This window comes from Opitutus sp. ER46, assembly GCF_003054705.1.
GTDB lineage: Bacteria > Verrucomicrobiota > Verrucomicrobiia > Opitutales > Opitutaceae > ER46.
The window spans coordinates 343,714-401,384 of sequence record NZ_QAYX01000023.1 but is presented as its reverse complement, the minus strand read 5'-3'; the positions used below and the strand labels follow the sequence as shown (position 1 = coordinate 401,384).

Below are 57,671 nucleotides of genomic sequence, written 5' to 3'. Positions count from 1 at the left end.
TCTGCTGGCGCGTCATCACCAGCGCGCGGTCAAAGCGCGCGACCTCGTCGATGCGCTTTGCCGGATCGACCTGGTAGGTCGGGATTTCGACCTCGCTGCGGACAAAGAGAAAGATCTGGCCATAAGCGATTCCCTGCGAGGCGGCGATGCCTTGCACAACGATCTCGTCTTTCTCCGGGGAGCTCATGACAGGTGGTTACGGCGCACCCTAGGGGAGGACGCAGCCGCGTGAGACGATAACGCGTGCCCGGAAGGAAGGGTCAATGCGGTTTTACGCCACACGAGTTGCGACCCTCCACGCCGACTTGCCCCAGGCTTCGTCGATCAGGGCCGTCAGGCCGTCCATCGGCCGGCCCGGCCCCGTAAATGCAAAACAGGCGCTTCCGCTGCCCGTCATCCGCGGTGCGAGGCCAAAACGCTCCCGCATCTGGTCCAGCAAGGTCGGGAGCGCCAGGTACTTCGCAAACGCGGCCGTCTCCATGTTGTTGTACAGGAGGTCCTCCACCGGCGCGGCCGGCGCCTCGATCCACTCGGCCAGGCGGCGCTCGGCTTCCGCCGCCGGCAGATAGATGCCCCCGGCCGCACCCGCCTCGGCTGCCAGCTCCGCCAGACGCCGATACGCCCACGCGGTCGGAATGCCAAACGGTGGCTTGAACACCAAAACGTCCCGCCCGCGCAGCCGCGCCGCCGCCGTCTCGGGCAACCGTTCGAGCCGCTCGCCCCGTCCGCGCATCACGACCGGCGCCTCCTCCAGAAAAAGCGGGCAGTCCGATCCAAGCGTCGCCGCCACGTCGCGCAACGCTTCCGCCGACAACGGATTTCCCGCCAGCCGGTTCAGCACGCGCAACGCCGCCGCCCCGTTGCTGCTGCCGCCGCCAAGCCCGGCCCCCATTGGGATCCGCTTCTCGAGATGGAACGCCACCGTTCCCGTCCAACCCGCCGCCTCGGCAAAGGCGCGGCCCGCCCGCAAAATGAGATTGCTCTCGTCCACCGGCACCTCCGGGTCCGTGCACGTCAGCGTCAACACCAGCGAAGCCGAGCGTCGCACCGTGACGCTGAGCTCGTCGCCGAAGGCGAGCGGAGCCACGACCGACACCAGATCGTGAAACCCATCCGGCCGGCGGCCCGTGATCGCGAGGAACAGGTTGAGCTTCGCCGGCGCGAATATCGTCTGGGTGACCGCAGTCATGTGGTGGCTTCCATGCAGCCCGATTCAACCGGCAGCCTCCAGCCCGGATTTCGCCCCGCCTCGTCGCCCTTCCGCCCCAAGATTTGCCTTCGCCTGACCCGGTTTTCCCGTCTAGCCGTTGCGCCGATGTCCTGTGACCTGATCCTTGTCCTCGATGCCCAGTCTCCCCGCGAGGTCCTGCCCGCGCTCCGCCAGCTGCAGGGAACCGTCCGCTGGGCCAAGGTTGGCCTCGAAATGTACACCGCTTGCGGCCCCGACTGCGTCCGCGAAATCGCCGACCTGGGCTACAACGTGTTCCTCGACCTCAAGCTGCACGACATCCCCAACACCGTCGCCAAGGCCGTCCAGTCCGCCTCCCGCCTGCCCATCCGCATGCTCACGCTCCACACCTGCGGCGGCCGCGAGATGATGGAGTGGGCCGTCAAGGCCCAGCGCGAACACGCCCCCGAGCTCCTGCTTCTCGGCGTCACCGTGCTCACCTCCATGAGCGCCACCGGCCTCAACGAGGTCGGCGTGCCCGATTCACCCGAGCGCCAGGTCGTCCGCCTCGGCCAGCTCGCCGCCGCCGCCGGCGTCCGCGGCCTGGTCTGCTCCCCGCTTGAAATCCGTCCGCTGCGCGCCGTGCTCCCCGCCGAGGTCGCCCTGGTCACGCCCGGAATCCGCCCGCGCGACGCCAAGGCCGACGATCAGACGCGCGTCATGACGCCCGCCGAGGCCGCACAGTCCGGCGCCAACTTCATCGTGGTCGGCCGGCCCATCTTCAAGGCCCCGGATCCAGTCGCCGCCGCCCGCGCCATTCTCGCCGAGCTCACTTCCAACGCCTCGGGACGCTGAACTGGCGCAACCCAGGTGCTGCGATTCCCCCCGCTTTAAGCCTTCAGCTTTCGGCCTTCAGCCTTCAGCATTCCGTCGTCATGTCCCGCACCGCCGCCATCCTCCTCGCCGCCGGCAGCGGCTCACGCATGAACGGGGTCGTTACGGACAAGATCCTCGCCCCCCTCGCCGGCCGGCCGGTCTTCTCGTACTCCGTCTCGGCCTTCATGCAGAGCGCCATCGCCGACCTGTACGTGATCGTGTATCGCGACCAGCGCCAGATGCTCGAGCTCTCGGCCTACGCCCCCACGCCCTCCGTCCTCGTGCGCGGCGGCAACGAGCGCCAGGAGTCGGTCATGCACGCCCTCGCGGCGCTCCCCGCCGACATCGCTCACGTCTTCATCCACGACTGCGCCCGCCCGCTCATCCAGCCCGAACAACTGGTTGCCCTCCACAAGATCGTCCGCCGCGAACACGCCGTCGTCCTCGCCCACCGCGTCACCGACACCATCAAGGAGCATCTCGTCCGCACCGCCGGCGGGCAGGAGCACGTGCGGCTCCGCACCATCGACCGCGCCCGCCTTTGGGGCATGGAGACCCCGCAGGTTTTCTCCCGCGAACTCATCTCCCGCGCCTACGCCCGCGTCCAGGCCCGCGGCCTGCACATCACCGACGATGCCCAGGCGGTGGAAACCCTGGGCGAGCCGGTCGCTCTCCTCGAGAACCCCCACCCCAACCCGAAGCTCACCACGGCAGCGGACTTCAAGTATCTCGAGTTCCTCCTCGCCCAGGAGTCGCCGCCTCCCGCCGCATGACCCCAACCCCGGTCAACCCCATGAACTTCCGGATCGGCCACGGTTACGACATTCACCGCATCGTCACCGGACGTCCCCTCGTCCTCGCCGGCGTCCGGTTCGACACCGACTTCGGCCTCGATGGCCACAGCGACGCCGACTGCATCACCCACGCCATCTGCGACGCGCTCCTCGGCGCCGCCGGGCTGCCCGACATCGGCCACTTCTTCCCGAACACCGATCCGGCGTACAAGAACATCGATTCGCAGATTCTCCTCACCCGCGTCTGCGGCGAGTTGTCCCGACGCAACTTCGCCATCGGCAACATTGACGCGACGGTCATCGCGGAGAAACCCAAGCTCTACCCGCGGCTCGCCGAAATGAAGGCCGCGCTCGCCAAATCCACCCACCTTCCGGCCGCCAACATCGGCCTCAAAGCCACCACCAACGAGGGGGTCGGCGATCTCGGCCGCGGCCTCGCCATCGCCGCCCACGCCGTCGCCCTCATTGCCAAAGCCTGATCGGCGCCCGATGCGCATTCTCCTCCGTCGCCTGCCCGCCCTGTCCCTCCTTCGCCTGCTGCCCGCGCTCCTCGCGGCGCTCCTGCTCCTGCCCGGCTGCGGCCGGCGCGAAAGCGCCGTCGAACGCGGCATTCGCGAACAGATTCTCGAACGCGGCGCCCACGCCGACGTCACCGACCTCGACCCCCAGACCGCCGTCAACATCGCCGAGATGGACGTCGTCTCCGCGCTGTTCGAGGGCCTCGTCGTCGAGGACCCGGTTGACCTGCATCCCGTGCCCGGCGTTGCCGAGCGGTGGGATGTCTCGGCCGACGGCCTCACCTACACCTTCTTCCTGCGCCGCGACGCCAAATGGTCCGATGGCACCGCGGTCACCGCGGCTGACTTCGTCGCGTCGTGGCAGCGCATGCTCACGCCGAGCCTCGCGGCGGAAAATGCCGGGCTGCTCTACGTGCTCCAGGGCGCCGAGGCCTTCCACCGGGGCGCGAACCCGGACTTCAGCCAGGTCGGCGTGACCGCGCTCGATCCTTACACGCTGCGCGTCCGCCTCGACCATCCCACCCCGTACTTTCTCTCCCTCCTCACCCACTCCGCGTGGCTGCCCGTCCCGGTCGCCACCATCCAGCGCTTCGGCGGCCTCGCCGACCGCGGCAACCGCTGGACACGCCCGGGTTCGCTCGTGGGCAACGGTGCCTTTGTCCTCAAGACGTGGCGGCCAAATCAGGAGATCTTCGTCGAGCAGTCGCCGACCTATTGGGACGCCACCCGCGTGAAGCTCAAGGGCGTGCGGTTCCACCCGATCGACAGCGTCGACGCCGAGGAGCGCGCCTTCCGCGCCGGCCAGCTCCACGTCACCTACGTGCTGCCGTTCGGCAAGGCCGACGCCTACCGCCGTGAGTCGCCGCAACTGCTCCGGTCCGACGCCTACCTCAACACCTACTTCCTGCGCCTGAACACCGCCCGCGCGCCGTTCGACGATGTCCGCGTCCGCCAGGCGCTCGGGCTCGCCGTCGACCGCGATGTGCTGGTCGAGAAGGTCCTGCGCGCCGGCCAGCGTCCTGCCCATTCCCTCACGCCGCCCGGGCTCGCCACGTACACGCCCCCGCAGGCCGTCCGCTCCGACGCCGCCGAGGCGCGCCGCCTCCTGCAGGAGGTCACGCGCAACGGCGTCCAACCGCTCCCGACCCTCCAGCTCCTGTACAACACCAACGAGAACCTGCGCGTCGTCGCCGAAGCCCTGCAGGAGATGTGGCGCCGCGAACTCGGCCTCAACGTCGAGATCGCCAACCAGGAGTACAAGGTCGTCCTCTCCGAACGCCGCGCCGGCCGCTACCAGATCCTGCTCTCCGACTGGGTGGGCGACTACCTCGACGCCACGACCTTCCTCGACCCGTGGCGCGGCGACAGCGCGAACAACCACACCAACTGGCGCAGCGCCGATTACGACGCCCTGCTGTTCGCGGCCGCCCGCAACAGCGACCCGGTTGCCCGCGCCCGCCAGTTGCAGGAGGCCGAGACCCTTCTCCTCCAGGCCGCGCCCGTCGTGCCGCTCTACTACAACGCCCACACCTTCCTGTTGCATCCTTCCGTCAAGGGCTGGCACCCCACGCTCCTCGACCACCATCCATTCAAGCACGTCTGGCTGGAGCCCTGACGCGCTCCGCCCGCCGCCCTCCGTCTCATGTCCGCTCCCGGCGCCAGCTCCTCCGCCCTGTTGGCCGCCGACGCCCCCCGCCGGCGTGCGGCGCCGCGGCGCCCGCGGTGGCTCCTTAGTGCCGGCGCGCTCGCGCTGCTCCTGCTGGTCGCGACTGGCTGCCGCGAGAAATCACGGTCCGCGCCCGAGGGCATCCTCCGCGTCAGCCAGCGCAACGAGCCCACCGACCTCGATCCCGCCACCGCCTCGCTGCCCGACGAGTTCTTCATCATCCGCGCCCTCGGCGAGGGCCTGCTGGTGCCCAATCCTGCCGGCGGCGCGCCCCTGCCCGGCGCTGCGGCGGCGTATCGGGTTTCCGATGACGGACTCACCTACACGTTCCAGCTGCGACCCGGCCTGCAATGGTCCAATGGCGAGCCGCTCACCGCGGCCGACTTTCTCGCGTCGTTCCGGCGGGTCCTGACGCGCGCCACCGCCGCGCCCAAGGCGCATCTGTTCTACGCCGTAAAGAATGCGGAGGCCTTTGTGTGGGGCCAGGTGACGGCGTTCGACCAGGTGGGCTTCGCCGCCCCCGACCCGCGCACCGTCGTCGTCACGCTCGCGCACCCCAACCCAAGTTTTCCGCTGTATGTCGCCAGCGGCCCGTGGATCCCCGTCAACCCGCGCGCCGTCGCCCAGCACGGCCGCCACTGGACCGCCCCCGGTCGTTACGTGGGCAATGGCCCCTACGTGCTCACCGAATGGCGTTCGCAACGCCGCATCGTCGTCCGACGCAATCCGCGGTATCACGCCCCCGCCCCAGTCCCCACCGCCGAGATCCAGTTCATCCGCTTCGACAACCAGGACACCGAGGACCGCGCCTATCGCGCCGGACAGATCGACGTCACGATGGCCGTGCCGCCGTCCAAGCTCGAGCCCTACGCCGTCGAACGCGCGCCGGAACTGCACCGCGCCCCGCTCGCGGAGACCCGCTTCCTCGCTTTCAACACCACGCGCGCGCCGCTCAGTGACGCGCGGGTCCGCCGCGCGCTCGCCCTCGCCATCGATCGGGACAAGCTTGTGACGTACGTCCTCCGCGGCGGCCAGCACCCCGCCACGCGTTACCTCTCGCCCGCGCTGCTCGCGGGTTCGGTGCTCGGCGGCGAACGCGGGCTGGACTCCGCCGCCGCCGGCCAGCCTCCCCACCCCGACTCCCCGTCCCCGCTCAGCTACGATCCGACAGAGAGCCGCCGGCTCCTGGCGCAAGCCGGTTTCCCCAATGGCCGCGGCTTCCCGGCGCTTGAACTCGCCGGCTGGGTACAGAACCCGGTCCTCGACGCCATCCAGCAGATGTGGCGCCAGGAGTTGGGCATCGAGGTGCGCATCGTCGTCCAGGAGGCCAAGGTCCACCTCGCCGCCATCAACGCCGGGGCCTACGACATCGCCTTCGTCACCAGCCTGCTCGATGTCTGCGACCCGGTCGCCGCGCTCACCGACTTCACCACGGGCGCGCCCAACAACTTCCCACACTGGAGCTCACCGGCCTTTGACGAAGCCGTCCAGCGGGCCTCCCGCACCGCCGATCCGCGTCCGGACATTCTGACCGCGGAGTCGCTGCTCCTCGAGTCCGGCGCCGTCGCGCCGGTCTACTTCAACGTGCAGAACTGGATGATGAGCACGCGGGTCGAGGGCTGGCAGCAGGACGCCCTCTGGTCCCGCCGCTACAACGAGGTGATCGTCGAGGGCGACTAGGTCCCGGCGCGGGCGCAGTTGCGAAACCCGGGATCCGCCCCATTTTCGCGCGATGCGCTCGTTTTCACCCCTCGTCGGCGCCCTGCTCGCCGGTCTCGCCCCGCTCCTCGCCGCGGCCGCGCCCACGCCCGCCTTCTCGCCCGCCCGCATCCTCGAACGGACCAAGGTCCTCGCCTCCGATGAGTTCGAGGGCCGCGCGCCTGGCTCCGCCGGCGAGGAGAAGACCGTCAACTACCTGGTCGGGGAGTTTCGCCAACTCGGCCTCACGCCCGGCAATCCCGACGGCACGTACATCCAGCAGGTCCCGCTGGTCGGCATCACCTCGCGTCCGACCCTCTCCTTCACGGTCGGCGGCGAACAGATCGTCCTGCAGCCCAGCGTCGATTTTGTCGGCCCGACGAGCCGCTCCGCGACTCACCTCGAGGTGAAGGCCAGCGACGTGGTCTTCGTCGGCTACGGCATCGTCGCGCCCGAGTATGGCTGGGACGACTACAAGGGCGTCGATGTGCGCGGCAAAACCATCGTCATGCTGATCAACGATCCGCCCGTGACCGACCCACGGACCGGCCAGCTCGACCCCAAGGTCTTCGCGGGCGAGGGCATGACCTACTACGGGCGCTGGACGTACAAGTACGAGATCGCCGCCGAGAAGGGAGCCGCTGCGTGCCTCATCGTCCACGAGACCAAACCCGCCGCCTACCCGTTCAGCGTCGTCGTCTCCAGCCGCTCGCGGGAAAACTTCGAGATCCGCACCCCGGACGGCAACGCCGGCCGCGCGGCCATGGATGGCTGGCTCACGCTCGACGCCGCCCGGCGGCTGTTCACCGCGGCCGGCCAGGACTACGACGCGTTGAAGCAAGCGGCCCTCGCGCGCGATTTCCGACCTGTCCCGCTCAAGGCCACCGCGTCGTTCACGATCGACAGCACGCTCCGCCAGGTGGACTCGCGCAACGTCGTCGCCCTCCTACCCGGTTCCGATCCCAAGCTCCGCGACGAGTACGTGGTGTACACGTCGCACTGGGATCACCTTGGCCGCGATCTCAAGCTCGAGGGCGACCAGATCTTCAATGGCGCGGGCGACAACGCCTCGGGTACCGCCGTGCTCGTGGAGCTCGCCCAGGCGTTCCACTCCCTGCCAGCCGCGTCGCGGCCCCGGCGGAGCATCCTCTTCCTCTCGGTGACCGCCGAGGAGAAGGGCCTGCTCGGCTCGGGCTACTACGCGCGCCATCCGCTGTATCCGCTCCGCCAGACCGTGGCCGACATCAACATGGACGGCGCCAACCCGTACGGCCCGACCAGCGATATGGAGACGATCGGCTTTGGCGCTTCGACGATCGACGACATCGGCATCGCCGTCGCCCAACGTCAGGGGCGCACCATGAAGCCCGAAAGCCACCCGGAACACGGGTCGTACTACCGCAGCGACCACTTCGAATTCGCGAAGGTCGGCGTGCCGAGCTACTACCCCAAGACGGGACGCCAGTACCTCGGCAAACCCGCCGACTTCGGCGAAAAGGTCATCCAGGACTACATCGCCCACCATTACCACCAGGTGAGCGACGAGGTGCGGCCCGACTGGACCTTCGAGGGCGCCGCCCAGGACGCCGAGTTCCTCTTCCTCGTCGGCCTCGAGATCGCCAACGCGCCCCAGCGCCCCACCTGGAAACCCGGCAGCGAATTCGCGAAGAAGGCGCAGCGATAGATTTCCGCCACCGCCGAACCGGCTCAGGACGCTGAGCCGAGGCCCACGTCCTTCGCCCCGCCCCGACGCTTGCCCCGGCTCGGCCATCCGCTTCGCTTGCCGGATGCTCGCTCGCCAGTCCTGGGCCGTCCTCCTCCTCCTGCTCCTCGCGCTCGCCGGTTGTGCGCGAAAAGAGGTCGTGCCCGCCAGCGTCCCCGGCGCATCCCCCGCCCCCGTTCGCCAGGTGCTGCGGATCGGCAACGGCGGCGAACCGCAGGACCTCGACCCGCAGGCCATCAGCGGCGTCCCCGAGCACAAGATCGTCGCCGCGCTCTTCGAGGGCCTCGCCACCGAGGACCCGCGGGACCTCCACCCCGTCCCCGGCGTGGCGGAATCGTGGGACATTTCCGCTGACGGCCTCGTCTACACGTTTCATCTCCGCGCCAACGCCCGCTGGTCCAACGGTGACCCGATCACGTCCGAGGACTTTCTCCTCTCGTACCAGCGCATGCTCTCGCCGGCCTTCGCCTCCCGCTACGCGTATCTGATCTACAACTTCGTCGCCGGCGCGAAGGACTACTACGAGGGTCGCCTCACCGACTTCAGCCAAGTCGGCATCAAGGCGCCCGATCCGCGCACGCTCCAGGTCACGCTGCGCAACCCGACGCCGTACTTGATGAACATCATCGCGAGCCACTACGCGTGGACGCCCGTGCCCGCCCGCGTCATCCAGCGCTTCGGCCGGCTCGACGAGAAAGGCACCGCGTGGACCCGCCCCGAGAACCTCGTCGGCAACGGCCCCTTTGTCCTCAAGGAGTGGGCGCCCCACCAGCACATCGTCGTGGCACGGAATCCGCAGTACTGGGACGCCGCCACCGTGAAACTCGACGAGATCCACTTCTTTCCGACTGAGGACGTGAACGTCGACGAGCGCATGTTCCGCACCGGCCAGGTCGACCAGACGTGGGAACTGCCCAACGCCAAGATCGACACCTACCGTCGCGACCACCCGCAGGCGCTGCACATCGAGCCGTACCTCGGGCTGTACTTCTACCGGTTCAACGTCGCGCGGCCGCCGTTTAACGACAAACGCGTGCGCCGCGCGCTCGCCCTCGCCATCGACCGCGAATCCATCGTCCGCAATGTCATGCGCGGCGGCCAGCAGCCGGCCTACGCCGTCAGCTACCCCGGCGTCGCCGGCTACACGCCCGAGGCGCGGCTCACCGGCACCGTCGAGGACGCCCGCCGGCTCCTCGCCGAAGCCGGTTTCCCCGGGGGCAAGGGTTTCCCAACCGTCGAGCTGACCTACAACACGTCCCAGAACCACCGCGCCGTAGCGGAGGCCATCCAGCAGATGTGGCGGCGCAACCTCGGCATCGACATCACCCTCGCGAACTACGAGTGGAACGTGTACCTCGACCTGCAGCAGACGCGGAACTTCACCCTCCAGCGGGCGGGCTGGATCGCCGACTACGTCGACCCGCACGTCTTCCTCGAGATCTGGGAGTCCACCAGCGGCAACAACGACACCAACTGGGCCAACCCCGAGTACGACCGGCTCCTCCAGGCCGCCTTGAGCGCCCCCACCCAGGCTGCGCGTTACGCCATCTACCAGCGAATGGACGCCATCCTCGTCGATGAGCTGCCCATCCTGCCCATCTACTACTGGACCACCGTCCGCGCGCTGAACCCGAAGGTGCGCGGCTATTACCCGACGCTCCTCGACAACCATCCCTACAAATACCTTTCGATCGGCAACTGACCGCCGGAGTGCTCGCCTTCCCGCCCGTTCCACTCTCACTCTCCGCTCCTCCGTCGCCCGTCTCCGCTCCACTCCGACCCTCCGTCCCCACTTTCACTCTCACTCTCACTTTCACTTTTCATGCTCCGCTTCATCACGTCCCGCCTGCTGCAGTCGCTCCTCGCGCTGTTCGTGGTGGTGTCGGCGACGTTCTTCATGATGCGGGCCGTGCCGGGCGGGCCGTTCACGGCCGAGAAGGCCGTCACGCCTGAGATTCTGCGCAACCTCGAGGCCCACTACGGCCTCAACAAGCCGGTTTGGCAGCAGTACCTCGATTACCTCGGCCGGCTGGCGCAGGGCGATCTCGGCCCGTCGTTCAAGTACGCCAACCGCACCGTCAACGAGATCATCGCCGACAAGCTGCCCGTCTCCGCCGAGCTCGGCGCCGAGGCGCTCGCCATCGCACTCGTCGTCGGCATCGGCCTCGGCACGCTCGCCGCGATTCGCCGCAACACCTGGATCGATTACGTCGCCTCCACCTTCGGCATGGCCGGCATCTCCATCCCGACGTTCGTCGTCGGCCCGCTGCTGGTGCTCGGCCTCGCCATCCACGCAGGCTGGTTCAACGCCTCCGGCTGGTACACGCCCTCGGACCGCGTGCTGCCCGCGCTCGTACTCGGGCTCGCCTACGCCGCGCCCATCTCCCGGCTCACCCGCGGCGGCATGCTCGAGGTCCTGCACCAGGACTTCATCCGCACCGCCCGCGCCAAGGGCGCCTCCGAGCTGCGCATCATCTTCCGCCACGCCCTCCGCGGCGGCCTCCTCCCGGTCGTCAGCTATCTCGGGCCCGCGATCGCCGGCATCCTCACCGGCTCCTTCGTAATCGAGACCATCTTCCAGATTCCCGGCATCGGCCGCGAATTCGTGAACTCCGCCTTCAACCGCGACTACACCCTGGTGCTGGGCACCGTCATCCTGTACGCGGTCCTCATCATGGCGCTCAACCTGGTCGCCGACGTCGTCCAGGCGTGGATGAATCCGAAAGTGAGGCTGGAATGACCCTGGGCCCGAAGCCCTCCCGCCTCACCGCCGTCGCCGAAGCGACCAGCGACGCCGCCGAGCGCGGCTTCTCGCTCTGGCACGACGCGTGGCTCCGCCTGCGCAAGAACAAGCTCGCCGTCTTCGGCATGCTCACCCTCGCCGTCGTCGCCCTGCTGTGCGTCGCGGGTCCGTGGTTTACCCAGCACGGCTACGAGGAGCAGGACCTCGATCTCGGCGCGTCGGCTCCGAGCGGCGCGCACTGGCTGGGCACCGACACGCTCGGGCGCGACCTCTTCGTGCGGCTCCTCTACGGCGGCCGCGTCTCGCTCGGCGTCGGCCTCTGCGCGACGCTCGTCGCGCTCACGATCGGCGTCACCTACGGCGCCGTCGCCGGCTTCTTCGGCGGCAAGCGCGACGCGTTCATGATGCGCGCGGTGGACATCATGTACTCCCTGCCGTTCGCGATCTTCGTGATCCTGCTGATGGTCTTCTTCGGCCGGAACATCGTGCTGCTCTTCCTCGCGATCGGCGCCGTCGAATGGCTCACCATGGCCCGCATCGTCCGCAGCCAGGTGATGGCGGTGAAGAAGATGGAGTTCATCGAGGCGGCCCGCTCGCTCGGGTTCGGCCGCCGGCGGATCATCTTCCGCCACATCCTCCCCAACATCCTCGGCCCGATCATCGTTTACACGACGCTCACGATCCCCGCCGTCATGCTCCTCGAGGCGTTCCTCAGCTTCCTCGGCCTCGGCGTGCAGCCGCCGATGAGCTCCTGGGGCGTGCTGATCAAGGACGGCGCCGAGAAGATGGAGGAGTACCCGTGGCTGCTCATCTTCCCCGGCACGCTCTTCTCGCTGACGCTGTTCTCGCTGAACTTCCTCGGCGACGGCCTGCGCGACGCCCTCGACGTCCGCTCGTCCAAGGATTGAGCCGCCAATCGGTCGCAACCGGCCGCCCGGAAAATTGGGATGGAACGACGCCGGGGGACGACGTTTGATGCTGCGTCCCTTCCCGATGCGCCGCCTCCGTCCCTATCTCAAGTACCTCATTCCGGTCCGTGGCGTCATCGCGGCGGCCATCGTCACGGGGATCATCTACGGCGCCTCGAGCGGCGCCGGCATGCCGCTCCTGCTAAAGTATGTTTTCCCGCGCATCTTCACGCGGGCCGATCCGCCGCTGGCGTTGAGTGCCGTGGCGCTGATCGCGGCCGGCATCCCGTTGATCTTCCTCGTCCGCGCCATCAGCGGCTACCTGAACAGCTACTTCACCCAGCTCGCCGGCGTGCGCATCCTGGAATCCCTGCGCGTCGATTACTTCCGCAAGCTGCAGGTCCTGCCCCTCTCGTTCGTACACGGCAAGCAGACCGGCGACCTCATCTCCCGCGGGCTGTCCGACACCGCGCAGCTGCAATTCACGCTCTCCGGCCTCGCGAACGACGGCATCAAACAACCGGCGACGCTAATCGGTGCGCTCTGCGCCGTGGGCTATCTCGCGTTCCGCGCCGAGGGCGTTTTCCTCGCGCTGGTCTGCCTCGCCATCGTACCCCTCACCGTTTTTCCCGTCCGCTTCGTCGGGCGCAAAGTGATCAAGCGCGCGGCCCAGATGCAGAGCCAGCTGGGCGACGTCACCAGCCTGTTCTCCGAGAATCTGGCCGCCGCCCGCGAGGTGCGCGCCTTCGGGCTGGAGGAGCACGAGACCACCCGCTTCGCCGGGCGCTCGCGCCTGCTGATCACGTCGCAGATGAAGATCGCCAAGTACGCGCTGGCGCTGACGCCCACGATCGAGGTCATCTCCGCCGTCGGCATCGCGATCACGCTCGTGTACGCGTACAGCGGCGGCCTGGATCTCGACACGTTCCTGGCGCTCATCGCCGCGCTCTATCAGAGCTACGATCCCGTGAAGAAACTCGGGACCCTGAACAACGAGTTGAAGCGCGGCACCGCCGCCCTCGACCGCCTCGAGATCGTGCTCAACGAGCCCGAGACGATCACCGACCCCGCCCAGCCCGTCCCAGTCACGCGGCTGCGCGGTGACATCACCTTCGCCGACGTCACCTTCGCCTACAAGGGGGACGACCACGTGCTGAAGCACGTGTCCGTCCAGATTCCGGCCGGCACCACCTGCGCGCTCGTCGGCCCGAGCGGCGCCGGCAAGAGCACCTTCGCCAACCTCGTGCCCCGCTTCTACGACGTCGCCGCCGGCGCGGTGAAGGTTGACGGCCACGACATCCGATCGCTGCGCCTCGCCGACCTGCGCCGGAACATCGCCGTCGTTTCCCAGGAACCCGTCCTCTTCAACGACACCATCTACGCCAACCTGCTGCTCGGCCGCCGCGACGCCACTCGCGCCGAGGTCGAGCAGGCGGCCCGCGATGCGTTCGCGCACGACTTCATCCTGAAACTCGAGGGCGGGCTCGGTTACGACACCGTCGTCGGCGAACGCGGCGGCCGGCTCTCCGGCGGGCAAAAACAGCGGATCGCCATCGCCCGTGCCTTCCTGCGCAACGCGCCCATCCTCATCCTCGACGAGGCCACCAGCGCGCTCGACAGCGACAGCGAGGCTGCCATCCAGGCCGCGCTCCAGAAGCTCGTGATCGGCAAGACCGTCCTCATCATCGCCCATCGGTTCTCCACCATCCGCGACGCCTCGAAGATCCTCGTGTTCGACCGCGGCCAGCTCGTCGCCACCGGCACCCACACGGAACTTTACGCCGGTAACGGGCTCTATCGTTCGCTCTACGATCGTCAGCAAGGTAGCGGCGCCGAGCGTTCGACGTAACTCCGTCCCACTTCGCGCGTCATTCCCTGCTTACGCTCGCGCTGGATTATGACACAATTGACTATGTTTCAGTGATTTAATGAAACATAGCGAGGCACCGGCGAGTCTGGGCAGGGCGTATGGTTTCCGTCCCTCCCGCATCCGCCCAACCCAAGGTCAGTGTCCTCGTTCCAACGTTCAATTACGGCCGCTATCTCCGCCAGACGCTCGACTCGATCCTCGCGCAGGACTTCGCCGATTTTGAACTGATCATCAGCGACGACGCCTCGCAGGACGACTCCGCCGAGATCCTCCGCGAGTACGCCGCCCGTGATCCGCGGATTCACGCCTACGCGCACCGCGAGAACCTCGGCATGGTCCAGAACTGGAACTGGTGCCTCCGCCACGCCCGCGGCGAGTACGTGAAGTTCATGTTCGGCGACGACTGCTTCACCCGCTCCGACGCCCTCTCGCAAATGGTCGCGGCTCTCGATCGTGCGCCGCAGGCCGCCCTCGTCGCCTCCGCCCGGCTCCTGATCGACGAGCATTCGCGCGTGGTTTCCACTTGGGACGATTTTCGCGCCGCCGGCCACCACCACGGCATCAGCGTGATCCGACGCTGCCTCCACGAAGACCGCAACCTGGTGGGCGAACCGTCCACCGTTCTCTTCCGCCGCGACCAGGCCGCCCGCGGTTTCGACCCCAACTTCCGCCAGATCGTCGACGAGGAGTTCTGGCTGCACCTCCTGCTGCGCGGCGACTTCGTCTATCTCACGGAACCGCTTTGCGCCTTCCGGCAGCACGGCGCGCAACAGACCCGCGTGAACCAGGGTTCCTTCATCGGCCCGCTCGAAAGCCTCCTCCTCCTCACCCGCTACATCGATTGCATTTCCAACCCGGCATGGGGGGGCTGCACTCCGTTCCAGCGGCGGCGCATTCTGTACCGGCGCCTTCACTACTCGCGCAAACGCGTGCCGCGCTCCGCGCGCATCCTCGTCGCCGAGGCCATGGTGCACGCCCACCTCCGCCAGCCGTGGTACGCGGTGATGTGGACGCATCACCGCGTCACGGGCCCGTTCCACCGACTGCGAACCTTCTTGGTCCGGACGTTCGGTCCCGGCGCGCGAGCCCTCCCCTCGGTGCAGCCCGTCGCTCCGGTGTTCACTGCGCCCGCGCCCCGCGTGCGCCCGGTCTTCGCTGCCGCGAGCTGACCGCCGGGCAGCCGACCCGGCGGCGCCTCGGCGCCCCCGCCGCGGGGCTTGACCCCGCGGGACCGCCCTCGGCGTAATCGGCTGCACGCATGCCTGACCGCCCCCGCCGCATCCTGATCATTCGCCGACGTTACCTCGGCGACATCGTGCTGCTGGGCTCGCTCCTGCGCAATCTGCGCCTGCACTGGCCCGACGCCCACCTCGCGGTCCTCGTTGAACCGCGCTTCGTCGACCTCCTCGCGCTCAACCCCGACGTCGACCAGGCGGTCCCGCTCCCGCAATCCGCGACGCAATGGCCGGGTTTTCTCCGGCGCCTGCGCCGCGAGCGCTTCACCCACGTCCTGAACCTCGACAACACCGAGAAGACCGCCGTGATCGCCCGCTGGACCGGCGCGCCGATCCGGGTAGCGCTCCACCACGGCGGCTACCGCCTCAAGTTTCGCCCACTCTACACCAATTCCGTTCGCGACGACGACGCCCGCCACGAGGCGAATCCGATCACCGAATACTACCTGCGCGCCCTGGAGCCGCTCGGCGTGCCGGTGGTCACGCGCGAGATCCGACTCGAGCCGCCCGCCGAGGAGGTGGCGGAGCTGCAGCGCTTCGTGGGTGCCAGCGAACGCGTGCTGCTGGTCCACCCCGGCAGTCGCAGCCCGATGCGCGTATGGCCCGCCGAGCGGTTCGCCGCGCTGATCGACTACGCGCAGGACGAACTCGGCGCGCAGGTCATCCTCGCCGGCGGGCCGGCCGACGAGGCCGTCCTGACGGAAATCCGCCGCCACGTGGGCACGCACCTGCTCGCGTTGCCCGGCCCGCTCCCGATCGCACGTTTCGCCGCCCTCGCCCGGATCAGCCACGCGCTGGTCTGCCACGACAGCGGTCCGATGCACGTCGCCGCCGCCGTGGGCACGCCTGTCATCGCGCTCTACGGCTCGCAGAACGCCACGCTGTTCCAGCCGATGGGCCCGAACCACACGCTCCTGCAGCCCCCGCTGCCCTGCCGCACGTGCGTCGCCCCCGAACGCTGCGTGCCCGCAGACTCGTACCACAACCTCTGCGTGCAGAACATTTCCCTCGAGCGCGTGCGTGAAGCCGTCCGCGCCCGTTTGACCGCGAAGCGCTGAGCGCGGGCCGTCATGAATCTCCCCGCGCCTCTTGCCCCCGCGACGACTCCGCCGGTGTTCGCGCGCGGCTCCGCCGCGAGCGCCGTGATCACGGTCGGCATCCCCGCGTTCAACCGACCGCAGTTCCTCGCCGAGGCGCTGGCCTCTCTCACCGCCGCGCAAGCGGAGTTTCCGTGGTTCGAGGTCGTGGTCAGCGACGACGGCGCGACCTCGGACCTGCGCCAGGTGGTCGAGGCGAGCGGGGTGCGCAACCTGCGCTACTACGCCAACCGCCGCGCGTTCGGCGCCGTTGACAACTGGAACCGCGGCCTCGCGCTCGCCACCACGCCTTGGGTCACCGTCCTGCACGAGGACGACCTGATCTACCCATGGTTCTTCGCCACCATCGCCCCGCGGCTCCAGCCCGGCGTGGCGGCAGTCTGCACGCGCTGCGTCCAGGGCACGACCCCGCCCACGCTCACCGCGCCGGAAAACCTGCGCCCACCTTATCGCTACGCCCCGCTCTGGTTCCTGAAGAGCAGCATGACGCCGTTCCCGGGCGTCGCCGTGAACCGCCTCCGCGCTCTGGAACTCGGCGGGTTCAACCCGCGCATGGCCGGGCTGGCCGACTACGATTTCTGGTACCGGCTCGCGTGCAGCGGCCGCGTCGAGGTCTGCCCCGAGGTTGCCGCGTTCTACCGGGTCAACGAAGGTCAGTGGACCGATCGCGCGTGGCCGCAGATGCTGCGCGCTTCACTCGTGCTGCGGCGCCGGATCGCCCGCGAACAACTGCCGAACGCGCCTATTCTCGGGCGCTGGATCGCGCGCTTCTACACGGCGCGGATGGCCCGAGCGTACGCCCGCCGGTTCAAGGACCAGCCGCTCACGCTCGCCCTCACGCGCGCCCGCCGGCTGGAGCGGATCGCCTTCAGCCGCGTCCCCAGCGGCTGGGTCTGGGCGTTGCTTCGCCTGCTGGCGAAGCGAGGGAATGAGGGAGTGAAGGAGTGAGGGAATGAGGGAGTAAGCGGCCGGCCGGCCGCACTCGTTCTCGTTCTCGAAATCGTTCTCGTTCTCCCAGCCGATCGGTCTCCTCGCCGCGGCCCGCGGTGCCCGGGTCGCCCCATCCGCGCCCCTCCGCTGCGCCCTCGCGCTTCCCCCGGCAGCCCCGCCAAGGCCGCCCCCCGCCGGCCAGCCCGATCCATCCGATCCGTCGGATCAGTCCGATCAGTCGGATCCGTCGGATCCGTCCGATCCGGTCGATCCCTCCGATCTGTCCGATCGATTCCCCATTTCGAGATAACACGCCAAATCTGGCGTGTTATCGCTCATAACACGCCAGATTTGGCGTGTTATCTCTCCTGTAGCCCCCGCAGCCCGCCAGCAATCGTCGGGCGCGTCGCCCGCTTGCCAGGCTCACGGCCGCCGCCCGGCCGGCCCAAAATCGCGGGTTGAATCTCCCGCCGCCGCCCTGCGACGATGCCGGGACGCACGATGCCAGCCGGCTCCTCCCTCAAGCTCACCGTCGCCATCCCGACGTACAACCGGGCCGACTTCCTGCGCCAAACGCTCGCCGGCATCGCCGCGCAGCAATTCCCCCGCGACCACTTCGAGGTGCTCGTGATCGACAACAACTCGACCGACCACACGCGCGCCGTAGTGGCCGAGTTCGCCGGCGCCCAGCCCGCGCCGCGCTACATCCAGGAAACGCGCCAGGGCCTCGATTACGCCCGCAACCGCGCGATCTCCGAGGCACGCGGCGAGATCATCGTGTTCGGCGACGACGACATCCTCGTGCGCCCCGACTGGCTCGCCCAGATGGCCGCGCCGCTCCTGGCCGACGGCCCGCTCCGGCGCATCGGCGCGGTCGGCGGTGAGGTGATTCCCGTCTTCCCGCATGGGTTACCCGACTGGGTGAAGGAGTGGCACGCGCCGCTCGGTTTCCGCTCCGACGCCGGTCCGCTGCCGCCGCGACACTGCCCGATGGGCGCTAACCTCGCGTTCCCGGCCTGGGTCTTTGCGGAACTGGGGCCGTTTCACACCGCGCTCGATCGCGCCGCGGGCAACTACTTCTCCGGCGGGGACAGCGAAATGGTCCGGCGCGTGCGCGCCGCCGGCTACGAGGTGTGGTTCACCCCCGCCGCCGCCGTGCAGCACCAGATGCCCGCCAGCCGCACCACCTTCCGCTACGCCTCACGCCACGCGTTCGACTCCGCCCGCTCCCGCGTGATCGATCGCGCCGGCCAGCCCGGCGCCGGGACCTACCTCGCGGGCCGCCTCATCGCCAATCTCGCCAAGGCCGGCGCGTTCGCCCTGCTCGCGCTCTTCAATGCCATCGTGCTCCGGCGCGGCGCCGCCAAGCAGGCCCTCGTCCGCGCCTGGCGCTCCTGCGGCTACGTCTACCAGATCCCGCGCAGCCTCTGCGGCCGCATCTAGCGCCAGGCACCCCGCCGCACGCGCCGCTTTACGCCGTCCTCCTTTCCCGGCAACACAGGCTTCGTCCCTCCCCCCTTGAGCAACCCGACTCTCCTCCCGATCTCCGTCGTCATCGTCGCGCGGAACGAGGCCCGGAACCTGGCCCGCTGCCTCGCCAGCGTGCAGGGTTGGACGGAGGACCAGGTCGTGGTCCTCAACGACACGACCGATGACAGCGAGGCGGTCTGCCGGCAACTCGGGGCGCGCGTCGAGCAACGCCCCTGGCAGGGTTACCGCGACACCAAGAATGCCGCGCTCGCGCTCGCCCGCCATGACTGGGTGCTCTCGTTGGACGCCGACGAGGAGGTTTCGCCCGCGCTGCGCGAGGCGATCACCGCCTTCATCGCCCGCGCCGACCGCGACGCGTTCGCCGGGGCCCGATTTCCGCGCAAGGTGTGGTTCCTCGATCGCTGGATCACCCACGGCGACTGGTACCCTGACCTGAGCCTGCGGCTCTTCCACCGTGGGCGCGCTCGCTGGGGCGGCGACGCGTTCGTGCACGAGAAGATCGAGTGCGACGGTCCGGTGGCGACGCTCGCCGGCGATCTGCACCACTACTCCTTCCCCACGCTCGCCAGCCACGTCGCCAAGGTTAACCCGTTCGCCGAGCTCTTCCTGCGCCAGCAACAGGCGCGCGGGCGCCGTTTTTCCCTCGCCGCCGCCATCGGCCGGCCTGCGTGGCGCTTCTTCCGCGCGTACATCCTGAAGCGCGGCTTCCTGGATGGATTTCCTGGATACTACATCGCGTGGGCCACCGCGTTCGGCGCGCTCGTCCGCCACAGCCGGCTCTACGAAGCCGAACACGCCCGGCCCCCCGCGCCCGGTCAGGACTGAGCGCGACTTTCTCGGCCGCGCCCGCCACGTCCCATTTGCCCGCGCCGCCGGAACCCGCCACCTTCGCCTCCTCTCTTCCGCCCCGCTCGCCCGCCACCATGCCCGAAGCTCACCATCCGCACGCCTTCAGCCGTATCGCCGAGGAACTCGTCGCCGATCTGCGGGGCATTGCGTCCGAGGAGCCCAAGCGTTCCCGCAAACGCGAAACCCAGCCGCTCGCCGCGGTCGTCGAGCAACTTCTCCAAAAACACCAGATCGGGCGCTCCACCCCGGAAGACGCGCTCCGTGAACGCTGGGTCGAGATCGTGGGCGCGGCCAACGCCAGCTACTCGCACGCCGTCACCATCGAGCGGAACCGCCTCCTGGTCGTCACCTCACACGCGATCGTCCGCAACGAGCTCTTTCTCCATAAAGAGGAGATCCTCAGCCGCATCCAGGCCGTCAAAGGCTGCGAGCACGTAAAATCCATCCACCTGCGCAACGGTTGAATGCCGTCCGCCACGCGCGCCCGCCACGGCTATCCTGATTCCGCAACTCTCCTGCTTTCAGCCTTTAGCGCAGGTCTTTGGCGACGGTTAGCAGCGTCCGATCGAAGGACTCCGCCACTGCCAAAATTTCGGCTTGCGCGGGGCGAGCCGTTCCGGGAGCGTGCGCACCTTGCGTTAGTGGAATCCCGTCGGTTGCGGGATCCCGCCATGGCTGGTCCGGCATCCCGCCGGATTGGAACGGTGACGCCGGCTTTGCCCGATTGCCAGTCGGGGGAAGCGGGAGTCACGGCGCCTCCGGTGCCCTACAGTCCGTGAAACCCTCAACAAAAACCATGTCTACATCAGTCGTTAAGCCCGAGATCATCGCAGAATACAAAACCCACGACAAGGACACCGGCTCGTCCGAAGTCCAGGTCGCCCTGCTCACTGCCCGGATCAATCACCTGACCGAGCATCTCCGCACCCACCGCAAGGATTTCCATTCCCGCCGCGGTCTCCTCCAGATGGCTTCGCGCCGCCGCAAGCTGCTCGACTATCTGAAGCGTCACAACCTTCCGAAGTACAACGAGCTGCTGCAGAAGCTAAATCTGCGCAAGTAACCTTTCGACCTAACGGGCGACCCGATCCGCGGGTCGCCCGTTGTCTTTACGACACTTACTCGAGACCGGGACATTTCCGCTTGCTGCTCCTCGCCCGAGGGGCGCCAAACCGAAATCTCTCGCGTCCAAGTGAGCAGTTTCGAAGGGGTCCCAACCCTCCTCGCGCTCGGCTCCCCTGCCGGCGCCGCCTCCGCCTAGCGGAGGCCAAACGGGACGCCTCAGCGGCGTGGCGCTGAACGTTCCGTCCTATCCGCACCACGCGCCGTCTACGAAAGTTCGAAATGAATCAGAAACATCAAGTCACCGTGCCCGGCCTCGGGATCACGTTCTCCACCGGCACGTATGCCAATCTGGCCAATGGCGCCGTTAACGTCTGTGTTGGTGAGACCAACGTCTTCGTTACCGCCTGTATCGCCCAAACGACGAAGCCCGGCCAGGACTTCTTCCCGCTCACCGTTGATTACCGCGAAAAGTACGCCGCTGCCGGCCGTTTTCCCGGCGGTTACTTCAAGCGCGAAGGCCGTCCGTCCGAGAAGGAAATCCTCACCTCCCGCCTCTGCGATCGTCCCTGCCGCCCGCTCTTCCCCGAGGGTCTGCTGAACGAGGTCCAGATCATCGGCCAGCTGCTGTCCGCCGACCAGCTCAACGAGTCCGATATCCCGATGGTCAACGGCGCCAGCGCCGCCCTCGCCATCTCCGATATTCCGTGGAACGGCCCGATCGCCTGCGTCCGCGTCGCCCTGATTGACGGCCAGTTTGTCGCCAATCCCACGATCGAGCAGATGTACGGCTCGTCGCTCGACCTCATCTACGTCGGCACGAAGAAGGACATGCTCATGATCGAAGGCAGCGCCGACCAGCTGCCCGAAGAGGAGTTCATCAAGGCCCTCGAGTTCGGTCACCAGGCCATCCAGCCGATCATCGCCGCCATCGAGGAGCTGCAGAAGCTCGCCGGCAAACCGAAGGCCACCTTCCCGCTCGTCGGCGCCACCCCCGAGGCCCGCGCCATCATCGAGCGCGTCGTCCCGACCCAGCGCATCATCGACGCCATCTTCGGCAAGGAGAAGGCCGCCCGCGCCGCCGGCGTGAAGGTGCTCAAGGAGGAGGCCAAGGCCGCCCTCACCGCCGAACTCGGCGCCGACAAGTTCACCGACGTCGACCTGAACGTCGTGTTCGAGGACCTGCAGTACAAGGCCTACCGCCAGACCGTGCTCGAGCGCGGCGTGCGCGCCGACGGCCGCGGCCAGAAGGACATTCGCCCGCTCAACGCCGCGGTCGGCATCCTCCCCCGCGTCCACGGTTCCGCCACCTTCCAGCGCGGCGACACCCAGAACATCGCCCTCACCACCCTCGGGCCCACCAAGGAAGCCCAGGACATGGACGGCCTCACCGGCGGCGCCACGTCGAAGAGCTTCATCCTCCACTACAACTTCCCGCCGTTCTCCGTCGGTGAAACCGGCCGCACCGGCTCGCCGGGCCGTCGCGAAATCGGCCACGGCGCCCTCGCCGAGCGCTCGCTCGTCCCGGTGCTCCCGCCCGAGGATGTCTTCCCCTACTCGATCCGCGTCACTTCCGAGATCATGGCCTCCAACGGCTCGACCTCGATGGCCTCGATCTGCGGCGGCTGTCTGTCGCTGATGGACGCCGGTGTGCCGATCATCGCCCCCGTGGCGGGCATCAGCTGCGGCCTCATGACCGAGAACGCGGCCGACGGCTCGATCAAGAAGTGGGTCACGATCACCGACATTCTCGGTGAGGAAGACCACTTCGGCGACATGGACTTCAAGCTCGCCGGCACCACCAAGGGCATCACCGGCTTCCAGCTCGACCTGAAGATCAACGGCCTGCCGTTCGAGATCGCCAAGACCGCCATCCTGCAGGCCCGCGAGGCCCGCATCGAGATCCTCAAGGTCATGCTCGCCGCGCTGCCCGCGCCGCGCGCCGACCTCAGCAAGTACGCGCCCCGCATCCAGACGATCCAGATCGATCCCGAGAAGATCGGCCTGCTCATCGGGCCCGGCGGCAAGACGATCCGTCGCATCACCGAGACCACCGGCGCGCAGATCGACATCGCCGAGGACGACTCCGGCAAGGTGTTCATCTACTCGAACAACGCCGACGCCATGGCCCGCGCGGTCAACGAGATCGACTCCCTCTGCGGCGGCGGCACGCCGATCGAGGTCGGCAAGATCTATCACGGCCGCGTCACCGGCATTAAGGACTTCGGTTGCTTCGTGGAGTGCATGCCGGGCAAGGAAGGCCTGTGCCACATCAGCGAACTCGCCGACTTCCGCGTCCGTCGCACCGAGGACGTCGTCAAGATGGGCGAGATGATCTGGGTGAAGTGCGTCGGCATCGACGAGAAGTCCGGCAAGGTCCGCCTCTCGCGCAAGGCCGCCGTCAAGGAGATGGAAGCCCAGAAGGCTCCGGCCGCCGCTCCCGCGGCCCCGGCGGCTCCCGCGGCGCCCTCCGACGTTGCCTGATCCACGGGCGGCCACGCGCCGCCTGCGCTAGTTTCAAAGCCGCGACTTCGGTCGCGGCTTTTTTGTGCCCACGGCGGCGCGACAACGCGCGTCCGCCCACCCCGCCTCGCGCGCGCTCAAGTCGTCGGCGGCTCCCGGCGCAGGACTTCCTGCACGGCGCTGGCGAGCTCCTCCACGCGGTAGGGTTTCGGCACCCGCGCGGCAAAGCCGTACTCACGGTAGTTCGCCACGACCGGATCGGTGGAGTAGCCGCTGGAGACAATCGCGCACACCGCGGGATCGATCTGCCGCAGTCGCTCCATCGCGGCCTTGCCGCCCATCCCGCCCGGCACCGTCAGGTCCAGGATCACAACGCCGTACGGCCGGCCAGTCCGCCGCGCCTGCTCGAACGCGCGCACCGCCTCCTCCCCGTCCGCCACCGCCGTCACCTCGTGACCCATCCGTTCCAGCAGGTTTGCCCCGCTGCGCCGGATCACCTCCTCGTCATCCATGAAGAGTATCCGCGTCTTCAGCACAGGGCCGGCCGGCGCCGGCGTCACCGCCGCCGCCACCTCGCCCTGCGCGATCGGCAGCCACAGGTCGAAAACCGTGCCGCGCCCGACTTCCGACTGCACCCGGATCTCGCCCTGGTGCTTCTTGATGATCGAGTGCACCGTCGCCAGGCCCAGCCCGCTGTTCTTCGCCTTCGTCGAAAAATAGGGTTCGAAAATTCGCTCCAGCCGCTCCGGCGGAATGCCCGGGCCGTTGTCCTCTACCGACAGCAGGAGGTAGCGGCCCGCGGGCAGGGACAGCTCCTTCGGCCCCACCTCGACGGTCCGAAGCCGCAGGCACACCACGCCGCCATCGGGCATCGCCTGCGCCGCATTCAGGACCAGGTTGTGCACCACCCGGCTGATCTGCCCGGGATCGACGTCGGCCGGTGGCAGGTTGGCCGCAAACTCATAGTCGCAGCGGATCCGGGAGCCGTGCCGCCCAAACTCCGCCGACTCCCGCACCACGTCCGGCAGCGCCACCGCCCGCCGCACCGGGTCCCCGCCCTTGGCAAACGTGAGCAGCTGCTGAGTCAGGTCCGCCGCCCTCCGCGCCCCGCGCTCCGCATCCGCGATGATGTCGCCCGCCGCCGCCTGCACCCGCGCATCCATCGCTGCCAGGCCGAGGTTGGACATGATCACCGTGAGCAGGTTGTTGAAGTCGTGCGCGATGCCGCCGGCGAGCACACCGAGCGACTCGAGTCGCGCCGACCGCTCGAGTTCCGCATTCAGCCGGGCCTCGTTCTCCATCTGTTTCCGAATCTGCTCCGTCTGCTGCCGCACGCGCCGCCGCAGCACCACCACCCACGCGACGACGACCAGCACCAGCACCCCCAGGCCGGCCGACACCCGCAGCGCCCGGGAAGCCGTCCACCAGCGCGGCGGTTTCGCCACGCGCACGTCGGCCAGCGACCGCACCTCCAGGTGGAACGCGCGCGGCTGCCGGGATTCGTCGTGCTCCACCACATACACGCCCGTGATCTCAACAATGCTGCCATCCTGCGGCAGCGCCGTCAGCGGCATGGTGGCATCGAGCCGGGCCTCAAAGCGCACGTCGTTCGCCGCCAGCATCAGCCGGTGCGTGCCCAGTCCCGTGATCTTGTCCTGCAGCCGCGCCCGCACCGTCACCAGCCGCGCGTCCGCATCGGGAGCCAGCACCGAGGGTTTCCGGATCAGCAGCGGCACCGGCGCCTGGCCGGGCGTCGCTGCCGGCCGCCAATTGCCCTCGCGCAGCACGAAGCGGCTGCCGTCCCGCCCCGGCAGGCCGACGAGTTCGATCCACGTCCCCGGCGCCACGGGCGTCATCACCCGGTGCAGGACGAGCACCCCGGCGTCTTCCTGCTGCAGATAAAGGAAGCGCCCGGGCCGGTTGTAGAGCACGCATCCGACCAGCCGCACCGGGCGGGCCTGGGTCCGCAACGCGATAAACTGGTGCAGGCTCTCGACCGTGCTCAGCGGCGCGGTGAATGGGTCGTCCGGACGCGGGTGCTCCACGTGCACGTCGGCCAGCCCCGTCACCCAAAGCCGGATACCGGTCAGTTGCCGGCGCGGGTTCGCCACCGCGGTGCACACGCCGGAAAGGCGGACGATCGAGCCCACCAGCGCGCTCGCCGATTCCCGGGTCGGCATGAACGCCGTGAACTCGCCCGTCACCGTCGTCAGGTTCAACTGCAGCCACCGTCCGGCCTGCTCCGCGCTCCGGAGATAGCCCCGGATCTGCACGCGCTGCGCCTCCTGCGCTCCCGTCATCGCCTCCTCCAGCGAGATTGGCACCGCCGTCGGCTCCACCGTGCCCTCGTCCACCGTGAGTTCCCGCAGTTCGAGTTCCGGGGCGTACGCCCCCGTCACGGAGACACCCGTGAGCGATACGATCGAACCCGGCGCCGGTGCGGGCTCGGTCCGCTGGCCGCATTGCACACGGATGCCACCGCTGGGATCCTCCAGAAAGAAGAAGCTGGCCTGCGGATCGGACCACGTCACCACGCCGCGCACGCTCGCGGGGTAATGCCGTGCCGCCTCGTCCGGCGGCAATTCCATCACCTGCTGCACCAGCCGCAGCTTCGCGCGGGGCGGCGCGACGCCATCGTGCCGCCCCATGGCCGAGCCCTCCCGCGCGATCCGGCAAAGCGGGTTGGTCACCGTCACCTTGACGCCCGAACCGATCCTCCGCCCGACCACCGCGAGCCGATCGCCCGGCTGCACCTCGAGCGGCTGCTCCGTGGCAATGGTGATCTGGCCCGTGGCATCACGCAGGGTCACCGAGCGGCCAGCCTCCAGGTCCCGGACCTCGCCGACGAGATTGACCCAGGTGTCTGCCGGCGCCTTGGCCAGCTGGTCGATCGGCGTAACCGGCAGCGCGAACCGCGGGTCCCGATCGATGGATCCGAGCGCGACGAGGTCGCGCGCGCGCGGCACCCAGGCATCGATACGGCGCACGCCGCCCGCGGCATCCCGCGTGCCGACATAGACAAAATTCATCCGCACCTGCGTGCCCACGAGCTGCGGCACGGGCGCGTCTTTTCCCACCAGCAGATGCGCCCGCACCAGCCGCCCGTCGCACAGGACGTCCAGGTCGAGATGCCGCGGGTCGTTCTCGCGCTGGAAGCACACGGAGCCCTCCACCGTCGCCCACGCCGCATCCAGAGCCGCGATGTCGTCCAGCCGTCCTTGCGCGGAGACCGGCGCCGGCAGCGCTTCCTCCGCGAGCACCGTCGCCTTCACGGCGTCGGCCGAGATGCCGACCGCGGGAATCACCGTGCCTTCGAACAACACGCGTTGCCCCGCGACGATTGGCAGTTCGCGCCCGTGCGTCCGTACGAACGCGAAACCGCTGTCCGTTCCCACCCACAGCAGCTGCCAGGTCGGGTCGTAGTACGTCACCACGGCTTCCATCCGCAGCCGCTGCGGCTGGTTGCGGCTTGCGGCATCGCCCCACCACATCTCTCCCGGCCGGGTGATCACCGGCGGCAGAGGCGGCGCTTCGCTCGCCGCCGCCCCCCCCGGCGTAGCCGGTAAGGCCAGCGCCAAGATGGCAGGCCAGAGGCGGACGCGGGTTAAGGCTGCACTCAGACCAATGGGCACGTTCAAGGACGGTTTGCGGACGAGAGAATAATCATCGGACTCCGGGATGCGATCCTAAGCTCAAACCAAATCCGGGGAACCGCCACCGCAGCGGTCCTCCGCCGCGATTGGGCGCCGCTGCATTTACCTGACAGTGCTCGCTTTGCTTCTTGCCCAAAGCCCGTTTAGTTGGGCGCTCCATGATTGAAGTTGAGCACCTGACGCGCGTGTTTCGCACCTACCGGAAAAAGCCCGGCTTCTGGGGCGGGGTGCGCGGGTTGATCCGACGCGAGTTCGAGGAGATCCGCGCCGCCGACGACATTTCCTTCCGAATCGGCGAGGGCGAGTTTGTCGGCTTCCTCGGGCCCAACGGCGCCGGCAAGACCACCACGCTCAAGATGCTGTCGGGCCTGATCTATCCGACCAGCGGCTCGGCCCGTGTCGCGGGCTACGATCCCACCCGCCGCGAGAACGCCTACCGGCGGATCTTCGCCCTCGTGCTCGGCCAGAAGAACCAGCTCTGGTGGGATCTCCCCGCCATCGAATCCTTCCATCTCCTCCGCGCGATCTACGCCCTGCCGCAGGACGAGTTCAAAACCACCCTCGACGAACTCGTGGCCCTGCTCGACGTCGGCAAAAAGCTCAACGTCATGGTGCGCGAACTTTCCCTCGGCGAACGCATGAAGATGGAGCTCATCGCCGCGCTGCTGCATCGGCCGCGCGTGCTCTTCCTCGACGAGCCCACCATCGGACTCGACGTCGTGTCGCAGAAGGCGGTCCGACACTTTCTCCGGGACTACAACCGTCGGCGGCGCGTCACCATCCTGCTCACGAGCCACTACATGGCCGACATCAAGGAACTGTGCGAACGCGTGGTCGTCATCGATCACGGCCGCAAGATCTACGACGGTGCCCTCGACCGGCTCGAGAGCTCCGGCGGCGCGCGCCGGAAGACGATCACGTTCGTCCCGGCCACCACCGCCGGCGCGGGATCGTTCCCGGATGCCTGGCAGTCCCGTTATGCCGCCACCACGCGCACCGAGGATGGCAAGTTCACGTTGCGTGTTCCCGCCGAGCATGTCGTCGCCGTCTCCCAGGAAATTCTCAGCACCGGCCCCGTCGCCGACATCACCATCGAGGAGATTCCCCTCGAGGAAGTGATCGCCGAGTTATTCAAGGCCGGTAAGTAAGCTCGCGGGCGCGCGTCGGCCCCGCGCCGGCTCAATCGCCCACCGACGGCTAGGCTTCCTGCTTCGTCGCCGGCCGCACCTCGCGCGGCCCGGCCGCCGTGGAACTCCGCGGCACGCGCAGAATCGCTTCGACGACATCAGCGGAGACGGGCCCGATCGCGAGCCGGCCACCGTGATTCTCCGCCACCCGGCTCGCCACCTCGATGCCCAGACCGACGCCGGTCGACTTGTTGGAGATAAACGGCCGATGCCGGAAGCCGCTCGACTCCGGCGGTGGCGCCCAGGTGCCGGAATTGCGCACGCGAATACTGACCACGTCGGAACTATCCTCCGCCGTCACCGTCACCTGCCGGCCTTCCGAAGCTTCGATCGCATTCATCACGAGTTCGGCCACCGCCAGCGCGAGGGCGCGCCCGTCAGCCATCAACGCCGTGGGCGAGAATTCGTTCAGCCAGACGATGCGTTTGAGGTGCCGCGGCTCGAGCCAGTCATCCAGCCGCTCGCGCGTGAAGCGCATCACCTCACCGACCGACGTCGGCTCGGGAATAATCGCGTTCTTCGTCAGGTAGGCGAGGTCGTCGATGCGGCGGCGCAACCGGTGGATCGCCGTGTCCACCTGCGTGCCGAGCCGCTCGAGTTCGTCCCGACTTGTCGACGTGTCGCGCGAGAGCTGGACCATGATGTCCACCGGCGTGAGCGCATTGCGAAATTCGTTGGAGAGCTGCTCACCCACCCGCTGCAGCAGATTGTGCATGTTGTGGGCGTCGGCCTCCTGCGCGGCCAACAGCGCCGGCAGCGCCTCCTCCAACGTCACCAGGAACCCGCCCGGCTGCGCGCCGGCGCCCAGGCGTCGCACGCCGAGGCGCAGCTTGCGCGGCCCGCCCAGCGTCCGATGCTCCAGCTCCACGCGCGCCGAATCCGCTCCGTTCTGCACCGCGGCCGTGATCGGCCCCGTCCAGCTCGGCGGCAGTTCATCAAATTTCACTTCGCACGCCTCCGTGCGTCCCAGCAGCGACCGGAACGCCGCGTTCACCTCCATCAGCCGGAGCGAGGGGCTGACCAGGGCCGCGGCCATCGGGATTCCCTGGAGCACCATGCCCGGCTCCAGCCCGGGCGTCTCCGTCCCGGCGCGGGTCTCCGCCGGCCGCCCGAGCACCGGCGCCAAGCCCTCGATCGCGTGGTAAACCAGCGTCACCTCGTCGTCGCTGTAGGCGTCGCCCGAAATCCGCGGCCCCACGAGCAGGAGTGCCGTCACCCCTTCGCGGCCCATCACCGGGATCGCCAGCTCCGCGCCGAACGCCTGCAGCTCCCGCGCGGCCATCGCCTCGCGCGCCGCATCCGGCCGCAACTGGTGCCGCCACACCACGGTCGCCCGCTCCGCGGCCACCTGCGCCACGCCGGTTCGCTGGTTCAGATGAAAACCTTCGAACTCCCGCGCCTCGACGCCATGCGCGCAGGCGCACCGGAAGACCCGTTCGTTCGCGCCCGCTTCGAGCACATACAGGAACAGCCGGCTGCAGCGCAGCACGTCCCGCAGGCTGCGCACATACTCGTCGACCAGCCGCTCCGGCGTCGCGGCGTGCCGCAGCAACCGCGAGAAATCACGCCAGCGCAGCAGCGCCGCGTTCGGCTCGGCCAGCTCGCTCGCCCGCCCCACGCCCGCCGCTGAGGGCGACGGCGGCGTCCATTCCGGCCCACGGCGCGGGCAACGCGTGATGGCGAGCTGGATCATCGCGCCACGCAGCGGGCGCCGGAAGACCTGCTGCGCCCCCGCAAAGAGCATCGTTTCCTCGCCCTGCCCCCGCGCCCCGTCGGTGAGCACGAAGAGCGGCGTATCCGTCACCGCGCTCAGTTGCTTCAGCGTCTCCACGGTCCACGTCGAGCCCGCCGCCTCCGCCACGAAACACGCATCGCACGCCCCCGCGAACGCCGGGTTCTGCGCAATCTGCCGCACGTCGGCCGCAACGACCGAATCCGTGGCCGACAGGCACGACTTCAACGCCTCCACCCAGGCGGGCTCGATTGTGACCACGAGGACGCGCATCTATCGGGCGGCGCCCTCCCGCCAGGCAATGGCGACACCACGGCACGCATCCACGACTGGACGCGGCGCACGGAGCCAAAAGGCAACTGGATTTACGACGGGAAAGCGCACGGGCTGGCTGCGCGAAGCATGCCCGCCCGCAACGCTGCGCCAAGTCTAAAACCCTTTACATCAACATCTCAGGCTGGCTCCGCCGGTCGGCCATCGCGTCTTTCTCTTAAGCCCAAATCTCACCCGAATCGCCGCTTAGGAAGCTTCCGAAGCCGCTTTGCCGCCAGAGGAAGCACCGCAACTGGGGGCCGCCCGCACGTCTGCGCCTTCACGCCTGACGTCACCGGCCTCGAACACCCGGTCCTCCGGCCACTGCCACGCGGGGCCCAGCAGATCCCGGGTCACGCGGGTCAGCGCCTGCGCCGCCGTATCGACGGCCGCCGTCAGTTCCCGGGCGTCCAGCCGCGCCTCGATCCGGGCGGCCGCCAGCGTGTCGGCATCCGCGAGGCGCTCCATCCGCCGCGCATCCGGCATCGACACTTCCCGCTGACGCAGCCGCCGCTCGTGCAGGAGCTGAAAGAGCACGTCGGCAAGGGTGTGGTGCAGCCAGCGCTGCGCCGCGATGAGTTCTCCGCGGGCGATCTTCTGCCGGGTCGACAAGTAGTCGCAGTAAAACCCGTCCGCGAGCCGGCGGACCGCCGCATCATCCAGCCGCGGTGGCGGCACCTCCCGGGCGAGCTGGGCGTAGAAATTCACCCACTCCGCTCCGCCCTTCACCACGCGATGCCCCGCTGCGAGCACCACCGCGAGTCCTTGCAGCGTTTCCCAGAGCCGCGGATTTCGGGCCGCGTAACCCAGACGCCACGCCCAGCGCAGGAGACGGATTCGGCCGGTCGGAATCACGACCAGGTCCATCAGCGTGCCGGCCACCACCGTCGTCACCTTCGTCGCCGCACCGAGTCGGCCCAGCCGGAGCACGTACACCGTCGGCGCCGGCAGTCCCGCCGCCGCCATCCAGTCGGGTGTCCGCAGCATCTCCGGCGCCGAAGTGATGAGATGATAATCCCAGTCGGAATACTTGTCCGCCGCGAGGCGCGGATCCGGCGTGGCCCGCGCCCGTGAACCAATCAGCACCAACGCCGCCACCCTTCGCTCGCCTTCCGCCCAGCGCTGCACCCGATCACCCAGCGTGTCCGACGTCACCATTTCCGGATCGTAATGAGGATTTCCGTCCCCTCCAGTCCCGGCCCCGCGTGGATCTCGCCGTTGTGCAGCCGGAGAATCTCCTTCGCGAGAAACACCCCGATGCGGCCCTGGTTCGGCACCGCGCCGTTCACCGGCTCGGGCAGGATGCCCTCGAGTTCGAGGTTCTTGCCCTTCAGCGAAAGCAGCGCGGTCAACTCCGGACCGGTTCCGGTGGAGCGTACCTTCAACGCCAGCTCCCGCAGGCCGTGGTCCGGCCGATTCTCGCCCACGGTCCGGACGAGCGCCGTCAGCGCAAACTCCAGCAGCTTCCGGCTCGCCTTCAGCACCACCGGATCCGGGCCAACCTCGACCCGCACGCCGAGCGACTCGGCCAGGGTCTGGGCCACCTCGCGCACGTCCACCTCGCCCGGCTCGATCTCGTGCAGCGTCTGCATCAGCGCCAGATGGTCATTCAGCGCCTGCAGCTTCGCGATGTCGGACCGCACCGTCTCCACCAGCGCCAGCGGCACCGTCTCGCCGGGCTTCGCGTGGCGGAACGTCGCCAGCGAGACGAGCGCGTTCCCCAGCTCGTGGCTCAGCGTCAACGCCAGATCCCGCAGCAGCGCGCGGCGGCCCAGCCGCTCGCGCATTTCGTTCTCGTGCACCTCGCTGCTCGCTTCCTGCCAGAAAGCCCACACGCCTCCGGTCTCGACGACCATGCCCGCGCAGGCCCGGAAGGGCTGCTCCGGCGAGGGCGCCACGCGGCAGACTTCCCGCGTCCGCCGCACCTGCCCGATCAGGTCGCGCACCACGAGCGGCACATGCCGCGGCGCGTTCTCGTTCGGCCCGAGCACCAGCGTGCCCGGCAGGTACTTGGCCCCCAGCCCGGCCTGATCCGCCACCGCATTGAGGCGGCTGAACTGGACCGATTTCGTCAGGAAATGCCGCAGCAGCCGCGCATAGAACACCGCACGCACCCGGTCGTTCTCGTCGTACGCCTGACCGTCATCGCGCACGCCCAGCGCGATCAGCCCGAGCAGCCGGCCGTTGTCGTGCACCGGCACCAGCAGCCGCGCCCCCCAGAGCGCGAGGCGATTGCGCACCGCCAGCTCGGCCACGGGATCGGCCGGCCCATCCCAGTTGTTGCCGTCGATCACCGCCGGATGCGTCTCGAAGAACGCCACCATCGGGTCGTCGACCGCGAAGAACGACGTGCCGCGATCCGCCCGAAAACCGTCGGTCTCGCGCAGGAAGAAGACCGCGTGGGAAGCCCGCAGGAGATGCCGCGAGGCCCGGCGAAACTCCGCCATCAGCCGCTCGCGCGACTCTAGGTTCTCCACCGCCGCCTCGAGAAAGTCCCACAGCTCCGCCGAATCCACCGGGCCCGGCCGCGCCAGCGGTCGCGGCGGATCCGCCCGCCGCGCCTTGTCGACCAGCATCTCGACCAGCGTCTGCTTCTCCGCAAGTTCCTCCACCAGCGGCAGCAGCTCCCGCAGCCGCGTGGCACTCTCGTCATACGACAGGTACGCCCGCGCCCGGCCCGCCATCCGCGCCTGCTCGAACGGCAGGCTCCGCGGTTCGCCCACGAAGATCGTTGGACAACGCGCCAGCGACGCCGGCAGCGTGCTTTCGGCCACCGCGTCGAGGACCACCACCGCCGCAAAGCCCGGCGCCGTGCCCGCGGGAAAACTCTGCGCCGCGAGGCGGAGAGCGATGCGTCCCGGAGGTAGTTGCCGTTCCCAAGCATCCGCCAACGCCGTGTCCGGTGTAGCTAGGATGACGAGGGTTGGCATGGGAAGATGACGCGAAAGGTCGCCCCTCGCCCGGGAGCAGGCGGGTCGACCGAGATGCTGGCGTTCAGATTCGTGAGGATATCACTGCAAATCGCAAGGCCTAGTCCGAAACCCGACGACTTGGTGGTCTGGAACGGCTTGAACAATCGCGGCAGCACCTCGGGGGCGATGCCCGGCCCCGTATCCGTCACCGCCACCTCGACGCTGTTCGGCAGTTTGCGCGTGGTCACCCACACGCACCGCGGCCGCTCGTCCTGCGTCTCCAGCGCCTGGATCGCATTGAAGCAAAGGTTCAGCATCACCTGCTTCGCCGCCGCGGCATCCGTGTACACCACGTCGGGCTCGGCCGCGAAATCCGCCACCAGTTGCACGTTCCGGTGCGCGGCCTTCGTCGCCACGAGATCCAGGCTCGCCCGCAGGATCGGATGCAGGTGCACCACCGTCGCCGCATAGGTTCGCGGCGCCGCCAGGTCCAGCAACTGCTCGGTCAGGCGGTCGATCCGGTTCACCTCGTCGGCGATCAGCCGGAAGAACTTCTCGCGAAACGCCGCGTCCTGGTAATGCGCCGGCAGCAGCTGGACGAAGGTTTTGATCGTGACGAGCGGGTTGCGGATTTCATGCGCCAGGCTCGCCCCCAGCAGGCCCACCGTCGCGAGTTGTTCGGCATGCTGAACCTTCGCGAAGAGCTGCGCGCGCTCGAAGGCGCCCTCGATGATCGTCGCCAGCTCCATCAACTGTGTCACCTGCGGATAGGTGAACGGCCGGCGCGAGGCCGCCTGCCCGACGCCCACCAGCACCGCGATCGCCGGGCCGTCCGCGTACGCGAGCGCGCCGAGCCGCCGCTCCTGCAGGAAGGCATCCACCACCACCCGCGCCGGGCTGGTGCGCTCGCGCGCCAGCCGCTCAGGCGTGGCCCAGCCAAGGTCCCGCATCGCCTCCCACACCGGATCGTTCGTCGTCCCCGCGGCAAACCGCCCCGGGGAGTCCCCACGCACCTGATACAGCACGATCGCCAGGTCGGTCTGCCCCCAGCCTTTCAGTACATCGGCGAAACCCCGTTCCAGACGCTCCACCCGGTTCTCCCGCAGCGCCACCGCGTGCGCCGCCTGACGCGCCACCTCCGCCTCGGGATAGAACTGCATCCACCGGTCAAGCCGCCAGCCCACCTCGGCGGCAAACCACAGGGCGAGTCCCACCGTCACGTACAGCGCCAGGTAATCGTTCAGCCAGAAGGTCAACAGCCGGTCCAGCAGGTAGGCGGCAAGCGAGACCACGCCCACCAGCACCACCCGCTTCAGCGCGAGCAGCAGGATCTGCCGCGCATCAAACACCCGGCCCGTCGTGATCGCCACCACCATGCCGACGTAGAACACGAGGATGACCAGCGGCTGCAGCCCGACCAGCCACCGCACGCCGGAAACCGTGCGCCCCACCATCAGCGCCACGATGACGATCGCCGCGATGCAGCCGCCGATGAGGAGGATGCGCAGCTCCAGACGCTTCACGCCGGTCTGCACCCGCACCGCCTGCACCGTCGCCGCCGCCACCGCCACGTATGCCGAAACGATGCCGAGCATGTAGACGTAATACCCGCTCCCATACACCTCCTGCTCCGCCGTCGAATGGGCCGGGATGAACCAGTAGGTGAAGGGCAGCATGCCCAGCGCGGTCACCAGCGCCACCCAGTACCACCGGCGCAGCAAGAACGTCCGCAGCGGGCCGGGATCGCAGATCGCGTCGCGCACCAGCCAGAGCTGCAGCGGGAAGAACGCCCCCACCGCGGTCGTGGCCCGCAGCCAGGGCAGCCCTTCCTCCATCCGCACCGTCAGGTAGAAGAGGGTCAGCCACGTCGCGACGTGCGCCGAGGCCAGGAAGAACGCCCGGTTCACCGGCCGCCGGGGGTTGGCCCACACCGCGGCAAAGCCCACGCCCAGCGCCGCCGCGGCCGCGGTGAGCGTCGGATTGAAGATTACGCTGCCAATACCAGACATGCGTTCGTGCCGGACAGGCCGTGTGAGTTGATGAGCGCGGTGCGATGCGTCACGTGCCGGGGCTGGGCACTCAGGTTAAGCGCGCACGCGGGATCGGGATACTTCCAGTTCACCGTCGGCGGCAGCATGGCGTCGCGCAGCCCCAGTGCCGCCGCCGCCGTCTGAATTGCCCCCGCCGCCCCGAGCGGATTGCCGATCGCCCCCTTGATCGAGGTCACGGGGAGGTCGGCCAGCCCGGCGCCGAAAATTTCGCGCAACGCCCGCGCTTCCGCCGCATCCACCGCCCGGTGCCCCGGCCCCCAGGCGCTCACGCTCTCGATCTCCGCCGGCCGCAACCGCGCATTCGCCAGCGCCAGGCGAATCGACTCGCGCAGCCCCTCCGCCAGCGCCCCCACCGGGTCCGACACAAAGGCGTAGCCGTCGACGAAAGCATAACCCGGCCGCGGGCTCTCTTCCGGCTCCAGCACGAGCAGGCACGCGCCTTCGCCGATCACCCCCGTCGTCCGCCAGCGGTCAAATGGCCGGCATTGCGCCTGCGGGTTCTCCAGGTTTTCCGGCGAGAACCCCGCCATGCACAATTCGAGCATCGGGTGCAGATACAGGGGCGCCTCCGTGCCGCCGCAGATCGCCAGTTCCGCCTCGCCTTCGGCAATCCGCTGCATCGCGTGGCCGATGGCATCGAGCCCCGAGCAGCACGCGCTCTGCAGCGCCATGACCCGCGGCGTGCCGCCGATGATCTCGCCCAGCGTGCCGCCGATGGTGCTCACCGAGGCCGAGAAGACCGAGGCCGGAATCCCCGTCATGCGCCCCACCTGCATGATCATGTCCATCCCGCGGTTGATCGCCCCAAAGTCCATGAGCGACGCGCCCACCACCACGAGCGGGTTCACCCCGCGCAGCGCCGCCAGGCTCAGCCCCGCGTCCTGCAGCGCCAGCTGCGCCGCCGCGATCGCCAGCTGCGTGTGCCGCGCCATCCGCTTCCCCGACACGCCCGGCACGTGGCGCTCGAGCTGGAAATCCGGCACCTCCGCGGCGACGAACGTGCCGTCCTCCGGCGGAATCGAGGCCGCCACGCGCACGCGGCTCACCGGCTCCAGGATGCCCCGCCAGAAAGATTCCCGCCCTATGCCGGCCGGCGTGACCGGGCCGATGCCGGTGATCTTGACGCGGCGCCGCTTCATTCCGGGGCCGCCATCGGGAATACCAGGCGCGCGGTCGTCCCCTTGCCGGGCATCGACTCCAGCGCAAACGTCGCGCCGTGGGTGCCCACCAGGTGCCGGCAGATGCTCAGGCCGAGGCCCGTGCCGGTGGCCTTGCTGCTGAACCCGCCGTGCATCGCCCGCTTCAACTGCTCCGCGTCCATGCCCGGGCCGTTGTCCGCAATCGTCACCTCGATCTGCGAGCCCAGCGCGGTGAACGTCACCGCCAGCCGGGACGCCCCCGCCTCCAGCGCGTTCTTGAAGAGGTTCTGAAACACGCGCATCAGCTCGAACTTCGAGCCCCGCACCCGCGCGCGCGCGTCGCCGCCCAGTTCAATGGCCGCGTTCCCGAAGAAGATCACCTGCCGCACCTCCTGCGCGATCTGGACCAGGTCCACCGTCGTGAACTGCGGCACCTGCTTGGAGGCAAAGCGCCAGTTCTCCGACAGGTGGTGGCAATATTCGGCCGCCTTCTCGACCATGCCGGAGTACTCCAGCAGCTTCTTGGCAAGCGTCGGATCGCGCTGCGTCAGCGGCCGCGCCTCCTCCGCCAGCAGGCCGGCATAGCCGATCACCACGGTGAGCGGATTGTTGAGATCGTGGACGAGTTCGACCGAGGCCCGCGCCTGCCAGATCTGCGGCTCGTTCTGCTGGATCTCGCGCTTCAGCGCCACGTTCATCTCCTGCGCATCCTTCATGGCCTGCGCCTGCGCGCGGCGCAGCCGCGTGCCCTGCGCCTGACGCCGCACCCCCTCCAGCAACTCGGGAATATCCGGCGGCTTGCGCAGATACTGGTTGGCGCCGGCGAGAATCGCGTCCTGCGCCGTCTGCAGCGTCCCATAGCCGGTGAGCATGATCACCGCAACGTGCGGATCCACCTTCCGCAGTTCCTGCAGCGTGCGAATGCCATCCATCTCCGGCATCCGGATATCCAATACGATCACCGCGTATGCCCGCTCGTTCACCTTCGCCAGCGCCTCCCGCGCCCGTCCGGCCGTATCCACGGCAAACTCCGCCGACAGGGAGAAGGCGATGGATTCACGCGGTCCGTACTCGTCGTCCACGACGAGGACCAGCGGTTTTTCGACCACGGCAGCAGGTGATTTCTCGGTCAACATGCAGGCGAAGGACAGATAGGCGGGGTCCGTTGAAGCTGGCGGAAGCCTTAGCTGTTTGCAGGTCGAGGTTTTGAGTGTCAAGGCACGCATCAGAGGTTGCCTCGCCCGAGGGCTGCCGTAGGGGTGGTTGCGTGGAAATTTCGGTGGTGTTCCTTCTCGTCTCCGCCGCCGCGGGCGCGGTGCTTGCCTGGCTGGTACTCCGCTCGCGCGAAGCCGCCCTCCGCGAACGCGGGCGCGCCCGCGACGAGGAGAACGCCCGCCTGGCCGCCGAGCTGGCGGTCGCGCGTGCCGAGGTGACGCGCCTGGCCGCCGCGAGCGCCGAGGCCAACACGCAACTCTCGGCCGAGCGCGCCGCGCATGAACGGCTCGTCACCGAGTTCAAGGCGCTTTCCGCCGATGCGTTGCGCATGAACCGCGCGGATTTTCTCGAGCAGGCGCGCCAGGCCTTCAGTCACCTGCAGCAACAATCGCTCGGCGATCTCGAGCAGCGGCGCCAGGCCGTCGAGGCGCTGGTGTCGCCCATTCGCGAATCGCTCGCGAAGGTCGACCAGAAGATCGGCGAGATCGAGCAGGCCCGCGCCGGGGCCTATGGCGCGCTGGGCGAACAGCTCAAGGCCCTCGGCGTCGCGCAAACCCAGTTGCAGACCGAGGCCGCCCGCCTCTCCACCGCGCTGCGTTCCACCACCTACGCCGGGAGCTGGGGCGAACTGCAGCTCCGCCGCGTCGTCGAGATGGCCGAGATGCTGCCGTACTGCGATTTCAGCGAACAGGAGACCGCCGGCAGCCTGCGCGCCGACCTCGTCGTCCGCCTCCCCGGCGGCCAGCGCATCGTCGTCGACGCCAAGGCGCCCATCGAGTCGTTCCGCGCCGCGCATGAGGCCGCCGACGAAGCCGTCCGCGCCGCCCGCATGCTGGAGCATGCGCAGAAGGTGCGCGGCCACATCGACGCCCTCGGCGCCAAGAACTACTGGGAGCAGTTTCAGCCCGCGCCGGAGTTCGTCGTGCTCTTCCTCCCCGGCGACCATTTCCTCAGCGCCGCGCTCCAGGCCGACCCGCTCCTGCTCGACCGCGCCCTCGCCCGCCGCGTCCTCCTCGCCACGCCCACCACGCTCATCGCGCTGCTCAAGGCCGCCGCCTACGGCTGGCGCCAGGAGGCGGTCTCCCGCAACGCCGAGGAGATCAGCTCGCTCGGCCGCGCGGTGTACGACCGCGTCGCCAACTTCGCCGACAGCCTCGAGAAGGTCGGCCGCGGTCTCGAGACCGCCACCAAGGCGTACAACACCGCCGTCGGCTCCTTCGAGGGCATGCTCCTGCCCGGCGCCCGCAAGCTCGCCGACCTCGGCGCCAAGGGCACGAAGGATCTCTCCGCCCCCGGCCCCGTCGACACCGCCGCCCGCGAGGTCGTGAAACGCGCCTGACCCGGCCGACGCGCCCCCACGTCGAGCCTCACGCGTCGGGTCCGCGGCGTCGCCCGTCAGGCTTCCGCGTCAAGCCGCGCCAGCTCGTCGCCGATGTGGAGATTCATCGGCACGTCCGGATCCGCCGACGGCACCGCCGAGAGCAGCAGCCTGGTATACGGATGCCGCGGCGCCGCAAAGAGCTCGGGCGTGGGCGCCTCCTCCACGATCCGGCCGCGACGCATCACCGCCACCCGGTCGCAGAAATCGTGCACGACGCTCAGGTTGTGCGCGACAAACAGATACGTCAGCCCGAACTCCTGCTGCAGCTCGAGCAGCAGATCGAGCACCTGCGCCTGCACCGAGACGTCCAGCGCCGACGTCGCCTCGTCGCACACCACCAGCGCGGGCCGCATGATCAGCGCCCGCGCAATGCTGATGCGCTGCCGCTGCCCGCCGCTGAACGCGTGCGGATAGCGCGGACCGACGTCCGGACTCAGCCCCACGCGCCGCAGCATCTCCGCCACGCGGTCGTCGAGCTCCCGGCCGCGGGCGAGGCGATGGATCACCAGCGGCTCCGCCACGATGTCGCGCACCGTCATGCGCGGGTTGAGCGAGGAAAAGGGATCCTGGAACACCATCTGCGCGTGCGGGCGCACGCCGATCAGTTCGCGCTCGCTGAGCCGCGCGAGGTCCACCGTCCGCCCGTCCGGCAACCGGAACCACACCTCGCCCGCCGTCGCGTGCATCGCCCGCAGGATGCACCGCGCCACCGTGGTCTTGCCGCAGCCGCTCTCGCCGACGAGCCCGAGCGATTCGCCCGGCGCGAGCGCGAAGCTCACGTCGTCCACCGCCTTCACCACTCCCGCCACCCGCGCCCGCAGCCCGCGCGCCGGCACCGGGAAATGCTTCGACAGCCCGCGGACGTCCAGCAGCGGCGCCTTCGGCGCGCGCATTTCGCCGGGCGCCTTCACACGCCCGCCCCCCGCCGCCGGCGTTGCCCGGGCAGCGCATGCAGCAACGCCCGCGTGTGCGGATGCTGGGGCTGCCGGAGCACCGTGCGCACATCGCCGCGCTCCACGATCTCGCCGTGGTGCATCACCGCCACCTGGTCGGCCATCTGCGCCACCACGCCGAAATCGTGCGTGATCAGCAGCACCGCGCAGCCGATCTCCCGCTGCAGTCCTTTGATCAGCCCCAGGATCTGCGCCTGCATGGTCATGTCCAACGCGGTCGTCGGCTCGTCCGCGATCAGCAGCTCCGGCCGGCCGACCAGCGCCATCGCCACGACCGCCCGCTGGCGCAACCCGCCCGAAAGCTCGTGCGGAAATTGGTGATACCGCTCGTCCGCGTTGGTGATGCCCACCTTCGCCAGCATCTCCAGCGTGCGCCGCTGCGCCGCCGCCGGACTGACGTCGTAGTGCAGGAGAATCGCCTCGTCGATCTGCCGCCCGATCGTGTGCACCGGCGACAGCGCCGTCATCGGCTCCTGGAAGATGATGCTGATCAGCCCGCCGCGGACCTTGTACAGGAGGCCCGACTTTTCATCGAGGTGCCCGAGGTCGATGTCTCCTTCCCGCCGCGACCGCAGGAGGATCTGACCGCTCGTCTGGCTGCCCGGCGGCTGGATCCGCAGCAGCGACAGCGCCGTCATCGTCTTGCCGCTGCCCGATTCTCCCACGAGCGCCAGCGTTCGCCCCCGCTCCAGCGCGAAGGACACGTTCTGCACCGCACCCACCAAGCCCCCCGCCGCCGGCAGCGCCACGCGCAGGTTCCGCACCTCCAGCAGCGGCGCTGCGGGGGCGAACCGGTCGCCGGAGGCAAAGGGAGGGACGGAGGGCATCAGGGGCGCGACAATCGCGAGGGGCAAAACAGCAACGGTCGGAAAACTCGGGCGGACACAATACGCGCCCCCGTCCAAGCGCAACGCGCGTTTTGCCGCTCCGCCGAGCCCCCTCCACCGTTCTCAACCTGCGACCTTCCGTCCCGCAACCTCGTCTCCGTTTTCGCGTCCGTTCGCGCCTTTCGCGGTTCCCACCCTCCGCGGTTCGCCACCTGCAACTATGCAACCTGCAACCTTCCAACCTCCGCCTTTCCAACCTGCAACTTTCCCACTTTCAACTTTTCCACTTTCAACTCCGCCCGGCCCCCGGCCGGGCGGCGTCACCGCCCGCCGTACGGATCGGCCGCGTCGCGCAGCCCGTCGCCGAGGAAGTTGAAACCAAGCACGGTCAGCACGATGAAAGCCACCGGCATCAGCAGCCACGGATAGTTGGCCACCGTCTGGAGATTGAGGCAGTCCTGCAGCATCACGCCCCAGCTCACGATCGGGGCATGCAGGCCGAAGCCGAGGAAGGACAGTGAGGTCTCGCCCAGGATCATCGCCGGTACGCCCATCGTCAGCACGACGATGATGTGGCTCGTGAAACCCGGCAGCAGGTGCCGGAACAGGATGCGCCCGGGACTCGCGCCGAGGAGCCGCGCCGCCGTGGCATAGTCCTCCTCCCGGAGCGCCAGGATCTTGCCGCGCACCACCCGCGCCAGCCCGGTCCAGTTCAGCAGGCTCAGCACCAGCGTGATCGCAAAATAGGTGAAGAGCGGCGGCCAGCCGACGGGGATCACCGCCCCGAGCGCGAGCCAGAGCGGAATGTGCGGGAACGCGTTCACCACCTCGATCAGCCGCTGGATCGCCGTATCCACCGCGCCCCCGACATAGCCGGAGATGCCGCCGATCACCACGCCCAGCACGAACGTGATCGCGATCGAGATCAGTCCCACGGAGAGGCTGATGCGCGCGCCGTACACCAGCCGGCTGAAGATATCCCGGCCGTACTTGTCCGCCCCGAGAAAGTAGAACGTGTGGCGCGTGCCGTCCGCCCGCGTCCCCACGGGATTCAGCGGTCCGAAAAAGTGCCGGTCCGTCGTCACCAGCCCGCACAGCCGCCACCGTTCGCCCCGCACGAAAAACCCCAGCGCGATCCGCTCCGCCTCCATCTCCACGTACGTGCGTTTGTAGGTGACCGGATCGATGGCGACGCGCACCGCCGGCACGTGGAAGCCGTCACGCCACGACCAGCGCGGCAACTGCGGCGGACAATACGAGTGCGCCAGATCGCGCCATTGCCGCGAATACGGCGCGAAAAACTCCGCCCCCGCCGCCAGCACGTAGAAGAAGGCCAGCAGGAACAGTGACGCCACCGCCAGCCGGTGCTGCCCAAAGCGCCGCCGGATCAGGCCCCAATACGAAAGCGTCCCCGGTTCATCATGCGATGCGACCGGCGGCTGGCTCGGGGTTTCGGCGGCGGCGGCCATGGGCGGCGAGCCAATGCGCCGCCGCGGGGCCTCGCAAGCGACATCTGGCCGCCGATCCAGCGCACTGAGACCGGAGGAGTTCACAGAGATGCTCTGAGCACCACCGGCCTGACCTCCGACATTGAAACCATCCTCCGACTTCCGTGTTCCGTTTTCAAGCTTCTGACTTCTGGCTTCAGGCCTCCGTCCTCCGGCGTCAGCTTCAGGCTTCCGTCCTCCGGCTTCCGGCTTCCGGCCTCCGGCCTCTGGCCATTCGGCCATCCGGCTTCGGCCCGCCAACGCCAAAGAAAGGCTTTCGTTCGGCCGGGGTTTATGGCTTAAGCGAACCCGGTTTTCGACTACCTCAATGCGTGCCTCCCCTCCGCCAGCGGAGTCCAGTCCCCGCGCAGGCTTTTTCCTTTCCGCGTGCGAACATCGTTCGCCGCGCGCCGACGCGCCCGCCCTGGCCGCATGAACCGGAGTCCCGCCGCCTTCGCCCTTCGCTTCCGCGGCGTCGCGTCATGACCCGAAACGCGCGCCCAACCGTCTCCTTTCCACCCACCAATCCAGTAGTCCTGCACCTGCTGGGGCAGCCCTAACCAACAACTACCACCCGTCGCACCATGGAGAATATCCAACTCGGCTGGATCGATTACGCGATCCTTGCCTCGTACACCGCGTTCGTCATCGGCATCGGCTTCGCCCTGAAGCGCTACATGAAGAGCTCGTCGGACTACCTCACGTCCGGCCGCTCCATCCCGGCCTGGGTCACCGGCCTCGCGTTCATCTCCGCCAACCTCGGCGCGCTTGAACTCGTCGGCATGGCCGCCAGCGGCGCCAAGTACGGCATCGCGACCTGCCACTTTTACTGGGTGGGCGCCATCCCGGCCATGGTGTTCCTCGCCGTGTTCATGATGCCGTTCTACTACGGCTCCAAGGCGCGCTCCGTGCCCGAGTACCTCAAGATGCGCTTCGACGAGCGCACGCGCTGCTTCAACTCCCTCACCTTCGCCGTGATGACCGTCTTCGCCTCGGGCATCTCGATGAACGCCCTCGCGAAGCTCCTCAACCTCCTCCTCGGCTGGGACTACAACCTCAGCCTCTGGATCTGCTCGGCGGTCGTGCTCGTGTACGTGCTGAAGGGCGGCCTCACTTCCGCCATCTACACCGAGGTGCTGCAGTTCTTCATGATCGTCCTCGGCTTCGCCCCGGTCGTGTATCTGGGCCTCAAGGACGTCGGTGGCTGGGGCAAACTCAAGGAAACCCTCGGCCACGTCGCGCAGAACCCCGCCGCCCTCGAGCTCAACTCCAAGAGCTTCGAATCCAACGCCTGGACCAGCGCCTGGCAGCCTCTCCTCGGCGGGCCCTCCGCCAACCCCATGGGCGTCGATATCTTCGCCATGGTGTTCGGCCTCGGGTTCGTCCTCTCCTTCGGCTACTGGTGCACCAACTTCCTCGTCGTGCAGCGCGCCATGGCCGCGAAGAACATGGGCGCCGCCCGCCGCACCCCGATCATCGCCGCGATCCCGAAGATGATCTTCCCGATCCTCGTCATCCTCCCCGGCATGATCGCCGCCGGCCTGGCCTTCAACGCCAAGGACGGCTATCGCCTCCCGCCCAAGCCGATCTCCGAAGCCGTCTACGCGCAGGCCATCCCGGTCGTGAAGCAGGCCGCCGCCCAGCCCGCCGATGAAGCCGCCACCGTGGCCAGCGTCGCCAAGGCGGTCGGCATGAAGCTCAACCCGGCCAAGGTCACCGCCCTGGTCAAGGCTTCGTCCACCCTCGACGAGCCCGCCCTCAAGGCCCGCCTGCAGGACGCCGTGGTCGAGAACGACTACGACGGCGTCATCCTCTCGCTGGTGAAGAAGTACTGCCCGACCGGCCTGCTCGGCCTGGCCCTCACCGCCCTCCTCGCCTCGTTCATGTCCGGCATGGCCGGCAACGTCACCGCCTTCAACACGGTGTGGACCTACGACCTGTACCAGGCCTACCTCGCCCCCAACAAGAGCGACGACCACTACATGTGGATGGGCCGCGCGGTCACCGTCGTCGGCGTGCTCCTCAGCATCGCTGCCGCGTATTTCGCGAGTAACTACAACAACGCGATGGACATCATCCAGCTGGTGTTCGGCTTCGTGAACGCGCCGCTGTTCGCCACCTTCCTGCTCGGCATGTTCTGGAAGCGCACCACCTCGCATGGCGCCTTCTACGGCCTGCTCGCCGGCACCCTCACCTCCGCCTTGTTCCACTCCCTGACGATCGCCGCGGGCAACGCGCCGGGCGTCAAGGGCGGCTACCTCGGCGTCCTCGCCACCCTCCCGAGCGAGATGGCCCAGAACTTCTGGCTCGCCTCGTTCGCCTTCGGCGTCTGCTTCCTGCTCACCGCCGGCATCTCGCTGGCCACGTCGCGCACGAAGTCCGACGACGAGCTCAAGGGCCTGGTCTACTCGCTCACGCCCAAGCTGGTCGACTCGCACGAAGCCTGGTACCTCCGCCCGGCGGTTTCCGGCACCGTGCTGCTGGCCTGCTGCGTCGTCATCAACATCCTCTTCTGGTAACCTCCAAACCTAGGACTCTTTTATGGGACTCGATATCCGCCTGCCCATCGGCCTGATGTTCTCGCTCGTCGGCGTGCTGCTCGTCATCGCGGGCTTCACCGTCAGCCCCGAGGAGCTCAAGCGCTCGCTCGACATCAACATCAACCTCTACTGGGGCCTGGGCCTGATCGCCTTCGGCCTCGTGATGCTGATCCCCGCCCTCCGCAGCCGCGGCAAGGGCCAGGGCTGATCCGCTCACCGCACTTCGTCCTCCACGCGCGGCGGCTTCGGCCCCGCGCGTTTTTTATGTCTCCGCCCCAGGATCCAGGGCTGCCGGCGCGCCCGCCGGCGCGGACTGCCTCCGGCCGACGCGGATCCATCGCGCGCGGCCGCCACCTCACCCCGGCCTACCTCCACCGGGAACCGCCCGGGGCGGTGCGCTCAAGAGGAGGGCGCCGCCGGGTCCACGCCGGCGTAGCGCGCCGGCTGGCCGGCGGCAACGAGCAGCCGGTTGATCTCCGTCTTCAGCTCCAGGATGCGCTGCTCCCGCCCCAGCGTCACCGCATGCCAGCGCTGCAGCTCGACCAACTGCGCCGCGAGCGCCTGCTCTCCCTGCTTCCGGCCCGTGACGTCGCGAATGATCATGCTGCAGCGGCGCCGGCCCGCCGCGTCCGTGTACAACGTCGTCGACACCTCCGCCTCCAGCGAGGCGCCATCCCCGCGCCGCAACGTCACCTCCGCCTTGACGCAGCCACGCCGGTCGCGCTCTTCCCACAACGCCTCAGTCCGCGGATCCGCCGGGTCGAACAACTCGTTTCGATGGCAGCGGCGGAGCTCCTCCTCCGTCCGGCCAAACAACGCGCACGCCGCGGGATTCGCCGCCAGCAGGTGACCGCCCGGCTCCGACTCGAGGATCGCGTCGACGCTCAGTTCGAACAGCCGGGCGAACCGCGCTTCGCTCTCCCGCCGCGACGCCTCGGTCCTCCGCCGCTCCATCTGCCCACGCAGATTCGCGATACCATAGGCAAGGTCGTCGGCCAGTTCGCCGAGCAGCGCCACCTGGCTCGGGTCAAACCCATCCACCTCCCCCGAAAAGATCACCAATGCCCCCAACGGCCCCGCCACAGAACGCAGCGGCAGGGCGATGAGTGACGCGTACCCGCGCCGGGCGGCATCGGCCTGCCAGGGAGCAAACGCCGGATCGTGCTGCGTGTCCCGGCACACGACCACGGTGCCCGTGCGCGCGCAGGTCTCGGCGGGATTGGATCCGCGCGCCTCTTCGCCCCACGCAAAGGGCCCGAACTCCGGATGCTCCGGTTCGCTCCTTACCTGCGCGACCGGCCGGACCGAGAGCCCCGCGTCCTGCTCCACATACCCCACCCAGGCCATGCGATAGCCGCCGTGCTCCACGACCAGCAGGCAGATCGCCTCGAGCAGGTCGGACTCATTCTGCGCCCGCACCAGGGTCTGGTTGCAGCGACTGATCGTCCGCAAGGCGCGGCTCGTCCGCACGATCTCCTGCTCCGCGCGCTTTCGCTCCGTGATGTCGCGCACGATCTCGAGCAGGTACTTCCGGTCGTCGAGCGAGACGAGCCGGCAACTAACCTCGACGGGGAAGGTGCGTCCGTCCTTGCGCTGGTGCACCGTTTCGAAAACCGCGCCATCGACGGGTCGATGCTCCATGGCCTCATCCGGCGTCGCCGCACCGCGCGGGGGCCGGAGATCCGGCACGCGCCTCCGCTGCAACTCGTCCTGCGCGTACCCGTAAGCCGCCAGGGCGCGGTCGTTGGCTTCCAGGATGCGCAGATCGTGGTCGGCCAGCAGGACGATGTCGTTGGCGTGCCGCATGAGCATCGCCACCCGCTCCGCCAGCACCCGCGCCTTGCGCTCGGCCTGCAGCGTACGGCGCAACGCCTGCTCGTTGCGCATGCGCCACAGATACGCCACCACGCCCGCCACGGCCAGGAGCACCACGACCACCGTCCCCGCCACCTTCCACGCGGTGTATCGGATGGGAGCATACGCCTCCGCCTGGTCGATCTTCGCCACCAGGACCCACCCGGAGTCCGCCACCGGTCGCGCTTCCGCCAGCACAGGCACGCCCCGGTGGTCCGGCCCCTCCCGCACGCCGGGCGTCACCCGGCGGATATCCTGAGGCAGGGCGAAGGGCGCCGCGGCACCCGCCACCGAAATCTCCGAACGTTGCCGAACGTCATGGAAGACCACCCGATCCGCCGCCTCGCGTCGGACGAGCAACGACGAGGCCGTCGCACTGGGCGTCGGCCAGGTGTCGATCAGCGGGAACAGATACTGCGCGGGATCGATCCGCAGGACGATGGCCGCAATCGGCTCGCGCGCGGCGTTCCCGCGATCGCGAACCGGCGCGAAGATCGGCGCGATCACCTCCAGGTGTGCCGGCGCCAGCGGGGTGCGGCGGTGCAGGTCCGTCATGACCACCTCGCCGCCGGCCAGCACCGCCTGCACCGCCGTCGTCAGTATTCGTCCGGGCGGATTCGTATCGGCCGGGATCGCCAGGCAGACGCCACCCTGCCGGTCCACGACGATAATGCTCTCGTAGCGGTCCCCGCCCTTGATGGGCTCGAGCAGTTCGGAGAGCGCCGTTCGCGCCGCCGCCGAATTCGGCTGCGCCAGCACAGCGGCCACCGCCTCCCCCACCGCGGGCGTGCGCCGCAGAAACCGCGCGTCGTTCATCCGTTCCGTCCGCCACTCCGTGACCTGACGCACCTTCAGGTCGGCCACCGCTCCGAGTTCACGCCAGCTGGCGCCACGCAGCTCGGCCCGCTCGTTGCGGTAATAGCCCAGCCCGGCCAGGGTCACGACCACCGCAATTGTCCCCGCGAAGAGGGACACGCGCACGGCGAAGGAACGGCTGGAAGGCAGTGGCTGGGAAGCGCCGGGGGCAGGCGGCATCTGGGGTGTTTCGCCCATACGCCCCGGATTCTGCGCATCGCCCAACCAACGCAAACGGGTTTCCCGGATCGATCTGTACGGAAAACACCTACACGTTCCGCATGACTTCAAACCGGCGTCACCGCCGTCGCCCGTCGCGCCAAACCCGTCCGCCGCGTGTTGGAATGCCCTGCCCCGCGAAACCGCTGCCTTGGGGCATCTGACCCAGCCTCCCCTGCTACGGGATCAGTTCGCGAACCTGTTCGTCCAGCACGGCAGTGCGCCTCAGCGCGAGCGCGTGGGTTTCGGCGTCGAACGCCTTTTGCGCCAGGCAAGCATCGAGGTGCCTGCGTTCCTCGCCGGTGTCGGCTCTCAACCGCGCCAGCTCCGCCAGCACCCAGTGCGCCAGGCTCAGGTCGTAGCGCTGCTCGCGCGCCTCTGCCCGTTCCGCGGCGGCGAGCATCTCGCGTTCGCCGATGTGTCCGAGGAGGAAGTGCACCAGCGCATTCGGCCAGTCGTCTTTGTGCGTGTCCGGCTCGGGCAACCCGCGGCCGAGCGGAGACGGATCCTTGCTCTTCAGGTGCAGCATCGCGAAGTGCCGGAAGACCTCTGCCGAGATCCCGCCTCTAGTCTTCGACGCGACCGTGAAATAGTCCGCGGCGTCCTCGAAGTCCTCGTGGAAATACTCGATGCACCCGCGCAGTCGGTACAGCGGGCCGACCTCCTTCTCTCGTCGAGTTGCCGAATAAAGGACGCGGTGCGCGTCGTCATCATCTCCCAAGCAGAATCGTGCAAACGCGCGCTCGTACCCGTCCTGTGCCCGCAGGCGATTAAGGTCCTCGATCGCGGCGGCATATTCCCCTTGCGCGAGATACGCCCACGCGCGGCGAGACCGCAATGGTTCCTCCTCCACGGCACTGGCCCCCTTGAGGAGAGCTTCGGTCGTTTTCGCGATTTCGGTCGCGGGATCGAGGTGCCGGCGCCGCAATGTCTCCTCATACGGATCCACCTCCACAACCGGCGGCTGAAGCAATTGCAGTCCCATCGCCGCGAGTTTCTCTTTCGCCTCTGACTTTACTTTGTAGCTCGGCGAATGCGCCGCCGTGACCAGCCAGGAAGCGGCGATCTCAGCGTCGTGCGCGAGCAACATTCGCCACGCGAGTTCAGCGGGTTCGCCATTCCCAACAGCGCACAGAACATGCCTCGGCTCGATGATCGGCCGCTCCTCGTAACACGCCATGGCAATCTCGAGGACCGTTCGTTCCGCCCCCGTCGCGGCCCGCAACTTGTCTCCGAGAAGGTCCCGAGCCGCCGGCACGCGGCGTTTCGCGAGCACCATCAGCGCCTCTGCTCCGGGCGCGAGTGCCTCGCGGGCCGGCTCATTCGCGCCCTTGGCAAGCGAATCCGCCTTTGGCGCGAACGACCGCCCAATTTTCAGCAGGAGTTCATTGGCAGACGGCGTGTTCAAGTTAGTGAGCATGCTGACCGCGTCGGCGGCATACGTTACCGGATCGCTGGTGAAACGCGCTTCCGCCAATTGCACCGGCCATTTTGGCCCCCATTTCGCCAGTGCTTCTGGCTTATACGCGACAGCGGCCAGATGGGCGAACGCGCCCCGGCGGACCGTAGTATCAGCCGCGGTGAGCCCTCGGAAGGCGTGCTCGAAGTCTGTTGCCGACGCTTCCGCCGCCGCCTGCAAGAGAAATGAGCCCGGCTCGCCGTGCAGCGGCAGCCTCCGGTGGTCGGGCCAATCACACATGATCCCGAATGCGCGCCAGCAATCCAACAGCAGCTTCGACTTGTCCGGGTAGAGCGCCGCCAAGTCAGCCGCGCGCGCGGTGATCTCGGGGTCCCATGACGGGTTGATATCAAGTGCTGGTATCCAACTTCGCGCGGACGCCGGAAACAACTCCGCAAGCTGGTCGCGCCGGCGTTGTCGGTCCCTTTCTTCCGCCTCCGCCTTTGCTCGTCCGAGGCTGAACGCGTTGAAGCCGTGATCCGAAAACCACTGTAACATCCGCTCGACTCCAGCCTCTGTAAGCTCCGAGTCGGATCTCCAGGGGCCGCCATACTCTCCACGCAGCCGACTCCAGTGATGAAAGCTCAGCGTAAACTTCCGATACGCGCCGGAGTAGAAGTGCAGTCGGTGGGTTCCATAGCATCGACACGGCATGGCCAACCCGGTTTTGAACTCCACAGCGTCAACCAAGCCAACCACCGCTGCATGACCGCTGATCTCCCAAAGCACGTCATCGGCGCCCCGCATCGGCACGGTCCGACCGTCTACCACCTCGAAGAACCCGCCGTCCGACGGCGTGACCGTGATCCGATCAACTCGGGCCACCGCCGCGCGCAGCGCCTCCTTCGCATCGAATCGTACCCCCGCCTCCATATCGACCAGGACGCCGCTGTCCTGCGCCACCACCGTGCTTCCGGCCAGGAATGCCACGGCCACACATGCCACGATTCGCCACATGCGCCTGAGTATCCCGTCGGCTCGGCTCGCCTCAAGCTCGCCGTCGCCCGTCAACCCGCATTCCACCGCCTCCGGCCCCAATGGGCCGCGCCGGCACTACTGAGGCTGGTGCGCTTGGGCACCGGCCTCAGCCCTGAACTCCACCTCGACTGGGTTCAGCAGCCGCACGGGGCCGAGGAGGCCGGATGCCGGCAAGGGATCGTCGCGCTCGAAGAACTTCCAGGTCGTGAACGTCACCCGCCCGCCGCGCGGTTTCGGTTGCCCGCGCGCGTACCAGTCGGGGAACCGGCGGATCCCGCGCTCAGCCCCTGCGCCATACTCGTTTTCCGGCGGCAGTTGCTCGTCGCCGATCATCCGGTTCGCGAGCAGGTTCGTCACGCGCACCTCCAGCGCGTTCTGCCCCGGCTGCACCGCCGCGGTGATGTCCACCCGATAGGGTTCCTTCCACAACACGCCGAGATCGCGCCCGTTCACCCGCACCTCCGCCAGCACCTCCACGCGGCCAAGGTCCAGGACCACCCGCCGGCCTCGGCCCAGCCATTCCTCGGCCACGCGAATCCGCCGCGCATACGTCATCGTTCCGGAGAAAAACCTCACCCCGGCCTGCTCATGCCGCTCCAGCGGCTGCAGCGCCGGCAACTCGATGGCGGCCGGTGCACCGCGACCCGCGGGAAACCGGACCTTCCACGGCCCGCCCAACGTCAACGCCGGCGCCACGTCCGCCACCGCCACGCCCACGCCGTCCAACTCGTAACGCCCCGACTCCCACGCGAGTCCCCGGACTCCGCCGCCTTCCGTCGCCTTCAACTCGATCAGGGGTGGCGCCCCCGGCGCGGGCAGCCCGCGCTCGTAACGCTCCGCGATCGCGTCGGCCGTCAGCGCTGGGGCCAGCAGCTCCGGCGCCGTCGCGTTGCCTTCGAAATGGAAAGCCCGCCCTTGCGCGGGCGGTGACGCGAGGCCGGCCGCGCCCATCACTTGGTCCAGCCCCGCAAAATGCAGCACCGAGTCCGGCGCCGGCAGCGGCGCCCCGATGCCTGGATGCACCACGCGTCCCGAGCGCAGTCCGCGGCGCACCAGCCGTCCATTCACATACAGCGAGGGTACGCCCCCTTGATAGGTCACCGCCACATGCGCCCATCCCGAGATCGGCAACGTCGCTACCAGCACCGCCGGCGCCTGGTCACTCGCCCGTTCGATCACGAACACGCCGTTTCGCCCCACGGCCACGCCCGCCGTCGCATGCCCCGCGCCGAACCGCACGTCGCGCTCGTCCGCCCCGATCACGTAAAACTTGCCCGTCTCATCCACGCGTCCACTCGTCGACTCCTCCGGCATCAGGCGGAGATCCGTGTCGGGCTTGGCCCACACCGCCATCGTGAAATCGCCCGTCGCGTCCGTCGCCTCGCCCGGTGTCGGCGTCCGCGTGTCAACCAACACCGTCTCGCCGCGCCGCAGCCGCGCCGGCGCCGCCCCTTCCGTCCGACGCCGAAACAGCACGAAAACCGACTGCGCCGGTTCCAGCCGCAACGGCAACTGCGTGCGTCCGTTTTCCTGCGCGAACACCGTCGCGTCCCCCTGCGTTCCGTCCTCCGCGTTCCAGATTTCAGGCTGCCGGCCGGTGACGCGAAAGGACACGAGCACCTCCTCCACCCGCCGTTGCCGGTTTGAGATGAAGTACAAATCACCGTCGGCCAGCGTGCGATGGTGCCACGACAACGCCGCATCCGACTGCCGGCCCGTCCACTTCAGGTCTGGCTCCACGCCGAGTTCCGTCAGCACCGCCGCGAGCGGCCGGTCGGCGATGACCCGCCCCGCACCCGTCTGCCCCTTGGCCCAGAGTTCGTCCGCCAGACGACGCATCTCATCATCACTCGCCGGATACCCGCGCAGGCTCGGCGAATACCGCGGCGCCGGCCCCGCCACCACCGCCCCGTCCCGCACCAGGGCGGCGAGCTTGCGCAGCGTCTCCGGCGTCATCGCCTCGAGATCCGGCGGCAGCACCAACACCCGATAACGCGTCCCTTCCGCCACCTCGATCGCGCCGTCGCGCACCCGCGCCCGCGCGATCAGCGTCGCCGCATCGATGTGATCAAAGGTGTAACCTCGCGGCAGCGCCGGGATCACCATTTGCGCGGGATTTGGCGGTCGCTCGCCCACGAAATAGAGCACGTCCGCCACGGCCCGTCCTTGCCGCAGCAGGTGCTGGCAACGCGCCAGGTAGTTCACCCAGGCCGCGCTCTGGTCGAACCACGTGTTCGTCCGGTCAAAGTGAAAGCCCCACGGCCCCATTGCCATGCCCGGCAACGCGTCGGGATGCGGCTGGTGCACGAAGCGGTGGAACACCAACTGGTTCACGCCCAGCGCGAACATGTCGTCGCCGACGACCTTCAAGGCGTACGGGTAGTCGAGCCAGCGCGAGGTGTCCTGCTCTCCCGTGAAGGCCTCCGCCGCCACGATGCGGCGGTCGTGCAAGTGCGCCGCCGACGCGACCATCTTCATGTTCCGGTTCGGGCTCCACGGCGTGCGCGTCCAGAACTCCCCCATCGGCACGTCGGCGACTCCGGACACCTCCAGTTCATCGAACATCCCGGAACCGTAGCCTTCGACGAACAGCGTGAGTCCGCGTTCGCGACAGAGCTCGGCCATCCGGCCATAGTAATTCTCCGCCACCATCGCCGCCTGCACCGTGCGCACGTCGAAGAGGAACTGCTCGGTCACCGCGGCGTCGCCCACGATCCGCCCCGTCATCGCCGGCAGGTACCGCACGAGGTCGTACCCCATCCGCCGTCGGAACTCCCCGGGAAACGAGGCCGTCCAGTTCTGCATCCCCGCCTCGTAGCTATCGATCGTCACCGTGCTGACCACCCGCGACAGCGCCGGGCCCAGTTCCTGGCGCAGCCGCGCCTGCACCGCCTCAAAGTGCGCTTCGACGCCTTCGCGGCCCAGCTTGTCGCACTCCAGTCCGGTGCCGGACGCCGACGCCGAGGTGTTGCGCATCCCGGTCGAGGTGTAGCCAAACCGCATCACGATCCACGCGCCGGGCGGCACCTCCCATTTGAGTCGGCCATTCGCGTCGAGCTGCGAGGTCAGATTCAACACGGCGTCCGGCGTGATTTGCGACGCCGCCACCGCCGTGTCTGACATCGGCGAACGGCCCGGCGTGCCGAAGCGATACGCCTGGTTCGCCTGGTAGGTCCAGCCGGGCAACCGCGCCGTCCGGTGCAGCCGAAACTCTCCCAGCTCCACCGCGCTCGTCGACCGGATGCGAAAGTGCCGCGCCGTCACCGCCGGGAAGCTCGCCACCGCCGGCGGCCGAATCCCCGCGGGCGCCGCCAGCGTGACGTCGGCCAACTCCCGAAAACTCCTCCCGTCCTCCGCCACCTCGATCCGCAGCGGCACCGCCGGACTGCCGGTCCGCGCCTCCGCCGTCAGCGCCATCACCGTGATCGGACGGGCGAACGTCAGCTCCAGCGCGTCCGCGGCCTCCCATTTCACCGCCGTCTGCACATCATCGTCCGTCAGCACCGCGCTTTCCACCCGTAGCCCCGACCGCAGGCTTGCCCGCATTTCTGGTTCCGCCTCGGCCTCGGCCGCGGGTGCCGGAAACGCAACCACGAAGGCGTCGCGATAAAAGCCGAGCTGCGTCCGGGGCGCCCGCAGGTTGGCGTCGAGCTTCTGCGGCCCGACCACGGTCGTCTCCGTCCACACCAACTGCTTCATCGACAGCTCCGGCGTGATCCACGGGCCGCCCGAACTCGACCAGCCCGGACTGTTGTGCATCCCGAGCGTGAGCCCCAGCCGCTCCGCCTCCTTGGCTGCGTGCAAGATCGCCTCCCGCCAGCTCCGGCTGAGATAGTCAACCGCCCCGGCTGGCTGATACGTGCCCCCATCGAACACGATCGCGCCGCCGATCCCCACGCGTTTCATCGCCTCGAGGTCGCGCGTGATGCCGTCGCGGCTGACGTTGCCGTTCATCCAGAACCAGAGCGTCAGCGGTCGCGCCGCCGCCTCGGGCTGCCGGAAACCGCTCGCCAGCGGATCAGCTCCCGGCGGGGTTCCGGTTGCGACGGTGACGACCGTCGCCAGCGTGGCCAGCCACGTCAGCCTGAGCCCGCGCCCCAATCGAAAAGCGAAGTCGGACATGAAAAGAAGCAGGCCGGCGGGCAACACCTCCACGCCGGCCTGCGCACCAGACTATCCCTGATCAAAGACTCCAGGTGGCGCTGAGGTAGAACTGCCGGTCCTCCAGCACGTCCTCGTGCTGCAGCAGCTTTTCCTGCCAATATGAGGTGCGCTTCGTCCGCAGCGCGTTCGACACGTCGAACGAGAGCTTCAGGTGCGCATTGACCTTGTAGCTGAGCGAACCATCGAGCCAGCCGAACGCCGGATCGTAGATCGTGGTCGAACCGAGCGCCGTCGCCGTGCCCGTGCTGCGCGAGAACTCGTCGCGCCAGTTGTACGCCAGGCGGGCGGTCCAGCCGTACTTCTCGTACATGAGGATCACGTTGTAGCCGTTCTTCGAGAGGTTCGTCAGCGAGTCGCCCGACGGGTTGCGCGCGTCCACATACGTGTAGTTCGCCAGCAGGCCCAGCCCGCTGAACGGTCCCGGCAGGAAGCTGAAGAACTGCTGGTAGCCCACTTCGACGCCCTTCACCGTCGCGTCATCCACCGCATACGGACGCGAAATGTCGTACTCGATGCCGTCCCAGTTCTCCACCGTCACCCCTGTCTGCGTGTAACCGTCGATCTTCTTGTAGTAGCCCGAGACGTACAGCGACGTGGACTCGTTGAAATACTTCTCCAGCGACACGTCGAACTGCTGCGTCCGCAGCGGCTTCAGGTCCGGGTTGCCGGCGGTGCCGGTGCCGCGGGCTCCGGCCACGGTCGGCGGAGTGAGACGCACGTTGGGATTCAGCTTGCCGAAGCTCTGCCGCGAAAGCTGCTTCGAAACGGAAAGCCGGAGGAAGAAGTCGTCCTGGAGGAACCAGCGGGTGTTCAGGCTCGGCAGCACGTCGACGTACTCGCCTTTCTCGACGATGGTGGACCAGACGTTGTTCAGCCGGCGATAGCCGTCGCTGGTCACGTTCGTGCCGATGACACGGACGCCGACATTGCCGTCGAACGGCACCGGCGCCCGCATCCCGAAGTCGGTCATCCCGTACGCCGCCCAGGTCCGCTCGGTGATGTCGAAGAGATTGCCCGGGCTGGGGGCCGGCAACGTCGGGTTGCCGCCGATCAGGTTCATGAACTTCGCGTAGCCGCGCATCGGGCCCGTCGCGATCTCGACGTAATCGTTGATCTTGCCGGCCTCGCCATCGAAGAAGCCCGTCACGGTCGCCGGCCGATACAGCGCCGGGTAGTCGCTCACCTTGCTCGAAGCAAAGGCGCCCGAGGCGCTGATGCGGTGATTGCGGCCGTTGCGGTCCGAGCCGCGCGCGCCGAACTTCAGGCGGCGGAAAAATCCGTTCGAATCCAGGCGCTGGGTCAGGTCGAACGACGCCGTGGTCGAGTCGTTCTTGTTCACGATGTAATTGTAGTACCAGTACGCCCAGTTCCAATTCGCGATGTTCTTCACCGTCAGGAGCGAGGGGTCGTCCGCGATGGCGGAGGGAATATCGCGGTCGGTGTTCAGGGTGTAGGAGATGCCCGACACCGAGGCGGCGGCGCCCATGTTGTCAAAATCCGACCGCGACTGCATCCGGGCCAGCTCCGCCTGGAGCGTGAGGCGGTCCCGGCGCCAGGTGGCGCCCGCGGTGAACTGGTGCGTGCGCTCCGTCCAGTCGCGCGTCGTCGAGGTCGAGGAGAAGCTCGAGTTCAGGACGTGGATCGACTTCACGACGGGCAGCGCCACCAGCGGCGTGGCCGCGTTGCCGTCGTGGTCAGCCATGACGGTCGCGCCGGAATAGACGCTCACGGCGTCGCCCAACCGGGTGGCGAGCGTCGTCGGCGTGTTGTACGTCGGCGCAAAGGAGTCCTGGATCGTGACCTGCTCCGAATAGTCGTACTCCGCGAACATCCGCAGCCCCGAGAAGGGCTCCCACTGCAGCACGGCCGACGCGCCCTCGCGCTGGCGATTCGCCACGATGCGCGGCTCGTACGAACCGTCGGAGCCGACCACCGGATTGGTCGGCGCGTTGAAGATCACCGGCTTGCCGGTCGAGTTGAGGTCCTGGCGGATATCGCGCTCCTGCTTCGTGTACGTCGCGAGGGCACCGAGCTTGCCGTGCCCCACCTTCCAGGTGTCGGTGAGCACGCCCGAGTATTGGAACTTCGACGATTCCGCGCCTTCGCTGTACTCCATGCGCGTCGTCAGCGAGCCGTTCAGCTTGCCGTCGAAATCGAGCGGGCGGCGCAGCCGGATGTCGATCGTGCCGGCGATGCCGCCTTCAATCATGTCGGCCGTCGGCGTCTTGATGACGTTGATCGCGGAGATCATTTCCGAGGGCACGGTCTGCAGGTTCATCACGCGGGCCTCGCCGGTCACCACCTGCGGGCTGAAGACTTCCTGGCCGTTGAGCGTGGCGGTGACATCGGTGAGACCGCGCAGCGCGACCGTCGCGCCTTCGCCGAGTTCGCGGGTGATGGAGATGCCGGTGACGCGCTGCAGGGCCTCGGTCACGCTGAGGTCGGGCAGCTTGTTGACGTCGTCAGCGACGATCGCCTCCACCACCTGACCGCTGTCGCGCTTGATCTGCTGCGCCTTCGCCATGGCCGCGGTCATGCCGTTCACGATGTAGGTGTCGAGTTTCACGACGTCCTCGCCCACCGGCTGCGCCGCCGGGTTGGCGCGCGGGGGCCGCGGACCGGCCGCGGGCGACGTCTCCGGCGCCGCCGCGGGTCCGGCCTTGGTGACGGCCAGGGCCCCGTTCGTCTGGTCCTGCACCACGGCGAGCCCGGTACCGCTGAGCATCGCATCGAGGGCCTCGCGCGCGGTACGCTCGCCGCTCACCGCGTTGGTCTGGATCCCGCGGACCAGGTCGATCGGGTAAACGATCTGTTCACCGGACTGCTCGGTGAACTGTCGCAGTGTCCGCACGGCGTCACCGGCCGGCAGGTTGAAGTTCTGCCGTGCGCCTGCCGCCAGCGCGAGCGAGCACCAGGCCGGCAGGAGCAACCACAGCGTCCAGCGGCACAGGCGGAGGGGGGAGGAAAACCAGTTCTTTGGGGTGTGCATGATAGGCGTCTCAAAGGGAGAGACGGGGGGCCCGGAGACTTCCGCTACGGGCGGAGGAAAAAATCCGCGCTACTGTCTTGGCGCGGTCGATACGGCTACGGCTCCTTGCGCAGCACGATCTCGTCGCCGCGCGGGCTGGAGCTCACGCCAAAGCCCGTCGCCAGGAGGCGGACGAAGGACTCCACCTGGTCCGCGCGGAAGCTGCCACCGATCACAATGGCGCCGGTGGCATCATCCGCCACGGCGAGCTTCCGCACATTGTAGCGGTTGAACTCCGTCACGACCTGGCGCAGCGGCATGTCGACAAATTCGAGGCGCAGGTTCTGCCACGCGAGCGCGCGCTCGATGTCGGCCGGCGTCACGTCCCGCAACTGGAGATCGGGCTCCGCCGCGCGGCTGGCCGCCGCGTCGGGCCGCGCGATCACCGCCTGCTGGCCGGCGACGATGTGCGACAGTTCGCGGCCGCCGGCCGGCACGCTCGCGCCGGCGTCGGGCGTCTCGTCGACGCGGACCTTGCCCTCGGTGACCAGCACGGAGACGGCGCTCGGTTTCAGCGCGACCGCAAACGTGGTGCCCAACGCCCGCACCGCCACGCAATCGGCCGCGACGATGAAGGGGCGGTCGGGATTCTTGGCGACGGTGAAGAGGCCCTCGCCGCGCACCAGCACGACGC

General features: G+C 68.5%; 39 protein-coding genes (2 of these 39 only partly in view). 22 read left to right on the top strand and 17 right to left on the bottom strand.

Annotation, left to right across the window (positions count from 1 at the left end):
• Both ptsP and ispE read right to left on the bottom strand, forming a co-directional pair.
• Window positions 1-187, bottom strand: the start of a protein-coding gene (gene ptsP / locus DB354_RS14595; RefSeq protein WP_107836367.1) for a phosphoenolpyruvate--protein phosphotransferase. Its footprint begins 1,577 nt before the window's first position; the window shows 187 of its 1,764 coding nt (coding positions 1-187); it begins with the start codon at window positions 185-187; its stop codon lies beyond the left edge, outside the window.
• 84 nt (window positions 188-271) lie between these two features.
• Window positions 272-1,189, bottom strand: coding sequence for a 4-(cytidine 5'-diphospho)-2-C-methyl-D-erythritol kinase (ispE, locus tag DB354_RS14590; RefSeq protein WP_107836366.1), 918 nt, complete (start codon window positions 1,187-1,189; stop codon window positions 272-274).
• A 126-nt stretch (window positions 1,190-1,315) separates the two neighbouring features.
• Between ispE and pyrF the strand changes: the two genes are divergently transcribed.
• The 18 genes from pyrF to pnp all read left to right on the top strand — a co-directional run bounded on the left by pyrF (window position 1,316) and on the right by pnp (window position 23,112).
• Window positions 1,316-2,023 (top strand): orotidine-5'-phosphate decarboxylase, encoded by a 708-nt coding sequence (gene pyrF, locus DB354_RS14585; RefSeq protein ID WP_107836365.1) that lies wholly within the window; start codon window positions 1,316-1,318, stop codon window positions 2,021-2,023.
• Between the two features lie 80 nt (window positions 2,024-2,103).
• Complete coding sequence (gene ispD / locus DB354_RS14580) at window positions 2,104-2,817, top strand: 2-C-methyl-D-erythritol 4-phosphate cytidylyltransferase (RefSeq protein ID WP_107836364.1); 714 nt, start codon at window positions 2,104-2,106, stop codon at window positions 2,815-2,817.
• A gap of 20 nt (window positions 2,818-2,837) precedes the next feature.
• Window positions 2,838-3,317 carry a 2-C-methyl-D-erythritol 2,4-cyclodiphosphate synthase gene (gene ispF, locus DB354_RS14575; protein WP_107836570.1) on the top strand — a complete coding sequence of 160 codons (480 nt, stop codon included), beginning with the start codon at window positions 2,838-2,840 and terminating at the stop codon, window positions 3,315-3,317.
• A gap of 10 nt (window positions 3,318-3,327) precedes the next feature.
• Window positions 3,328-4,971, top strand: a complete 1,644-nt coding sequence (locus DB354_RS14570; RefSeq protein WP_107836363.1) for a peptide ABC transporter substrate-binding protein — start codon at window positions 3,328-3,330, stop codon at window positions 4,969-4,971.
• A 27-nt stretch (window positions 4,972-4,998) separates the two neighbouring features.
• Window positions 4,999-6,702: a peptide ABC transporter substrate-binding protein gene (locus DB354_RS14565; protein WP_107836362.1), complete on the top strand. Its 1,704-nt coding sequence runs from the start codon at window positions 4,999-5,001 to the stop codon at window positions 6,700-6,702.
• Window positions 6,703-6,754: 52 nt separating this feature from the next.
• Complete coding sequence (locus DB354_RS14560; RefSeq protein WP_107836361.1) at window positions 6,755-8,404, top strand: M28 family peptidase; 1,650 nt, start codon at window positions 6,755-6,757, stop codon at window positions 8,402-8,404.
• Between the two features lie 103 nt (window positions 8,405-8,507).
• Window positions 8,508-10,145 carry a peptide ABC transporter substrate-binding protein gene (locus DB354_RS14555; protein WP_107836360.1) on the top strand — a complete coding sequence of 546 codons (1,638 nt, stop codon included), beginning with the start codon at window positions 8,508-8,510 and terminating at the stop codon, window positions 10,143-10,145.
• Between the two features lie 120 nt (window positions 10,146-10,265).
• Window positions 10,266-11,183 carry an ABC transporter permease subunit gene (locus DB354_RS14550; protein ID WP_107836359.1) on the top strand — a complete coding sequence of 306 codons (918 nt, stop codon included), beginning with the start codon at window positions 10,266-10,268 and terminating at the stop codon, window positions 11,181-11,183.
• The gene (locus DB354_RS14545) at window positions 11,180-12,094 is read left to right on the top strand and encodes an ABC transporter permease (RefSeq protein WP_107836358.1); all 915 of its coding nucleotides are present in this window, start codon (window positions 11,180-11,182) and stop codon (window positions 12,092-12,094) included. The genes DB354_RS14550 and DB354_RS14545 overlap by 4 nt, the downstream gene beginning before the upstream one ends.
• Window positions 12,095-12,179: 85 nt before the next feature.
• Window positions 12,180-13,943, top strand: coding sequence for an ABC transporter ATP-binding protein (locus tag DB354_RS14540; RefSeq protein ID WP_107836357.1), 1,764 nt, complete (start codon window positions 12,180-12,182; stop codon window positions 13,941-13,943).
• A 119-nt stretch (window positions 13,944-14,062) separates the two neighbouring features.
• The gene (locus tag DB354_RS14535) at window positions 14,063-15,133 is read left to right on the top strand and encodes a glycosyltransferase (protein WP_107836356.1); all 1,071 of its coding nucleotides are present in this window, start codon (window positions 14,063-14,065) and stop codon (window positions 15,131-15,133) included.
• A gap of 89 nt (window positions 15,134-15,222) precedes the next feature.
• Window positions 15,223-16,257, top strand: a complete 1,035-nt coding sequence (locus DB354_RS14530; protein WP_107836355.1) for a glycosyltransferase family 9 protein — start codon at window positions 15,223-15,225, stop codon at window positions 16,255-16,257.
• Window positions 16,258-16,269: 12 nt separating this feature from the next.
• On the top strand, window positions 16,270-17,244 hold the full coding sequence (locus tag DB354_RS14525; RefSeq protein WP_107836354.1) for a glycosyltransferase family 2 protein: 975 nt from the start codon (window positions 16,270-16,272) through the stop codon (window positions 17,242-17,244).
• Between the two features lie 483 nt (window positions 17,245-17,727).
• Window positions 17,728-18,669, top strand: a complete 942-nt coding sequence (locus DB354_RS14520) for a glycosyltransferase (RefSeq protein WP_158277545.1) — start codon at window positions 17,728-17,730, stop codon at window positions 18,667-18,669.
• Window positions 18,670-18,744: 75 nt separating this feature from the next.
• Complete coding sequence (locus DB354_RS14515) at window positions 18,745-19,542, top strand: glycosyltransferase family 2 protein (RefSeq protein ID WP_107836352.1); 798 nt, start codon at window positions 18,745-18,747, stop codon at window positions 19,540-19,542.
• A gap of 98 nt (window positions 19,543-19,640) precedes the next feature.
• On the top strand, window positions 19,641-20,030 hold the full coding sequence (locus DB354_RS14510; RefSeq protein ID WP_107836351.1) for a DUF721 domain-containing protein: 390 nt from the start codon (window positions 19,641-19,643) through the stop codon (window positions 20,028-20,030).
• Between the two features lie 332 nt (window positions 20,031-20,362).
• The gene (gene rpsO / locus DB354_RS14505) at window positions 20,363-20,629 is read left to right on the top strand and encodes a 30S ribosomal protein S15 (RefSeq protein WP_107836350.1); all 267 of its coding nucleotides are present in this window, start codon (window positions 20,363-20,365) and stop codon (window positions 20,627-20,629) included.
• A gap of 281 nt (window positions 20,630-20,910) precedes the next feature.
• Entirely contained in the window at window positions 20,911-23,112 is a 2,202-nt protein-coding gene (pnp, locus tag DB354_RS14500) for a polyribonucleotide nucleotidyltransferase (RefSeq protein WP_107836349.1), read from the top strand.
• A gap of 116 nt (window positions 23,113-23,228) precedes the next feature.
• Here pnp and DB354_RS22925 read toward each other — a convergent pair whose 3' ends face one another.
• On the bottom strand, window positions 23,229-26,603 hold the full coding sequence (locus tag DB354_RS22925; protein ID WP_146180268.1) for an ATP-binding protein: 3,375 nt from the start codon (window positions 26,601-26,603) through the stop codon (window positions 23,229-23,231).
• Between the two features lie 299 nt (window positions 26,604-26,902).
• Here DB354_RS22925 and DB354_RS14490 point away from each other — a divergent pair, with 299 nt between their 5' ends.
• A complete protein-coding gene (locus DB354_RS14490; protein ID WP_107836347.1) occupies window positions 26,903-27,892 on the top strand; it encodes an ABC transporter ATP-binding protein in 990 nt (329 codons plus the stop codon).
• A 49-nt stretch (window positions 27,893-27,941) separates the two neighbouring features.
• On the opposite strand, the gene DB354_RS14485 is transcribed toward DB354_RS14490, so the two are convergent.
• The 6 genes from DB354_RS14485 to DB354_RS14460 form a co-directional block, all read right to left on the bottom strand.
• Window positions 27,942-29,936, bottom strand: coding sequence for a GAF domain-containing sensor histidine kinase (locus DB354_RS14485; protein WP_107836346.1), 1,995 nt, complete (start codon window positions 29,934-29,936; stop codon window positions 27,942-27,944).
• A gap of 246 nt (window positions 29,937-30,182) precedes the next feature.
• Entirely contained in the window at window positions 30,183-31,133 is a 951-nt protein-coding gene (locus DB354_RS14480; protein ID WP_107836345.1) for a hypothetical protein, read from the bottom strand.
• Entirely contained in the window at window positions 31,127-32,905 is a 1,779-nt protein-coding gene (locus DB354_RS14475) for a hypothetical protein (RefSeq protein WP_146180267.1), read from the bottom strand. Before DB354_RS14475 ends, DB354_RS14480 begins: the two co-directional genes overlap by 7 nt.
• Window positions 32,884-34,896 carry an ATP-binding protein gene (locus DB354_RS14470; RefSeq protein ID WP_107836343.1) on the bottom strand — a complete coding sequence of 671 codons (2,013 nt, stop codon included), beginning with the start codon at window positions 34,894-34,896 and terminating at the stop codon, window positions 32,884-32,886. Before DB354_RS14470 ends, DB354_RS14475 begins: the two co-directional genes overlap by 22 nt.
• Window positions 34,875-36,077: a beta-ketoacyl synthase N-terminal-like domain-containing protein gene (locus DB354_RS14465; protein ID WP_107836342.1), complete on the bottom strand. Its 1,203-nt coding sequence runs from the start codon at window positions 36,075-36,077 to the stop codon at window positions 34,875-34,877. Before DB354_RS14465 ends, DB354_RS14470 begins: the two co-directional genes overlap by 22 nt.
• Window positions 36,074-37,213 (bottom strand): hybrid sensor histidine kinase/response regulator, encoded by a 1,140-nt coding sequence (locus DB354_RS14460; RefSeq protein ID WP_158277544.1) that lies wholly within the window; start codon window positions 37,211-37,213, stop codon window positions 36,074-36,076. The genes DB354_RS14465 and DB354_RS14460 overlap by 4 nt, the downstream gene beginning before the upstream one ends.
• Window positions 37,214-37,356: 143 nt before the next feature.
• Here DB354_RS14460 and rmuC point away from each other — a divergent pair, with 143 nt between their 5' ends.
• Window positions 37,357-38,631: a DNA recombination protein RmuC gene (rmuC, locus tag DB354_RS14455; protein ID WP_233256647.1), complete on the top strand. Its 1,275-nt coding sequence runs from the start codon at window positions 37,357-37,359 to the stop codon at window positions 38,629-38,631.
• A gap of 56 nt (window positions 38,632-38,687) precedes the next feature.
• Here rmuC and DB354_RS14450 read toward each other — a convergent pair whose 3' ends face one another.
• The 3 genes from DB354_RS14450 to DB354_RS14440 form a co-directional block, all read right to left on the bottom strand.
• Window positions 38,688-39,566, bottom strand: a complete 879-nt coding sequence (locus DB354_RS14450; RefSeq protein ID WP_107836569.1) for an ATP-binding cassette domain-containing protein — start codon at window positions 39,564-39,566, stop codon at window positions 38,688-38,690.
• 14 nt (window positions 39,567-39,580) lie between these two features.
• Window positions 39,581-40,453, bottom strand: coding sequence for an ABC transporter ATP-binding protein (locus DB354_RS14445; protein ID WP_146180266.1), 873 nt, complete (start codon window positions 40,451-40,453; stop codon window positions 39,581-39,583).
• Between the two features lie 320 nt (window positions 40,454-40,773).
• On the bottom strand, window positions 40,774-41,922 hold the full coding sequence (locus DB354_RS14440) for an ABC transporter permease (protein ID WP_107836338.1): 1,149 nt from the start codon (window positions 41,920-41,922) through the stop codon (window positions 40,774-40,776).
• Between the two features lie 602 nt (window positions 41,923-42,524).
• On the opposite strand from DB354_RS14440, the gene DB354_RS14435 reads away from it, so the two are divergent.
• Window positions 42,525-44,459 (top strand): sodium:solute symporter family protein, encoded by a 1,935-nt coding sequence (locus tag DB354_RS14435; protein WP_107836337.1) that lies wholly within the window; start codon window positions 42,525-42,527, stop codon window positions 44,457-44,459.
• A 22-nt stretch (window positions 44,460-44,481) separates the two neighbouring features.
• Window positions 44,482-44,688, top strand: coding sequence for a hypothetical protein (locus DB354_RS14430; protein ID WP_107836336.1), 207 nt, complete (start codon window positions 44,482-44,484; stop codon window positions 44,686-44,688).
• Window positions 44,689-44,879: 191 nt separating this feature from the next.
• Here the strand turns inward: DB354_RS14430 and DB354_RS14425 are convergent, their stop codons facing one another.
• The 5 genes from DB354_RS14425 to DB354_RS14405 form a co-directional block, all read right to left on the bottom strand.
• Entirely contained in the window at window positions 44,880-47,315 is a 2,436-nt protein-coding gene (locus DB354_RS14425) for a PAS domain S-box protein (protein ID WP_107836335.1), read from the bottom strand.
• Window positions 47,316-47,586: 271 nt separating this feature from the next.
• Entirely contained in the window at window positions 47,587-49,797 is a 2,211-nt protein-coding gene (locus DB354_RS14420) for a hypothetical protein (RefSeq protein WP_158277543.1), read from the bottom strand.
• Window positions 49,798-49,920: 123 nt separating this feature from the next.
• On the bottom strand, window positions 49,921-53,967 hold the full coding sequence (locus DB354_RS14415) for a glycosyl hydrolase (RefSeq protein WP_146180263.1): 4,047 nt from the start codon (window positions 53,965-53,967) through the stop codon (window positions 49,921-49,923).
• A 61-nt stretch (window positions 53,968-54,028) separates the two neighbouring features.
• Window positions 54,029-56,998: a TonB-dependent receptor gene (locus tag DB354_RS14410; RefSeq protein WP_107836332.1), complete on the bottom strand. Its 2,970-nt coding sequence runs from the start codon at window positions 56,996-56,998 to the stop codon at window positions 54,029-54,031.
• Window positions 56,999-57,093: 95 nt separating this feature from the next.
• Window positions 57,094-57,671 carry the 3' portion of a FecR domain-containing protein gene (locus DB354_RS14405; protein ID WP_107836331.1) on the bottom strand. It continues 457 nt past the right edge of the window, so 578 of the gene's 1,035 nt are visible here — the last part of the coding sequence; its start codon lies beyond the right edge, outside the window — the gene reads right to left on this strand; its stop codon occupies window positions 57,094-57,096.

What these genes read in the sequence shown, in the direction of transcription:
- ispE (WP_107836366.1), bottom strand. Translation starts at nt 1,189, where the DNA reads ATGACTGCGGTCACCCAGACGATATTCGCGCCGGCGAAGCTCAACCTG.
- pyrF (WP_107836365.1), top strand. Translation starts at nt 1,316, where the DNA reads ATGTCCTGTGACCTGATCCTTGTCCTCGATGCCCAGTCTCCCCGCGAG.
- ispD (WP_107836364.1), top strand. Translation starts at nt 2,104, where the DNA reads ATGTCCCGCACCGCCGCCATCCTCCTCGCCGCCGGCAGCGGCTCACGC.
- ispF (WP_107836570.1), top strand. Translation starts at nt 2,838, where the DNA reads ATGAACTTCCGGATCGGCCACGGTTACGACATTCACCGCATCGTCACC.
- DB354_RS14570 (WP_107836363.1), top strand. Translation starts at nt 3,328, where the DNA reads ATGCGCATTCTCCTCCGTCGCCTGCCCGCCCTGTCCCTCCTTCGCCTG.
- DB354_RS14565 (WP_107836362.1), top strand. Translation starts at nt 4,999, where the DNA reads ATGTCCGCTCCCGGCGCCAGCTCCTCCGCCCTGTTGGCCGCCGACGCC.
- DB354_RS14560 (WP_107836361.1), top strand. Translation starts at nt 6,755, where the DNA reads ATGCGCTCGTTTTCACCCCTCGTCGGCGCCCTGCTCGCCGGTCTCGCC.
- DB354_RS14555 (WP_107836360.1), top strand. Translation starts at nt 8,508, where the DNA reads ATGCTCGCTCGCCAGTCCTGGGCCGTCCTCCTCCTCCTGCTCCTCGCG.
- DB354_RS14550 (WP_107836359.1), top strand. Translation starts at nt 10,266, where the DNA reads ATGCTCCGCTTCATCACGTCCCGCCTGCTGCAGTCGCTCCTCGCGCTG.
- DB354_RS14545 (WP_107836358.1), top strand. Translation starts at nt 11,180, where the DNA reads ATGACCCTGGGCCCGAAGCCCTCCCGCCTCACCGCCGTCGCCGAAGCG.
- DB354_RS14540 (WP_107836357.1), top strand. Translation starts at nt 12,180, where the DNA reads ATGCGCCGCCTCCGTCCCTATCTCAAGTACCTCATTCCGGTCCGTGGC.
- DB354_RS14535 (WP_107836356.1), top strand. Translation starts at nt 14,063, where the DNA reads ATGGTTTCCGTCCCTCCCGCATCCGCCCAACCCAAGGTCAGTGTCCTC.
- DB354_RS14530 (WP_107836355.1), top strand. Translation starts at nt 15,223, where the DNA reads ATGCCTGACCGCCCCCGCCGCATCCTGATCATTCGCCGACGTTACCTC.
- DB354_RS14525 (WP_107836354.1), top strand. Translation starts at nt 16,270, where the DNA reads ATGAATCTCCCCGCGCCTCTTGCCCCCGCGACGACTCCGCCGGTGTTC.
- DB354_RS14520 (WP_158277545.1), top strand. Translation starts at nt 17,728, where the DNA reads ATGCCAGCCGGCTCCTCCCTCAAGCTCACCGTCGCCATCCCGACGTAC.
- DB354_RS14510 (WP_107836351.1), top strand. Translation starts at nt 19,641, where the DNA reads ATGCCCGAAGCTCACCATCCGCACGCCTTCAGCCGTATCGCCGAGGAA.
- rpsO (WP_107836350.1), top strand. Translation starts at nt 20,363, where the DNA reads ATGTCTACATCAGTCGTTAAGCCCGAGATCATCGCAGAATACAAAACC.
- pnp (WP_107836349.1), top strand. Translation starts at nt 20,911, where the DNA reads ATGAATCAGAAACATCAAGTCACCGTGCCCGGCCTCGGGATCACGTTC.
- DB354_RS14490 (WP_107836347.1), top strand. Translation starts at nt 26,903, where the DNA reads ATGATTGAAGTTGAGCACCTGACGCGCGTGTTTCGCACCTACCGGAAA.
- DB354_RS14485 (WP_107836346.1), bottom strand. Translation starts at nt 29,936, where the DNA reads ATGCGCGTCCTCGTGGTCACAATCGAGCCCGCCTGGGTGGAGGCGTTG.
- DB354_RS14480 (WP_107836345.1), bottom strand. Translation starts at nt 31,133, where the DNA reads ATGGTGACGTCGGACACGCTGGGTGATCGGGTGCAGCGCTGGGCGGAA.
- DB354_RS14475 (WP_146180267.1), bottom strand. Translation starts at nt 32,905, where the DNA reads ATGCCAACCCTCGTCATCCTAGCTACACCGGACACGGCGTTGGCGGAT.
- DB354_RS14470 (WP_107836343.1), bottom strand. Translation starts at nt 34,896, where the DNA reads ATGTCTGGTATTGGCAGCGTAATCTTCAATCCGACGCTCACCGCGGCC.
- DB354_RS14465 (WP_107836342.1), bottom strand. Translation starts at nt 36,077, where the DNA reads ATGAAGCGGCGCCGCGTCAAGATCACCGGCATCGGCCCGGTCACGCCG.
- DB354_RS14460 (WP_158277544.1), bottom strand. Translation starts at nt 37,213, where the DNA reads ATGTTGACCGAGAAATCACCTGCTGCCGTGGTCGAAAAACCGCTGGTC.
- DB354_RS14450 (WP_107836569.1), bottom strand. Translation starts at nt 39,566, where the DNA reads ATGCGCGCGCCGAAGGCGCCGCTGCTGGACGTCCGCGGGCTGTCGAAG.
- DB354_RS14445 (WP_146180266.1), bottom strand. Translation starts at nt 40,453, where the DNA reads ATGCCCTCCGTCCCTCCCTTTGCCTCCGGCGACCGGTTCGCCCCCGCA.
- DB354_RS14440 (WP_107836338.1), bottom strand. Translation starts at nt 41,922, where the DNA reads ATGGCCGCCGCCGCCGAAACCCCGAGCCAGCCGCCGGTCGCATCGCAT.
- DB354_RS14435 (WP_107836337.1), top strand. Translation starts at nt 42,525, where the DNA reads ATGGAGAATATCCAACTCGGCTGGATCGATTACGCGATCCTTGCCTCG.
- DB354_RS14430 (WP_107836336.1), top strand. Translation starts at nt 44,482, where the DNA reads ATGGGACTCGATATCCGCCTGCCCATCGGCCTGATGTTCTCGCTCGTC.
- DB354_RS14415 (WP_146180263.1), bottom strand. Translation starts at nt 53,967, where the DNA reads ATGTCCGACTTCGCTTTTCGATTGGGGCGCGGGCTCAGGCTGACGTGG.
- DB354_RS14410 (WP_107836332.1), bottom strand. Translation starts at nt 56,998, where the DNA reads ATGCACACCCCAAAGAACTGGTTTTCCTCCCCCCTCCGCCTGTGCCGC.